At 56.8% G+C, this 57,210-nt stretch carries 51 protein-coding genes and 1 riboswitch (1 of these 52 only partly in view); of the genes, 32 read left to right on the forward strand and 19 right to left on the reverse strand.

All coding sequences use genetic code 11. The features are described 5' to 3' along the window. The first annotated feature begins 295 nt into the window (after positions 1-295). The 6 genes from kdpF to RZA33_RS12215 are packed head-to-tail and all read left to right on the forward strand — an operon-like array spanning position 296 to position 8,204. Positions 296-376: a K(+)-transporting ATPase subunit F gene (gene kdpF, locus RZA33_RS19920; RefSeq protein ID WP_081742537.1), complete on the forward strand. Its 81-nt coding sequence runs from the start codon at positions 296-298 to the stop codon at positions 374-376. 9 nt (positions 377-385) lie between these two features. Then, entirely contained in the window at positions 386-2,077 is a 1,692-nt protein-coding gene (gene kdpA, locus RZA33_RS12195; RefSeq protein ID WP_317507992.1) for a potassium-transporting ATPase subunit KdpA, read from the forward strand. Between the two features lie 10 nt (positions 2,078-2,087). Continuing rightward, positions 2,088-4,124 carry a potassium-transporting ATPase subunit KdpB gene (gene kdpB / locus RZA33_RS12200; protein ID WP_317507993.1) on the forward strand — a complete coding sequence of 679 codons (2,037 nt, stop codon included), beginning with the start codon at positions 2,088-2,090 and terminating at the stop codon, positions 4,122-4,124. A 10-nt stretch (positions 4,125-4,134) separates the two neighbouring features. After that, entirely contained in the window at positions 4,135-4,800 is a 666-nt protein-coding gene (kdpC, locus tag RZA33_RS12205; RefSeq protein ID WP_317507994.1) for a potassium-transporting ATPase subunit KdpC, read from the forward strand. Positions 4,801-4,804: 4 nt separating this feature from the next. Further along, on the forward strand, positions 4,805-7,489 hold the full coding sequence (locus tag RZA33_RS12210) for a sensor histidine kinase KdpD (RefSeq protein ID WP_317507995.1): 2,685 nt from the start codon (positions 4,805-4,807) through the stop codon (positions 7,487-7,489). Continuing rightward, the gene (locus RZA33_RS12215) at positions 7,479-8,204 is read left to right on the forward strand and encodes a response regulator transcription factor (protein ID WP_317507996.1); all 726 of its coding nucleotides are present in this window, start codon (positions 7,479-7,481) and stop codon (positions 8,202-8,204) included. Before RZA33_RS12210 ends, RZA33_RS12215 begins: the two co-directional genes overlap by 11 nt. A gap of 33 nt (positions 8,205-8,237) precedes the next feature. Here RZA33_RS12215 and RZA33_RS12220 read toward each other — a convergent pair whose 3' ends face one another. From RZA33_RS12220 to RZA33_RS12230, 3 genes are all read right to left on the reverse strand, one after another. Further along, positions 8,238-9,725, reverse strand: a complete 1,488-nt coding sequence (locus RZA33_RS12220; RefSeq protein WP_317507997.1) for a TrkH family potassium uptake protein — start codon at positions 9,723-9,725, stop codon at positions 8,238-8,240. 184 nt (positions 9,726-9,909) lie between these two features. Next, the gene (locus tag RZA33_RS12225) at positions 9,910-11,280 is read right to left on the reverse strand and encodes a TrkH family potassium uptake protein (protein ID WP_317507998.1); all 1,371 of its coding nucleotides are present in this window, start codon (positions 11,278-11,280) and stop codon (positions 9,910-9,912) included. Next, entirely contained in the window at positions 11,277-11,930 is a 654-nt protein-coding gene (locus RZA33_RS12230; protein ID WP_317507999.1) for a TrkA family potassium uptake protein, read from the reverse strand. The genes RZA33_RS12225 and RZA33_RS12230 overlap by 4 nt, the downstream gene beginning before the upstream one ends. 295 nt (positions 11,931-12,225) lie before the next feature. On the opposite strand from RZA33_RS12230, the gene zwf reads away from it, so the two are divergent. The 4 genes from zwf (at position 12,226) to RZA33_RS12250 (ending at position 16,945) form a co-directional block, all read left to right on the forward strand. Further along, positions 12,226-13,731: a glucose-6-phosphate dehydrogenase gene (gene zwf, locus RZA33_RS12235; RefSeq protein WP_317508000.1), complete on the forward strand. Its 1,506-nt coding sequence runs from the start codon at positions 12,226-12,228 to the stop codon at positions 13,729-13,731. A gap of 1 nt (position 13,732) precedes the next feature. Continuing rightward, on the forward strand, positions 13,733-14,398 hold the full coding sequence (pgl, locus tag RZA33_RS12240) for a 6-phosphogluconolactonase (RefSeq protein ID WP_317508001.1): 666 nt from the start codon (positions 13,733-13,735) through the stop codon (positions 14,396-14,398). Positions 14,399-14,449: 51 nt separating this feature from the next. Then, positions 14,450-15,112, forward strand: coding sequence for a bifunctional 4-hydroxy-2-oxoglutarate aldolase/2-dehydro-3-deoxy-phosphogluconate aldolase (locus RZA33_RS12245; RefSeq protein WP_317508002.1), 663 nt, complete (start codon positions 14,450-14,452; stop codon positions 15,110-15,112). A 237-nt stretch (positions 15,113-15,349) separates the two neighbouring features. Continuing rightward, entirely contained in the window at positions 15,350-16,945 is a 1,596-nt protein-coding gene (locus RZA33_RS12250; protein WP_317508003.1) for a solute:sodium symporter family transporter, read from the forward strand. Positions 16,946-17,037: 92 nt separating this feature from the next. Here RZA33_RS12250 and RZA33_RS12255 read toward each other — a convergent pair whose 3' ends face one another. The 9 genes from RZA33_RS12255 to edd all read right to left on the reverse strand — a co-directional run bounded on the left by RZA33_RS12255 (position 17,038) and on the right by edd (position 26,436). Continuing rightward, a complete protein-coding gene (locus RZA33_RS12255; RefSeq protein ID WP_317508004.1) occupies positions 17,038-17,934 on the reverse strand; it encodes an SMP-30/gluconolactonase/LRE family protein in 897 nt (298 codons plus the stop codon). 15 nt (positions 17,935-17,949) lie between these two features. After that, positions 17,950-18,555, reverse strand: coding sequence for a 2-dehydro-3-deoxy-6-phosphogalactonate aldolase (locus tag RZA33_RS12260; RefSeq protein ID WP_317508005.1), 606 nt, complete (start codon positions 18,553-18,555; stop codon positions 17,950-17,952). A gap of 30 nt (positions 18,556-18,585) precedes the next feature. Next, the gene (locus RZA33_RS12265) at positions 18,586-19,587 is read right to left on the reverse strand and encodes a 2-dehydro-3-deoxygalactonokinase (RefSeq protein WP_322976211.1); all 1,002 of its coding nucleotides are present in this window, start codon (positions 19,585-19,587) and stop codon (positions 18,586-18,588) included. A 3-nt stretch (positions 19,588-19,590) separates the two neighbouring features. Next, a complete protein-coding gene (gene dgoD / locus RZA33_RS12270) occupies positions 19,591-20,739 on the reverse strand; it encodes a galactonate dehydratase (protein WP_027957639.1) in 1,149 nt (382 codons plus the stop codon). 43 nt (positions 20,740-20,782) lie between these two features. Next, positions 20,783-21,502, reverse strand: a complete 720-nt coding sequence (locus tag RZA33_RS12275) for a FadR/GntR family transcriptional regulator (RefSeq protein WP_317508007.1) — start codon at positions 21,500-21,502, stop codon at positions 20,783-20,785. A 181-nt stretch (positions 21,503-21,683) separates the two neighbouring features. Beyond that, a complete protein-coding gene (locus tag RZA33_RS12280) occupies positions 21,684-22,631 on the reverse strand; it encodes a carbohydrate kinase (RefSeq protein WP_317508008.1) in 948 nt (315 codons plus the stop codon). A 58-nt stretch (positions 22,632-22,689) separates the two neighbouring features. Beyond that, entirely contained in the window at positions 22,690-23,559 is an 870-nt protein-coding gene (locus RZA33_RS12285) for an aldo/keto reductase (protein WP_317508009.1), read from the reverse strand. 22 nt (positions 23,560-23,581) lie between these two features. Next, positions 23,582-24,547, reverse strand: coding sequence for a glucokinase (gene glk / locus RZA33_RS12290; protein WP_317508010.1), 966 nt, complete (start codon positions 24,545-24,547; stop codon positions 23,582-23,584). Next, a complete protein-coding gene (gene edd / locus RZA33_RS12295) occupies positions 24,547-26,436 on the reverse strand; it encodes a phosphogluconate dehydratase (RefSeq protein WP_317508011.1) in 1,890 nt (629 codons plus the stop codon). The genes glk and edd overlap by 1 nt, the downstream gene beginning before the upstream one ends. A gap of 293 nt (positions 26,437-26,729) precedes the next feature. On the opposite strand from edd, the gene cobT reads away from it, so the two are divergent. Genes cobT through RZA33_RS12330 form a run of 7 tightly spaced genes read left to right on the forward strand, consistent with a single transcriptional unit; the run spans position 26,730 to position 32,195 of the window. Next, positions 26,730-27,779: a nicotinate-nucleotide--dimethylbenzimidazole phosphoribosyltransferase gene (gene cobT / locus RZA33_RS12300; protein WP_317508012.1), complete on the forward strand. Its 1,050-nt coding sequence runs from the start codon at positions 26,730-26,732 to the stop codon at positions 27,777-27,779. Then, positions 27,776-28,780 (forward strand): adenosylcobinamide-phosphate synthase CbiB, encoded by a 1,005-nt coding sequence (gene cbiB, locus RZA33_RS12305; protein WP_317508013.1) that lies wholly within the window; start codon positions 27,776-27,778, stop codon positions 28,778-28,780. Before cobT ends, cbiB begins: the two co-directional genes overlap by 4 nt. Then, positions 28,777-29,910 (forward strand): threonine-phosphate decarboxylase CobD, encoded by a 1,134-nt coding sequence (cobD, locus tag RZA33_RS12310; RefSeq protein ID WP_317508014.1) that lies wholly within the window; start codon positions 28,777-28,779, stop codon positions 29,908-29,910. The genes cbiB and cobD overlap by 4 nt, the downstream gene beginning before the upstream one ends. After that, positions 29,907-30,461, forward strand: coding sequence for a bifunctional adenosylcobinamide kinase/adenosylcobinamide-phosphate guanylyltransferase (locus RZA33_RS12315; RefSeq protein WP_317508015.1), 555 nt, complete (start codon positions 29,907-29,909; stop codon positions 30,459-30,461). The genes cobD and RZA33_RS12315 overlap by 4 nt, the downstream gene beginning before the upstream one ends. Further along, complete coding sequence (gene cobS / locus RZA33_RS12320; protein ID WP_317508016.1) at positions 30,458-31,228, forward strand: adenosylcobinamide-GDP ribazoletransferase; 771 nt, start codon at positions 30,458-30,460, stop codon at positions 31,226-31,228. The genes RZA33_RS12315 and cobS overlap by 4 nt, the downstream gene beginning before the upstream one ends. Beyond that, positions 31,165-31,818 (forward strand): histidine phosphatase family protein, encoded by a 654-nt coding sequence (locus RZA33_RS12325; protein WP_317508017.1) that lies wholly within the window; start codon positions 31,165-31,167, stop codon positions 31,816-31,818. The genes cobS and RZA33_RS12325 overlap by 64 nt, the downstream gene beginning before the upstream one ends. Beyond that, a complete protein-coding gene (locus RZA33_RS12330) occupies positions 31,770-32,195 on the forward strand; it encodes a bifunctional adenosylcobinamide kinase/adenosylcobinamide-phosphate guanylyltransferase (protein WP_317508018.1) in 426 nt (141 codons plus the stop codon). The genes RZA33_RS12325 and RZA33_RS12330 overlap by 49 nt, the downstream gene beginning before the upstream one ends. 4 nt (positions 32,196-32,199) lie before the next feature. Here RZA33_RS12330 and RZA33_RS12335 read toward each other — a convergent pair whose 3' ends face one another. After that, positions 32,200-32,817: a hypothetical protein gene (locus RZA33_RS12335; RefSeq protein WP_317508019.1), complete on the reverse strand. Its 618-nt coding sequence runs from the start codon at positions 32,815-32,817 to the stop codon at positions 32,200-32,202. 74 nt (positions 32,818-32,891) lie between these two features. Next, positions 32,892-33,125: riboswitch (cobalamin riboswitch) on the forward strand. Between the two features lie 143 nt (positions 33,126-33,268). Here RZA33_RS12335 and RZA33_RS12340 point away from each other — a divergent pair. The 4 genes from RZA33_RS12340 to RZA33_RS12355 are packed head-to-tail and all read left to right on the forward strand — an operon-like array spanning position 33,269 to position 37,767. After that, positions 33,269-35,095 carry a TonB-dependent receptor domain-containing protein gene (locus RZA33_RS12340; RefSeq protein WP_317508020.1) on the forward strand — a complete coding sequence of 609 codons (1,827 nt, stop codon included), beginning with the start codon at positions 33,269-33,271 and terminating at the stop codon, positions 35,093-35,095. 13 nt (positions 35,096-35,108) lie between these two features. Beyond that, positions 35,109-36,011, forward strand: a complete 903-nt coding sequence (locus RZA33_RS12345) for a cobalamin-binding protein (RefSeq protein ID WP_322976212.1) — start codon at positions 35,109-35,111, stop codon at positions 36,009-36,011. Next, positions 36,011-36,997, forward strand: coding sequence for an iron ABC transporter permease (locus RZA33_RS12350; RefSeq protein WP_317508022.1), 987 nt, complete (start codon positions 36,011-36,013; stop codon positions 36,995-36,997). The genes RZA33_RS12345 and RZA33_RS12350 overlap by 1 nt, the downstream gene beginning before the upstream one ends. Continuing rightward, complete coding sequence (locus tag RZA33_RS12355; protein ID WP_317508023.1) at positions 36,997-37,767, forward strand: ABC transporter ATP-binding protein; 771 nt, start codon at positions 36,997-36,999, stop codon at positions 37,765-37,767. The genes RZA33_RS12350 and RZA33_RS12355 overlap by 1 nt, the downstream gene beginning before the upstream one ends. A gap of 45 nt (positions 37,768-37,812) precedes the next feature. On the opposite strand, the gene rhaI is transcribed toward RZA33_RS12355, so the two are convergent. Together rhaI and RZA33_RS12365 are read right to left on the reverse strand one after the other, a co-directional pair. Continuing rightward, the gene (gene rhaI, locus RZA33_RS12360; RefSeq protein WP_317508024.1) at positions 37,813-39,108 is read right to left on the reverse strand and encodes an L-rhamnose catabolism isomerase; all 1,296 of its coding nucleotides are present in this window, start codon (positions 39,106-39,108) and stop codon (positions 37,813-37,815) included. Positions 39,109-39,141: 33 nt separating this feature from the next. After that, positions 39,142-41,241 (reverse strand): bifunctional rhamnulose-1-phosphate aldolase/short-chain dehydrogenase, encoded by a 2,100-nt coding sequence (locus RZA33_RS12365; RefSeq protein WP_317508025.1) that lies wholly within the window; start codon positions 41,239-41,241, stop codon positions 39,142-39,144. Positions 41,242-41,480: 239 nt separating this feature from the next. Here RZA33_RS12365 and RZA33_RS12370 point away from each other — a divergent pair, with 239 nt between their 5' ends. The 7 genes from RZA33_RS12370 (at position 41,481) to RZA33_RS12400 (ending at position 48,629) form a co-directional block, all read left to right on the forward strand. Then, positions 41,481-42,278, forward strand: coding sequence for a DeoR/GlpR family DNA-binding transcription regulator (locus tag RZA33_RS12370; protein WP_317508026.1), 798 nt, complete (start codon positions 41,481-41,483; stop codon positions 42,276-42,278). A 45-nt stretch (positions 42,279-42,323) separates the two neighbouring features. Continuing rightward, positions 42,324-43,319 (forward strand): rhamnose ABC transporter substrate-binding protein, encoded by a 996-nt coding sequence (gene rhaS / locus RZA33_RS12375; RefSeq protein WP_317508027.1) that lies wholly within the window; start codon positions 42,324-42,326, stop codon positions 43,317-43,319. A gap of 84 nt (positions 43,320-43,403) precedes the next feature. Beyond that, positions 43,404-44,909, forward strand: coding sequence for a sugar ABC transporter ATP-binding protein (locus tag RZA33_RS12380; protein ID WP_317508028.1), 1,506 nt, complete (start codon positions 43,404-43,406; stop codon positions 44,907-44,909). After that, complete coding sequence (locus RZA33_RS12385) at positions 44,906-45,916, forward strand: ABC transporter permease (RefSeq protein WP_317508029.1); 1,011 nt, start codon at positions 44,906-44,908, stop codon at positions 45,914-45,916. The genes RZA33_RS12380 and RZA33_RS12385 overlap by 4 nt, the downstream gene beginning before the upstream one ends. A gap of 15 nt (positions 45,917-45,931) precedes the next feature. Further along, positions 45,932-46,927 (forward strand): ABC transporter permease, encoded by a 996-nt coding sequence (locus tag RZA33_RS12390; protein ID WP_317508030.1) that lies wholly within the window; start codon positions 45,932-45,934, stop codon positions 46,925-46,927. Then, entirely contained in the window at positions 46,924-47,238 is a 315-nt protein-coding gene (locus RZA33_RS12395; protein ID WP_317508031.1) for an L-rhamnose mutarotase, read from the forward strand. The genes RZA33_RS12390 and RZA33_RS12395 overlap by 4 nt, the downstream gene beginning before the upstream one ends. After that, a complete protein-coding gene (locus RZA33_RS12400; protein ID WP_317508032.1) occupies positions 47,235-48,629 on the forward strand; it encodes an FGGY-family carbohydrate kinase in 1,395 nt (464 codons plus the stop codon). Before RZA33_RS12395 ends, RZA33_RS12400 begins: the two co-directional genes overlap by 4 nt. A 98-nt stretch (positions 48,630-48,727) precedes the next feature. Here the strand turns inward: RZA33_RS12400 and RZA33_RS12405 are convergent, their stop codons facing one another. The 4 genes from RZA33_RS12405 to RZA33_RS12420 all read right to left on the reverse strand — a co-directional run bounded on the left by RZA33_RS12405 (position 48,728) and on the right by RZA33_RS12420 (position 52,531). Then, positions 48,728-49,618 (reverse strand): NAD(P)-dependent oxidoreductase, encoded by an 891-nt coding sequence (locus tag RZA33_RS12405; RefSeq protein ID WP_317508033.1) that lies wholly within the window; start codon positions 49,616-49,618, stop codon positions 48,728-48,730. Between the two features lie 71 nt (positions 49,619-49,689). Then, the gene (locus tag RZA33_RS12410; protein ID WP_317508034.1) at positions 49,690-50,454 is read right to left on the reverse strand and encodes an ABC transporter ATP-binding protein; all 765 of its coding nucleotides are present in this window, start codon (positions 50,452-50,454) and stop codon (positions 49,690-49,692) included. Continuing rightward, complete coding sequence (locus tag RZA33_RS12415) at positions 50,454-51,518, reverse strand: FecCD family ABC transporter permease (RefSeq protein ID WP_317508035.1); 1,065 nt, start codon at positions 51,516-51,518, stop codon at positions 50,454-50,456. Before RZA33_RS12415 ends, RZA33_RS12410 begins: the two co-directional genes overlap by 1 nt. Then, on the reverse strand, positions 51,515-52,531 hold the full coding sequence (locus RZA33_RS12420; RefSeq protein ID WP_317508036.1) for an ABC transporter substrate-binding protein: 1,017 nt from the start codon (positions 52,529-52,531) through the stop codon (positions 51,515-51,517). Before RZA33_RS12420 ends, RZA33_RS12415 begins: the two co-directional genes overlap by 4 nt. Before the next feature lie 404 nt (positions 52,532-52,935). Here RZA33_RS12420 and RZA33_RS12425 point away from each other — a divergent pair, with 404 nt between their 5' ends. The 4 genes in view from RZA33_RS12425 to cobW are tightly spaced (each overlapping or abutting the next) and all read left to right on the forward strand, a layout consistent with a single transcriptional unit that may run on beyond the window. Then, entirely contained in the window at positions 52,936-54,687 is a 1,752-nt protein-coding gene (locus tag RZA33_RS12425; RefSeq protein WP_317508124.1) for an ATP-binding protein, read from the forward strand. Next, positions 54,684-55,277 (forward strand): cob(I)yrinic acid a,c-diamide adenosyltransferase, encoded by a 594-nt coding sequence (gene cobO, locus RZA33_RS12430; RefSeq protein ID WP_317508037.1) that lies wholly within the window; start codon positions 54,684-54,686, stop codon positions 55,275-55,277. Before RZA33_RS12425 ends, cobO begins: the two co-directional genes overlap by 4 nt. Next, positions 55,277-56,647, forward strand: a complete 1,371-nt coding sequence (locus RZA33_RS12435; RefSeq protein WP_317508038.1) for a cobyrinate a,c-diamide synthase — start codon at positions 55,277-55,279, stop codon at positions 56,645-56,647. Before cobO ends, RZA33_RS12435 begins: the two co-directional genes overlap by 1 nt. After that, positions 56,634-57,210 carry the 5' portion of a cobalamin biosynthesis protein CobW gene (gene cobW, locus RZA33_RS12440; RefSeq protein ID WP_317508039.1) on the forward strand. 545 nt of this gene lie beyond the right edge of the window, so only the first 577 of its 1,122 coding nucleotides appear in the window; the start codon lies at positions 56,634-56,636; the stop codon falls past the right edge of the window. The genes RZA33_RS12435 and cobW overlap by 14 nt, the downstream gene beginning before the upstream one ends.

Raw genomic sequence — 57,210 nt, forward strand, 5'->3', positions numbered from 1 at the left:
TCAACGACAGTGATGTCGTTTTCCTCGCGGGCGAGGTGTTCAGCCAGTGTGCCGCCGACCTGGCCGGCGCCGAGAATAATAATCTTCATTAGTCGTTAGGTCACTCCGGCGAGATGTTAATGCAGATACTCACCTACCTAAGGGGGAGCTGTCGAGGGTAGGGAGCTTCAGATCTACTTTTAGCTGACGAAAAGGGCTTTTTTTACGTCTTTTTGACGGTTAACGCCATAAACGCCATCGAATTTTTACGCCTGCAATCTCTAAGCTCAAGGTGCCAATCAAAGGAGGCACTTCCATGAATATTGCATTGCTAATCATCGCGACCGGCACGGCGGCGTATTTGTTTTACGCACTCATCTGCCCCGAGCGTTTTTAGGAGATCACCATGACCGATATGATCGCGATTTATGCCCTCGTGGCGCTGCTTAGCGTACCACTGGGTATCTATATTGCCCATGCGCTTAGCGCCCAGCCGAACCGTCTGGACACGCTTTTTGGTATGATTGAAAAGCCTATCTACCGGTTGGCAGGCGTTAACAGTCAACATGCCATGACGTGGCAAGTGTACGCGTTAGCCATCCTTAAGCTGCATGTGGGCTTGATACTGCTGGCCTGGCTCGTGTTTATGTGTCAGGGACTGCTGCCACTCAACCCGGACGGCATACCCGGCATGCCATGGGACACGGCGCTGCATACAGCGGTGTCCTTTGCTACCAACACCAACCAGCAGCACTACTCTGGCCAGGCGCAGCTTTCGCATTTAAGCCAAACCTTCGCCATTGTCACGCTGCAGTTCTTAACCCCCGCCACGGGGCTTGCAGTGTTGGTCGCCATTGCCCGCACTTTGTTAGTCGCTAAACCTGCCAAGGTGTTAAACGGCGTTGGCAACTACTACCACGACCTTACCCGCACCGTGGTGCGCGTTATGTTGCCACTGGCAGCGGTAGTCGCACTGTTGCTCACATGGCAGGGCGTACCGGCCAGCTATCAGGCCGCCCACCAGGTAGAGATGCTGGATCCCCAGGTGGAAGAAGTGCAGTCGATTCCCTTAGGCCCAGTGGCGTCCATGGTGGCGATCAAGCAGTTGGGTACCAACGGGGGTGGCTGGTACGGGCCCAACTCAAGCGTGCCGCTTGAGAACCCCACGCCGCTGGCGAATGTTATCGAAACGGCGTCACTGACGCTTATTCCCATAGCGCTGCTTATCGCGATCGCCCTGATCAGCGGACGGCGTCGGCTAATGGTCGGCATTGGCGCCGTGATGATCGTGTTTTCACTGGTCTCTACCTCGGTGGTGATCTCTTCGGAACGCATGCCCAATGCTGCCCTTGCCGAGCTTTCTCAGCCGGGGGCCAATCTGGAAGGTAAAGAGCTGCGTTTTGGCACTGACCTTTCCGCCCTGTGGGGCAGTTGGACAACGCAAACCTCCAACGGCTCAGTCAACGCCATGCACGATAGCTTCAATCCCATGGGCGGCATGATGCTGCTGATGGATATGTTCGTGAACGTGACGTTTGGTGGCGTGGGCGTTGGGCTGATTGGTTTCTTCCTCTACCTGATGTTGGCGGCCTTTGTTGGCTCACTGATGGTAGGTAGGTCGCCCGAGCTTTTTGGCAAACCGTTAGAAACCCGCGAAATGCGCTGGATTTCGCTGGCGATTCTGGCTCAGCCGCTGGTCATCTTAGGGTTGAGCGCGCTGACCGTGGCGATGCCAAGTGCAGCCGCCAATTCAAACCCGGGGTTTCACGGTTTATCCCAAGTGCTTTACGAATTTACCTCCGCGTTTGCCAATAACGGTTCTGGTTTTGAAGGGCTGGGCGATGACACAACCTGGTGGAATATTGCCTGCGTGGTCGCCCTGTTGATTGGCCGCTTCTTACCCATGCTAGTGCCATTAGCGGTAGCCGGTTGGTTGGCCGCTAAGCGCACGGCACCGGCGGGGCGCGGCACCCTGCCCATGGATAGCCCCGCCTTTATGGGCTTAACCGCAGGGGTGATTGTGATCGTCAACCTGCTTGGCTTCTTACCGGCGTTAGTGCTTGGCCCGATTGCAGAATCCGTCGTGCAAGGCTTCTAGGAGAAAAGAGATGTCACATACAGAGCTTGCTAAACAGCCGCGTCGTTCGCTGCCCATTGGCCAGGTGGTCACCGGTGCGGTGAAAGGTCTCGCGCCCCATCTGCTGGCGCGCAACCCGGTCATGGCGGTCGTCGCCATTGGTACAGTGGTGTGTTTCGGGCTAACGCCCATTGCCTTCTCACAGGGCGAGAACGGCGGCTTTGCGCTCACCATTGCGCTACTGCTGCTCGCCACCGTGCTGTTTGCCACGGGAGCTGAGTCACTGGCGGAGTCCCGGGGCAAGGCCCACGCCGGGGCACTGCGCAAAACCAAAGGGGAACTCAAGGCAGCTAAGCTAAACGCTGACGGTACCACCAGCGCCGTGACCGCCGACTCACTGCGCAAAGGCGACCGAGTCAAAGTGGTCGCGGGTGAGCTGATTCCGGCAGATGGCGATATTGTCGAGGGTGCCGCGTCTATCAACGAGTCGGCGGTGACCGGCGAATCTGCGCCAGTATTGCGTGAAGCGGGTACCGATAACAGCGGCGTCAGTGCGGGCACAAAAGTGCTCTCGGATCAGCTGATTATTGAAGTCAGCGCCAACCCCGGTGAGTCCTTGCTGGATCGCATGATTGCCTTGGTAGAGGGCGCCAGCCGTCAGAAAACCCCTTCCGAGCTGGCGCTTTCGGTGCTACTGGCGATGCTCACCCTGGTGTTCCTGATCGTGGTGGTGACGCTGGTGCCCATGGCCGCTTTCGTAGGAGTAGAAACCTCGACGGTCATGCTGGTAGCGCTACTGGTGTGCTTGATTCCCACCACCATTGGCGGTCTTTTACCCGCCATTGGCATTGCCGGTATGGAGCGCGCCATGCGCGCCAACCTGGTTGCCAAGTCAGGCAAGGCAGTAGAGATCGCCGGCAGCATCGACACGCTGTTGCTGGATAAAACCGGCACGATTACCTTGGGCGACCGCCGCGCGACAGAGTTCGCCCCCTGTCAGCAGGTGCCACGCAGCAAGGTCCGCGACAGCGCATTTCTGACCTCCCTGGAAGACCCCACGCCGGAAGGCCGCTCGATTGTGGCGCTCGCCACCGAGCAGGGGGTTGATGTGCAGCTTAGCGAAGAAGCGGATGGCGCTAGCTTTGAAGCCTTCAGTGCTGAAACCCGGCTTTCAGGGGTTGATCTAACCAGTGGTAGAAAACTGCGTAAGGGGGCGCCCAATGCGATTGCCGAGTGGGTAAAGGCCCAGGGCGGTGATATCCCCAGCGACTACAACCAGGTCATTGAGCGTATATCCCGGGATGGTGCCACCCCCATTGCGGTGGCAGAAGATAAGCAGATCCTGGGGGTAGTCGCGCTGTCTGACGTGATCAAGAGTGGCATCGCAGAGAAGTTTGCCGAGCTGCGCGCCATGGGCATCAAAACGGTGATGATCACGGGCGACAACCCGATTACCGCCTCGGCAATTGCTGCCACGGCCGGGGTCGACGACTACATCGCCGAAGCCACGCCTGAGCGTAAGCTGGCGCTAATTCGCGAAGAGCAGGCCAGTGGCCGTCTGGTGGCCATGGTGGGTGACGGTACCAATGACGCCCCAGCGCTGGCCCAGGCCGACCTTGGCCTTGCCATGAATTCCGGCACCCAAGCCGCCCGCGAAGCGGCCAATATGGTCGATCTGGACTCCGACCCCGGCAAGCTCATCAGCGCGGTGGAAATTGGTAAGCAACTGCTGGTGACACGAGGCGCACTGACCACGTTCTCTTTGGCGAACGATGTCGCTAAGTACTTCGTGATTTTACCGGCACTTTTTGCGGCGAGTTTCCCGGCGCTGGGCGTGCTGGATGTAATGAACCTGCATTCACCCATTACGGCGGTGCTGGCAGCCGTGCTGTTCAATGCGCTGATTATCCCTGCATTGATTCCCTTTGCGCTGCGTGGCGTGTCCGTAAAGGCCGCTTCGGCGACGGTACTATTGCGCCGCAATCTACTGATCTACGGTCTTGGTGGTCTGCTACTACCGTTCCCTGCCATCAAGCTGTTCGACATGCTGATTGCGCTGTTTATCTAGGAGAAGCGTCATGAATATAGGTATTAAAGATCCCACGGCGATTAATGACGAAGCGCAGCAGGCACCAACGTTTGAGGCAAAAGCCACTTGGGGCAATGCGCTGCGCTTTATGATGGTGATGGCCGTTCTGCTTGGGCTGGTGTACCCCTTAGTGACGACAACGGTCGGTGGCTGGTTGTTTCCTGAGCAGGCGCAAGGCAGCTTGGTTCGCGACGCCGATGGTCGGGTAGTGGGTTCAAGCCTGGTGTCGCAAACCTTTGTCAGCGATGAATACTTTATCGGTCGCCCGTCAGCGGCGGGTAATGATGCGGGCGGGGTTTCGGGCTCTAATCTGGCACCTAGTAATGAAGCACTGCGTGAGCGTGCCCAGGCCGATGCCCAGGCGATTGCCCAGCGGGAAGGCGTCAGCGTCGATCAAATCCCGGTTGATCTGATCACCGCGTCGGGCTCTGGGGTTGACCCGCATATCTCGTTACCAGCCGCTGAATTACAGGTCGCAAGGGTAGCGCAGGCGCGCGAAATCGACGAAGCTAGCGTCACTGAGCTGATCGACCAAGCGCTTGAAAACACGGGCTGGCTGGGGTCGCCAGTGGTCAACGTTTTGCGATTGAATGTGAGTTTGGATGAGCGTTTTCCCGTCGCCACCACCACGTCGTCCGTTACCCCTGTGGAGTAGCTAAATGTATTCAGCGGATCAGCGACCCGATCCCAATGCATTGCTAAAAGCCGCGCGCCGAGAGGCGCGCGGCTGTTTGCGTGTATTTTTGGGAGCCGCCCCCGGCGTAGGTAAAACTTACACCATGCTACGCACGGCCCGGGAGCGGGCAGAAGAGGGCGATGATATCGTGATTGGCGTGGTGGAGTCCCACGGGCGCGCCGACACCGAAGCTCTCTGTGAGGGGCTGTCACGTATTCCACTAGCCCCTTTACAGCACCATGGCCGAACGTTTTATGAATTCGATATCGATGCGGCCCTAGAGCGGAAGCCCACCATTCTGCTGGTAGACGAGTTGGCCCATCGCAATATCCCCGGCAGCCGACATCCACGGCGTTATCAGGATATCGAGGAGTTGCTGGATGCGGGGATCGATGTCTGGACAACGGTGAACGTCCAGCATTTGGAAAGCCTCAACGACGATGTGGCCCGGATTACCGGCATTCGCATGCGCGAAACCGTTCCCGATGCTCTACTAGAGCGCGCCCGGGATGTATCGCTGGTGGACTTAACCCCTGAGGAGCTGCTCGAACGTTTAAGGCGCGGCAAGGTGTATATCCCCGAGCAGGCACGCGCTGCCATGGAGGGCTACTTTAATGAGTCGAACCTCAATGCGTTGCGTGAGCTGGCGATTCAAACCATGGCCGAGCGGGTGGATGCCGATGTAAAAGTGGCCATGGATGCCAGCGGTAGGGCGGGCCCTTGGCCGGTAAGGCCGCACCTGCTGGTGGTCGTCAACGGTAGTGAAGACGATGTGTCCCTTGTGCGCGCAGCCCATCGAATGGCCGAGAGGCGCCTGGCCGTATGGCGGGCGGTCTATGTCGATAAAGGGGTCGACTCGCCCGAGCAGCAGCTAGCGGTTGAGAAGATATTTAGTCTGGTAACCCGGCTGGGAGGCGACCCACTTCGTTTGCAAGGGCATAGCCAGTTAGGCGAAGTGCTCAACTACGCCCGCTCGATTAATGCCACCACGATAATGGTGGGACGCGACGCGAAACGCCGCTGGTGGCCCTGGTCGCGGCCGCTTGCCCAGCGCTTGATCGCGCATGCCGCCGCTTTTGATATCGTGGTTGTTGCTCAGGGTGGCGTGAAGCAAGGTATGCGTAAGTGGCAGCCTGGCTGGAAAATGCGTCCACCCAAACTACTCACCACCGGCTTAGCGGTGATGGTCTCCCTGGGAATAGCCTTCCTGCTAGAACCCTGGCTGGAGCTTGCCAATCTGTCATTGGTGTTTTTAGCTGCTGTACTGTTCAGCGCTGTATGGGCTGGCACCTCTATGGCCATGTTCAGTGCCGTGGCGGGTTTTTTGGTATTCAACTTCTTTTTTACTGAGCCGCGTTTAACCTTTGCCATGGTCGAGCGAGGGCAGCTGCTGACCGTCGTGTTCTTCTTTTTGGTGGCACTCGTGGTAGGGCAGCTGGCGGGGCGTGGGCGTCAGCGCCTGATTGCCCTGCGGGCCAGCCGCGACCAGACCCAGCTTCTGCTGCGCTACGCCGAGCAGCTCTCCACCGCCACCGACAGCGCGAGTGCGGCAAAAGTGGGTGTCGATACGCTGGTGCAGTGTTTTGAAGTTCCCGTTATCTTTATTGAAACGGCGGAAAGCGCTAGTGAGGTTCAAGTGGTCTACGCGCTACCGGATTCCGAGCGTTTGGACATGACCGCCAAGCAGGCAGCGGTATGGAGCTGGCAGCACCAAAAACCTAGCGGTCAGGGCACACAAACGTTGAGCCAGCAGGCGTGGCGCTTACTTCCGCTGGCGGTGCAGGGCGAAAAAGTGGGGATGCTGGCACTCAAACTGTCGGCAAGCCCAACGGCGCTCAACCATGAGCGTGAGTCGCTAATTGACACCCTGGTACGCCAACTCAGTATGGCGCTTGAGCGCACACGTTTGGTGGCTGAATTGAATACAACGCGTGTGTCCGAGGAGAACGAGCGGCTGCGCTCCGCGTTACTCTCGTCGGTTTCTCATGACTTGCGCACGCCGCTGTCATCTATCATTGGCGCCACCAGCTCACTGATTGAGCTAAAACCACAGCTTAGTGAAGACGATCAGCGCGAATTGCTGGACGGTATCTTATCCGAGAGCGAGCGGCTCAACCGCTATATTCAAAATCTGCTTGATATGACGCGGCTGGGGCATGGCACGCTGAAAATAGAGCGTGACTGGGTGTCATTTGACGATGTCATCAATTCAGCCCTGAAGCGCTTGGGACAATCGCTAAAACACGTTGTGGTGCGTAAATCCTGGCCCGCTACGCTGCCGCTGTTGTACGTTCATCCCGCGTTGGTGGAACAGGCGCTGGTTAACGTGCTGGATAACGCCCAGCGCTTTTCGCCACCGGGCGGCGAGCTGCTGATCAAGGCCCAGCTTAATGAAGGTGAGCCAGCCACATTGGTAATCACCATTGAAGACCAAGGGCCGGGGATTTCCGCCGAGCTGCGCGAGCAGGTATTTGATATGTTCTACAGCGGTGGCGACGGAGACCGCAGTGCCCATGGCAGTGGCCTTGGTTTGGCTATTTGCCGTGGCATGATTGGCGCCCACGGTGGCACCATCAACGCTGACACCGGTGAAAGCGGACGGGGCACCGCGATTATTATTACGCTGCCACTGTTGGGCGCAGATATTAGGAGTGTTGATGAAGAGTGAAAGCAGTGGGCGCATTCTGATTGTTGATGACGAACAGCAAATACGTCGTTTTCTGCGTATTAGCCTAGCCTCCCAAGGCTACGGTGTGCTGGAGGCAGAGAACGGTGAACAGGCCTTGGCGGCGGTTTATACCCAAGCGCCCGACGTGGTGCTACTTGATTTGGGCCTACCCGATATGGATGGCCACGAGGTGCTACAGGGTATCCGGGAGCACAGCGCCGTGCCGGTAATTGTCGTGTCTGTGCGGGATCGAGAAGAGGAGAAAGTACTGTCGCTGGATAACGGCGCCAATGATTACGTTACCAAACCTTTTGGCATCCAGGAACTGCTTGCCCGCATCAGGGCTGTACAGCGTCAGGCGCAGCAAGCGAGGGGAGAGGTGGCCGCTAGCTACTATATTAGCCAGGGGCTGGTGATCGATCTTGAGTTAAGGCAGATTTCTCTGAAACAAGAACCGGTGCATTTAACCCGCAAAGAGTTCGCCGTGCTTGCCCGTCTTTGCCGTTATGCCGGGCGCGTTGTCACCCAGATGCAGTTGCTTAAAGAAGTATGGGGGCCGACCCACGTTGACGACACCCATTACCTCAGAATTGTGGTCAGCCGTCTGCGCCAAAAGCTAGGCGATGACCCCCAAACACCCGTGCTACTTCAAACAGAAGCAGGGGTCGGGTATCGGCTGTTGGTAGAGCCAGCGCAGCGCCCTGCAACTTCTTAGGTACCTGAAAAAAACAATAGTGATCTAAACACATTAGCGGCGCCAGAACATCGGCGTCATTAGCACAACCACCGTCAAAATTTCCAGGCGGCCCATCAACATACCGATACACAGTAGCCACTTCGCCGCATCCGGTAACGTTGTAAAGTTGCCGGATGGGCCAATTATATCGCCAAGACCGGGACCTACGTTTGCCACCGCAGTGGCTGCACCAGAAAGCGCGGTAACTATATCCAGCCCAAGTGCAGAAAGGCTCAGTGCCAGTGCTGCAATGGTAATAAAGAAGAAGAACGAAAAGGCCATTACGCTTCTGGAGATATCGCTGGTTACTGGCTGGTGATTGTAGCGGGTAGTGAATACGCCATTGGCATGAATAAGATAGCGCAGCTGGTTGCGTAGCATCAGCATGGCAATTTGAAATCGGAAAATTTTCATTCCACCACTGGTAGAGCCGCTACAGCCGCCCACAAAAGTGAGGTAGAAAAAAGCAGTCACCGGTAACGCGCCCCATAGTGTGTAGTCGTCGGAGGCGTATCCCGTGGTGGTCACCACTGAAATTACGTTGAAAGTAACGTGGGTAAGGGAAACAAACCAATCATCGCCTTGTAGTACTCGCCAACTGCTAAGCACCACAATCGCCGATAGTAGCAGTTTTAAAAGTCCGAGGACCTGCTGGTCTTTCCACAGTGCACTGCGTGATGTGCGTATAAAGCGTATATATAAAACAAACGGCAACGCCCCGCTCAGCATAAAAAAACTGCCCATCCATAGTAGCCAGGGCTGTTCGGCGTAAGCCCCAAAGGAGGCATCCGAGTTGGCAAAACCACCGGTCGCCAGGGACGTCATGCCGTGAACAACGGCATCAAGGGGTAGCATGCCACCCGCCTTGTAGCTCGCCATGGCCGCAAGTGTCAGGGCCGCATAAATACTCAGCGTCGCTTTGGCAATACCGCCGGTACGTGGCATTACCTTATCCGACCAATCGGAAGACTCGGTATGAAATAGCCGCATACCGCCTACTTTCAGAAACGGCAGAATGGCAATGCCCATAACAATGATGCCGATGCCCCCCATCCACTGCATTAAGCCGCGCCATAGCTTCAATCCGTCGGATAAATTTTCAATCCCCACCATCACCGTCGAACCGGTGGTGGTAATGGCGGAGACAGATTCAAAGACAGCGTTAGTGATGCTGAGCTGGGGGGCGCCTAAAATCAGCGGTAGGCTCGCAAAGCCAGTAATGCTTGCCCAACTGGCGGCTGTGAGCACAAACATTTGCCAGGGCTTTAGCTCCAGTGACACTTTGCGGGTGAGTAGCCAAGTGACCAGAGTCGCACCAAGTACAATCAGAATAGACATGCCAAAAGCCGGGGCCTCTGGGTCATTCTCTACCAGTAATACGATCCAGGGGATCGCCATAAACAGGGTAAGTACTAGCCATAGTACCGCCATGATTTTAAAAATTTGCGCCCAGTTACGGTAAGTATCTCGGTAGTAACGCCTGTTGGAAAAAATGGTCATATTCCGCTCTTAAATTACCCTAGTGTTAAGCGTGGTATCTCACCATGGGAGCTGTTAAAAGTCTGTAAAATTCTTCTAAAAATCACTCTGTCCTCGAAAAGGACAAAAGACATTTTCAGATGCCAAGCTATATGTTGACCCCGTGCGTCAACCCAAGCGAAAGGGGAGAAAAGCTCAGGGAGGCTCACCCGACAGGAAACTCCGTCGTCGCATACTTGACATGCGATTTATGGCGCACTGTCAGTGTGTAACCCAGCGTGAGTGGGCCGAGACGACCAATGAGCATGACGGCCATAATAATCAGCTGACCAGGGGTGCCCAGTTCAGACGTTGTGCCACGCGATAAACCGACAGTGCCAAAGGCAGAAACAGCTTCGAAAGCAATATTCAAGAAATCATCTTTTACAAAAAGGGTGAGCATGAAAACGGCTATAAAAATGGCCGCCATGCCGATGGTTGCCGTTGTGAGCGCTTTGAGAAGCGTTTCTCTACTTAACGAGCGGCCAAAAAAATTCACATTCAAATTGCCTTGCAGAAAAGACTTTGTGGCCGTGATTAAAATGAAAAAAGTGGAAATTTTAATCCCGCTAGCGGTGGAGTTAGGTGCCCCGCCTATAAACATGAGTAACAGCATTAAAACACTGCTGGCAGCTGTCAGGGCACCAATGTCGAGGGTGTTGAAACCGGCTGTCCTCGGTGTAGTCCCCTGGAACCAGGCGGCTAAAAGCTTGCTCCAGAAACCTTCCAGCATGCCAAGCGTGTTGGGGTTGCCGAATTCTAAAAGCAGAAACGCAGCGGTAGCGAACAGATTGAGAATCAAGGTCGTCGTTAAAATGATTTTTACGTATACCGAAAGTCGCGACCAGGCGCGTTTTTGTAATAACTCCATGCTAACGATATAGCCCAAACCACCGGTAATAAAGAGGGCAGTGACAGTGAGGGTGATACCGGGATGAGACACATAGGCCGATAGACTGTCGGGGGATAGAGCAAAACCGGCATTATTGAAGGCGGAAATGGTATAAAAGAGCGCATTAAAAAAACCGTCACCCCAGCCGAGTTCGGGAATAAAAAAGTAGCCAAGCACAATGATACCAATAGCTTCGCAGGTGAGTGCAAACAGGGCAATGGAGCTTCCTGCCTTTCCCGTCGTTTGAAGGGAAATTTCATTGAAGGCTTCCTGCGCCACCAGCTGCTGCTTAAGGCCTAGCTTGAACCCCAGTGCCAGAGCCGTCAAAACAGCAAAGGTCATTAACCCCAGCCCACCTAATTGAATCAGGCATAAAATAACCACTTGGCCAAAAAGCGTAAACTGGCTACCTGTATCAACAACCACTAGGCCGGTCACCGTCACGGCAGAGGTGGCGGTAAATGCGGCTTCCATCCAGGAAATGGGGGCAACGGTGGAAAAAGGCAGTTTTAGTAGGCATGCGCCAGTGAAAATAAGTATAAGAAAAGATTGCAGTAGTAGCCAAGGCGGCTTAATGCTGCGTTTACGTTTGGAGCCAATGGGAAATGGTCTATGGGGAGTTTTGTCCTTCAGGCTTGCTTTCATAAATTTTGCACAAGTTTTTTTAATTCATCAAGCCAGCCACCCAGTACCAAGCGATCACCACTGCGAATTTCCCATGTGGCAATAGGGTGGGAATGGACTTCTTCACCTCTTTTAACCACCAATGCTTCTACGCGAACATTGTCAATGATCTCTTCAATGGATTTACCTACCAAATCGTCTGTGGTGTGAAATTCTACGACAAAATAGTCGCCTCCAAGACTAAGGTAGTCATGCACCATTGGATAATTCAATTCCTGAGCGATGCGCACACCCATCTCATATTCAGGTGCAATGATACGTGTCGAGCCGAGTCTCTCAAGAATTCTGCGGTGCTGATTTGTCAATGCCTTTGTCCATACCTTTGGCACCCCTAATTCTTGAAGCTGAAGGGTTGCTAGCATTGCGGCCTCAACGTTTCGTCCTATCGCTACGATAGCTGCATCATAGTTTCCTACGTTTAATTCTATCAGTGCGTTCTCATTCGTCACGTCGGCGATAACGGCGTGAGTGATCTCTTCAGCTAGACGATTGACACGTTCCTCATCGACATCAATGCCCAACACGTCGTGCCCAAGCTGCGTTAGTTCACGGGCAATAGTGGCACCGAAAATACCCAGTCCAATGACGATAATTTGCTGTTTTTCAACCATAAAAAGCCCAGGCTCCAGCGCTTTGAGTCGTATTCGTTGAGACAAATCAGTTTAATCATTGAGCTACCTAAATTAAATCTTAATTTTATTTTTTTTCATAATGATGGTGTCCGGTATTGGTTGACCACTACAACAGAGCAAGGGGATTGAACAGGCACGAAGTGGTAAGGTGACGGTGACGCTGCCCTTATATTTTGTAGTAAAATTACACGAATTATTGCGTACAATACCCGTATTACGGTAAATTTTAGGTAATCTAACTACATTAGATGCCTAATTATAAACAGGAGCGACGATGAGCCAGTCCACTGCTTCCCAAGGTGCACCGCTGGGCGATCCCAATAACGCTATTGATCTAGCGCTTTTCGGGGCGCTGGGTGATCTTGCCATGCGCAAGCTCTTTCCTGCCTTATACCATCTTGACCGTGAAGGCTTGATGCCTGAAAGCACGCGCATTATGGGGCTGGCTCGTCAAGAGTACGATGTGGCTGCCTTCAGGCAAATGGTGAATGATGCGCTGCAAAAGCGGCTGAAAAGCGGCGAGCAGGACAAGCAGAGCCTGGAACGTTTCCTCGCTCGTTTGGATTACCGGCAACTCGACTTTTCCAGTGTTGAAGGCTACGACGCCATTCGCCAGTGGCGCAAGGGGGCATCCCGCCCGATGGTGGTGTATCTTTCCGTCGGCGCGCGTATTTATGGCGATATCTGCCGCCATCTTCAGGCCAGCAAAAGCCTCGACGATGAAACCCGCGTGGTTGTTGAAAAACCCATCGGCTCTGATCTGCACTCGTCGATTGAAATTAATGACGCCATTGGTGACGTTTTTCCTGAGTCGCGAATCTACCGCATCGACCATTACCTGGGCAAAGAAACCGTACAGAACCTGATAGCGCTGCGCTTTGCCAACCCGCTGTTTGGCACCCAGTGGAACCAGAACAACATCTCCCATGTGGAGATTACCGTTGCTGAAAAAGTGGGTATCGAAGGGCGTTGGGGGTATTTCGATGAGGCTGGCCAACTGCGTGACATGGTGCAGAATCACCTGCTGCAGCTGCTCTGCCTGATAGCCATGGATCCGCCCTCTAACCTGGATGCCGATGCCATCCGTGACGAGAAGGTGAAAGTGCTCAAAGCGCTCAAGCCGTTTGTGGGCGAAGCACTGGGTCGTGATGTGGTGCGTGGTCAATACATTGCGGGCACCAGCGATGGCCAGTCGGTGCCGGGTTACCTGGAAGAAGAGGGCGCCAACACCCAGAGCCAGACTGAAACCTTTGTCGCGATGAAAACCGAAGTGGCTAACTGGCGCTGGGCAGGCGTGCCCTTCTATTTGCGCACCGGCAAACGCATGCCGGAGAAGCTCTCGCAGATCGTCATTCACTTTCGCCAGCAGCCGCACTATATCTTCGACCCGGATCAGCGTGACATCGCCTCGAATAAGCTGATTATCCGCTTGCAGCCGGAAGAGGGTATCGCTTTGCAAGTATTGACCAAAGATAGCGGTTTGGATAAAGGCATGCGCCTGCGCCCCGGTCCGCTGCATTTGGACTTCAACAGCGCCTTCCCGAAATCGCGCATTCCCGATGCTTACGAACGCCTGCTGCTCGAAGTCATGAAGGGCCAGCAGTACCTGTTTGTGCGTCGCGATGAAATTGAACACGCCTGGCGCTGGTGCGACCAACTCATTGATGGCTGGAAAAAACGCGATACGCCGCCGCGTCGTTATCCCGCAGGCTCCTGGGGGCCGGTCGCTTCTATTGCCATGATTACTCAGGATGGTCGCAGCTGGTACGAGGATTATTGATATGAGCCAAGTACGCCAACAGTTGGCCGAGCAGCTTGCCGAAGCTGTGTTTCAGGGGCTGAAAGAAGACTTAAATCACCAGGAGCGCGTTCTGCTAGTGGTTTCCGGTGGCTCTACACCAGTGCCTTTTTTTAAGGCGCTGGCGGGCAAATCGCTGCCCTGGGAGCGCGTGGACGTAACACTTGCCGATGAACGCTGGGTGGACGAGCAGAGCAGCGATAGCAACGCTAAGCTGGTGCGTGAGCATCTGATACAGGGTGAGGCAGTGGTGGCAAATTTTATACCGTTAACTTGCAGCGCGGCTACACCTGAAGAGGGCGTTGATGAAGTGGTCAAGCAAGCGGAAACGCTAGCGTGGCCCGCTAGCGTTGTGATTCTAGGCATGGGCGGTGATGGTCATACGGCGTCCCTGTTCCCCGACAGCCCTGAATTGACCCTGGCACTTGCCACGGAGGAGCTGTTAGTGGCGGTTAGAACGCCCAGTCAGCCGCAGCCCCGGATTACCTTTTCAGCTGACCGCCTGCATCAGGCGCGGCGGCATATTTTGCATATTACTGGCGATGATAAACGCGCCGTATTGGCCAAGGCATTGAACGGCGACGATGTACGTAAGCTGCCTATTCGTGCTTTTCTCACCTGCCCATTGGCCATTTACTGGGCGCCCTAAGTCCTTATTACCCAATGTCAGGCCAATAATAATTCGCTTGGAGACTCACTAATGACTATCGACAAACAGTTACCTTCTACACGCACCGCAGAACTCGACAGCATCTGCTCGAAAGCCGAAGTGATTCCGGTCATCACGATTGAGCGTTTGGAAGATGCCGTTCCACTAGGACGAGCACTGGTGGAAGGCGGTTTAACCGTGTTGGAAATTACCCTGCGTACCGACTGCGCGCTAGACGCTGTAAAGCGCATGCGCGAAGCGCTTCCCGGCGCCAGTATTGGCGTGGGCACGGTGCTGACGCCCGCCCAGTACCGCCAAGCCGAACAAGTAGGCGCTGACTTTGTGGTGACGCCAGGTGCAACGGAGGCCCTCTATCGCTACGGCGTAGAAAGCCCGGTACCGATGCTGCCGGGAGTTTCGACCATTTCGGAGTTGATGACCGGCTGGCAGTATGGCTACCGTCGCTTTAAGTTCTTTCCGGCGGAATCCAGCGGCGGCGCCAAAGCGATCAAAGCGTTTGGCGCGCCAATTCCTGAAGCACGCTTTTGCCCTACAGGCGGTATCACCGTCGACAACGCCGATGACTATCTATCGCTGCCCAATGTAATGTGTGTGGGTGGCTCTTGGTTAACACCCAAAGCGATGGTAGAAGCTGAAGATTGGGATGGTATCCGTGAGCTGGCCCGTCAGTCGGCGGAGCGTTTTCATCACTAAACAGGCTTTAATGCCGAGCTAATACAAGCCCCAGTTCATTGTTTTATAAAACATAGCTGGGGCTTTTTTATAGCGTTACCGCAGCCTTTCAGCGCGATAAATCTAAATATAAGACCAAAGGCGTATAACGGGCTATATTCAGCTCAACTAAAATGGCGGCACGATTTGTCTGACATTTCGCTCTACGCGCATACAGTAACGTGCGTGCCACTTATAATGATCATGAGGTGAGTCAAAATGCACGCGTTGACCCTGGCGTCCTTCCTGTTTTTTACAGGTCTTGTCGCCTTTATCACTTGGCGAATCACCCGCCGAGATGACCACTCAAGCACCAGCGGCTACTTTCTAGCAGGGCGTACGCTTACCTTCCCGCTGATTGCCGGCTCTCTGCTGATGACCAACCTCTCTACCGAGCAAATGGTGGGGTTGAACGGGGCTGCTTTTGCTGATGGTTTAAGTGTGATGGCCTGGGAAGTGGTGGCGGTTATCGCCCTAGTGGCGTTGGCGCTATTCTTCCTGCCGCGGTTTTTGAAAAGTGGCATTGCCACGCTGCCGCAGCTTCTCGAAATTCGTTTCGATAAAACGACTCAGCTAATCACCAATATCATCTTCTTGATTGCTTACGCGGTGATTCTGCTGCCGATCATTCTCTATTCAGGTGCCATCGGCCTACAGGGAATGCTCGATCTACAGGGATTAACCGGCATTGAGTCGTCCACGACGCTGCTTTGGCTGACGGTGTGGATCGTCGGTATTATCGGTTCCGTGTATGCCCTGTTTGGTGGCCTGCGCACGGTTGCCGTTTCCGACACGCTCAACGGCGTCGGGCTGTTAATCGGCGGTTTCGTGATCGTCTATTTCGGCCTGCAGGCCGTGAGTGGCGGCACGGGTATTATGGAAGGCTGGAGCATCCTTAAAGAGGCTGATCCGGATAAGCTTAATTCGATTGGCGGTGCTGAACAGCAGGTGCCGTTCTTTACCCTGTTTACCGGCGTTTTCCTGATTAACCTGTTCTACTGGAGCACCAACCAGCAGATTATTCAGCGTACCTTTGCAGCCAAAAACCTCGCCGAAGGTCAGAAGGGCGTGCTGCTGACCGGTCTCTTCAAGCTGCTGGGGCCGCTGTACCTAGTGCTGCCCGGCATCATTGCTTATCACCTTTATGCCGACCAAGGCGTGCGTGCCGATGAAGCCTATGGTCATTTGGTCTTTAATGTACTGCCGCCCTATCTCACCGGTTTTTTCGCTGCCGTTATGGTCGGTGCGATCCTGTCGTCGTTTAACTCCGCGCTTAACAGTACCACCACGATCTTCAGCCTGGGCATCTATAAAGGGGTGCTGAACAAAGAGGCGACGGAAGAGCAGGTGGTTAAATCGGGTAAGGTGTTTGGCTGGATCATGGCCATCATTACCATGATTATTGCGCCACTGCTGGCAGGTCAGGAGAGCCTGTTTGGTTACCTGCAGAAGATGAACGCGATTTACTTTATTCCGATTCTTGCCGTAGTGCTGGTCGGGCTGCTAACCAAACGTGTTCCCCCTATGGCGGCCAAAATCGCCCTGGTGGGCGGCTGCTTGTTGATTGCCGCCGGTTACTTTGTGCCACCGTTTACGCTGCTGCCGCAGATCATGCACGAGTTCCACTTCGTGGCGCTGGTGTTTGTGCTGTTGGTCGTCGTGATGCTGATCATCGGCAAGCTTCGCCCGCGTGAAACCGATTGGATTCAGCAGCACAGCGGCGATGTGGATCTAACACCCTGGAAAGGCGCAGTACCCGCCGGTATCGTCCTGGTCGTGTTAGTGATTGTTATGTATATCAGCTTCGCTGGCTGATCGCCCACCTTGTAGGTAAAAAGGTGAAGCCGTAACAGAAAAGCCCCGCTAGCATTCACTAGCGGGGCTTTTTGCCGTGGGGTGTCGGAGAGTTATGCCAAGCGCAGCGGCAGTTCGGCCAATCCTTTTATACCGGTTTCGACCACATAGAGCGAGCCTGCGGTGGGCTCTTGGGCCAGCTGCTCAGCACTGAATCCCTCTTGCGCCGTGGTGATATACAGCGTTTTTAGATCAGGGCCGGCAAAAACCGGGCACGAAGGTTGGCTGACCGGTAGCTCAACGTGGCCAATTATTTCGCCGTTAGGGTTCAAGCGTACGACCTGCCCAGCCCCCCACAGCGCTAGCCATAGGCAGCCCTCGCTATCCATCACCGCACCATCCGGATTACCTTGGCTGGAGAAAAAATCCGCCCAAGGCTGCGGCTCGCCTTGCGGCCAGCCCTCGTTATCCAGCGTCCAGCGCATCACCACACCCGTCACCGTATCGGTAAACCACGCGAACTCGCCGTTTTCAGAGAAACAGATGGCATTGGGGATTGTCAGGCCAGAGCGCAGCCGCGAGAGCTCGCCGCGATGCAGGCGGTAAAGGCTTCCCGCGTTTCTTTCAGCGCTTTTACCCATGCTGGAGAGCCACAGGCTGCCGTGGCGGTCAATGCGTGCATCATTGCTACGGGTGATGGGGTTATCGGCCTCGAAATCACACAGTTTTTCGATATTGCCGCTGCTTGGGTCGAAGCGGCTTAAGCGGTCCTCGCCGACTAATAGCAGGCCGCCATCGTCAACGGGCGCTGCCAGCGACACCCTATGATCAAGCTGATAATGGCCGCTTTCCCCGCTGGCGGGGGATAGCCAGTGCAGCTGTTTTTCAAGAATGTCGCACCAGTAAAGGCGCTGATTTTTGGCGTCCCATTGAGGGCCTTCGCCCAGGGAGCAACGGCAATCGACCGCTAACTCGGCCTGCCATGTTGAAACACTCATATCTGTTTGCATTTTTGTTGGTTCTCCTTATTGTTCTCCTGCTAACCAGGCATCGACAAGGGCTTGGGCCTGTTTCCCCACCTGAGAAGCGCTTTGGCCAGGTTTGTATAACGCGCTGCCCAGGCCTGCACCATCGACACCCGCTGCGCGCCATTCGGCGAAGTTATCGACCCCAACGCCGCCAACAGCATACAACAGTGTGCCCGCTGGTAGCACTGAGCGTACCGCTTTCATACCTTCTAATCCTACCTGTACCGCGGGGAAGAGTTTAAGCCCGGTGGCGCCTGCATCCAGCGCATCGAAGGCTTCAGAAGGGGTCACAATGCCCGGCCAGCTCGCCATGCCGAGCTTATGTGTTTCTTCGATCACCGCTGGCCGACAGTTGGGCGAAACGATTAAGCGCCCACCAACAGCGTGAACGTCACGCACCTGAGCCGGAGTGAGCACCGTGCCTGCTCCAATGACCGCCCGCTCGCCAAATGCTGCTACTAATCGGCGAATGCTCTCCAGCGGGTTGGGTGAGTTAAGCGGTACTTCAATCTGGGTGATCCCCGCGGCTAGCACCGCTTCCGCGATATCCACGACTTCATCAGGCGTTACACCGCGTAAAATACCAATCAGTGGCAGTGACATAGCAAATCTCCCCATAAATAGTTAGTGGCGTTAGGCCTTGAGCGCACGGTGGGCAAGGCATAGACCTGCCAGCACGGCTGAGTCGCCATCCACATGTTGTGTCTGATAGCCGATTGCATTGAGGGCCAACGTATAGCGCTGACTAAGCGCCTGGTTGCCAATCAGCATGATGGGCTTATCGGTGGGGCATTCACGGCAGGCACCAGCAAGCTCAAGGCCAATGGCGAGTCCCGAGAGCCTGGCCGCAAGAACGGCCCCACGCGTGTCGCCAGCCGGTAGCTGGCCATCGAGTAAATCTTGTGCGCGCAGGCCGAACAGGCGGCTACTAAAGGTTTCGGGCGCTGCATTAATCTCACTGACGGCCGCAATAAAAGCCTCACAGCACGCCGAATCGCTAATGTCGTTACTTGCCGCTGAAGGCGATGAAACGGAATGCTTCAACACCGACTGGATGGCGAGCAGTTGGTAAAGCTCGCCGGTCAGGTAGGTCGAAAACCGGCTCACCGCGCCCGCGTCTAGGGTCGCCCATTTGGCGTGGGTGCCGGGCAGGCAGGCGAGGCCAGAAAAATCTGGCGAATCAGCGACCAGCCCAGCTAGTTGGGTCTCTTCACCGCGCATCACATCAAAGTGAGTCGCGGTACTCCGCGTTTGGCTTAAACCAGGCAGCAGGTAAACACGTAGCTGATTACCTTTAATCGTCGGCGTCACAGCGCCTTGGCTTAGCTGGTTAAGCCGCGCTGGCACCGGCAGATAGGCGGCTTCCAGCCAGCCCTGACGAGCGCCCGCCATACCGCATACCATCACCTCAGTCGTACCGGTGGCGGGTAGCCAATCGTCCACCAGTCGCAGCAGCTCGGCTTCGTACTCGTCGGCCTTTAGCGACAGCATGCCCTTGTCGCTACTGGCTTGGGCAATCACTTGGTCGTGTTGATCCAGCCCCCAGGCGCGCAGATTGCTGGAGCCCCAGTCAACGGCAATCCAGGTTAGTTGACCTGCAATGTCAGTGGTTTCACTCATCTCGGTTGATCCCATGGCTTACCACTCCGCAATAGAGCCATCTTCGTGCGTCCAGACCGGGTTACGCCAGCGGTGGCCCACCTTGGCACGCTCCTCAACGAATTCTTCGTTGATCTCGACACCAAGCCCTGGGCCTTGGGGAATGGCGCAGAAACCGTCTTCAATGGCGAGGGCGGATTTATCCACTAAGTAGTCGAGGACGTCGTTGCCCTGGTTGTAATGAATGCCCATGCTCTGCTCTTGGATAAAGGCATTGTGGCTGACTGCATCCAGCTGTAAAGAGGCGGCCAGGGTTAACGGGCCGAGCGGGCAGTGGGGCGCTAAGGCGACGTCATAAGCGGAGGCCAGGGCGGCGATTTTGAGACCTTCGCTAATGCCACCGCAGTGGGAAATATCCGGCTGGATAATGTCGATCATGCCGTCGGCCAGCAGGTCACGGAACTGAAAACGGGTGTGTAGCCGCTCGCCAGTTGCTAATGGGTAGCCCAAACCACCAGCGATATCCTTCAAGCAGGGCAGATGTTCGGGGGCAACCGGTTCTTCCACAAACATGGGGTGAAAGGGTTCTAACTCGCGTAGCAGCGCTTTGGCCATGGGGCGGTGCACTCGGCCATGGAAGTCGATACCGATGCCGACATCTGGCCCAACGGCGTTGCGGGCTTCTGCTACCCGGGCGACGGCTTCATCGACCTTGCGGTGGGAGTCGACGATTTGCATCTCGGGGGTGCCGTTCATTTTGAAGGCTGTGAAGCCTTTTTCGACCAGCGCTTTAGCACCCGCGCCCACATCGCTTGGGCGATCGCCCCCGGTCCAGGCATACATGCGCATTTTGTCGCGCACGGCACCGCCTAACAGCTGATGAACGGGCACACCCAAATCGCGACCTTTTAGATCCCACAGCGCCTGATCAATGCCGGCAATTGCGCTCATCAGAATAGGGCCACCACGATAAAAACCGGCGCGGTACATGATGTTCCAGAGATGTTCGATACGGTGGGGGTCTTGGCCGATCAGGTAGTCGGAAAGCTCGTGCACGGCGGCTTCAACGGTTGCCGCGCGGCCTTCAATCACTGGTTCACCCCAGCCGTAGCAGCCTTCGTCAGTCTCTATTTTTAGGAACAGCCAGCGCGGGGGAACTTGCCAGGTCTTGAGTTTGGTAATTTTCATGTGCGGTTATCCTTCTGAATAGGAAGTATTCATTGCGTCATTGTCAGCTGACGATGCCAAGGTCGATGGCCGTGCGACGCAGCACCTCTCTCGCGGCGATTTCTGCGGAGCTGGTATCGCGGTTGCGGATAGCTTCAAGCACCTGGCGGTGGCGCGTGAGACTGTCGTCCAAGGTGTCCGTGCGGTGTTGCGAGCGGTGTATCAGTGCCATGATCGAAGGGCGAAGTAGATGGCCCATTTGCCGCCAGACCAAATTGTGGCTGGCCCGATAAGTAGCGTCATGGAAAGCAACGTCGTACTCGGCGTGCTCAGCACGTGCTTCAACACTGCCTGCGCTGCTTTCCATGCCTGCAAAGGCACTTTCCAGACGTTCTATGTCTTCAGCCTGGGCTGCCTGGGCCGCGAGCCCTGCGACCACCGGTTCAGCGGAAAAACGAAAGGCGTAAATGGCCCTTACCAACTGCGGGTCAAGGTTGACCAAACCGGTCATCCATTCGCTCATGAGTGGGTCGAGTAGATGCCAATCGCCCATCTCGCGAACCAGCGTTCCGCGGCCCGCTGTGCGATCTAATAGCCCTGCGGCCGTGAGGCTGGTGAGTGCGTTACGCACTTGGTTACGGCTAACGGCAAAGTGTTTGCTGATATCCAGCTCGCGGGGAAAAACATCGCCTGGCTGCCAATGGCCTGCCAGCAGGGCCTGGGCGAGTAAACGCGCTAACTGTTCAGCGCCACCCGGATGGGGCGGTAGAGCGTCGAGCGTCATCGGTCATCTCTTGTTTTTTATTGGATGAGTCCTAGTCTATTAAATGTCTGACATTTCCACAAGCAGACTGCTTTAGACATAAGTCCGGTTTAGCCGGACGCTTAGTCGAACATAATGCAGGCATAAAAAAGCGCGCCTGTGCCAGGCGCGCCATTGGTTAAAGGATGATAGCTCTACTTATTTAGCCAATATCCGCTCGCGTTGGCAGCGCAGCATAAGCGCCTGGCCGAGTAACGGCATGGGCGCCACAGCGGCAGGCGGTATCCACCGCACGGTGGAGAAAATCGGCATCGTTCTGCCAGTTTTCATTGATGCCGTGGGCCGAGAGCTCAGCGAGCAGCCCGCCAATAAAAGCGTCCCCTCCAGCGGTAGTATCCACCGCTGCCACTTTGGGTGGCGCAATGCGCTGGTCGATGCCGACGCCTTTGATGACGACATCGTTGGGGCCATCAGTTATCAAAATAACTTTTACCCCTGCCGCCAGCCGCTCTGAAAGCCACGATTCTGCAGGATGATCGGCGCGTAGGTAGTCGAGCTCTTCCAAGGAGAGCTTGAGCAGCTCAGCGACGTCTAGCAGCTGTGTGACTAAGCTTACATCGGCTTCGCCGCCGGGCCACAAGTTGTGGCGAAGGTTGGCATCTACACTAACGAGACAGCCTGCGCGCTTGGCCATGGTGGCCATCGCCAGGGTAACGTCGGCGATCTCTGGGTCGGTTAGGCTGTTACTGCACAAGTGCACAATGGCAGGGCTCTCGAAGACGCCATGGGGTAAATGCTCAAGGCGATAAAGCAGGTCAGCGGCGGGCGGGCGATAGAAATCAAAGGTGCGTTCGCCCACGTCATCCCGGGAAACAAACGCCAGCGCCGTGCGGGCTTCTTGGGTAAAGACCATGCCGCTGGTGTCGACACCGTGGCTGTTGAGTTCACGCACCAAAAAATGCCCGAACGTATCGTCGCCCACCATGCCTAAAAATTGGCTAGGAACGCCCAGGCGGGCACAGGCGACTGCCACATTGGCGGGAGCACCACCGGCGTAGGGCGTAAAGGTTTCCTGGGCATCTGTCGCCGCCCCTAAACGGCTGGAGAGCATATCGACCAGGGCTTCCCCAAACGCGATAACTGGCGTCATCAGTGGCTCCTTGTTGTGATTGTGATTGGCGTCATTATTGGTTGGTAATATCCAGGTTTTATGCTACGCAGTGGCCGCGCGCCGCTTCCAGTAGCTCATACCAGGCTTCCCGGGGTAGCGTGGCAGGGCCCTTGAGCATGTCGTTGATTCGCTCAGGCTTAACGCTGCCAATCACCGGCACTGGCGAGTTAGGAAGGCTACGCAGCCATGCCAGCGCTAAAGCGCTGGGGGAGCTATCAAGCTCTGCCGCCCACTTCGCCAAACATTCGCCAACGGCGCCTTGCATCAGTTGCCCGCCTGCCAGGGGCGACCACGCCATGGGCGCGTGGCCATCGGCACATAGATCATCAAAGCTGCCGTCAAACAGCGGTGCGGTGTGGGCAATCGAGAGCTCGATCTGGTTGGCTGATAAGCGGTGGTGCATGGCGCTTTGCAAGCGACGCCACTGGCTGGGTAGGTGGTTAGAAACCCCCGCCGCGCCAATTTTGCCTGCTTCAATGGCGTCATCCAGGGCGCGGCCGGTCGCTTCTGCGTTCATCAGCAGATCGGGGCGGTGAATCAGGAAATGATCAAGGCGTTCGACATTCAAGCGCGCAAGTGAGGCATCAATGGCGCTATTAAGGTAAGCAGGGCTGGCGTTGTAGTGCTTTACCTTACCCGAACCGGGGGCAGGGTTGTCGTTAGCGATGCTCGCTTTGGTGACGACATTGATCCGCTGAGCCAAGGTAGGGCTTGCCCGCAGGGCGTCGCCAAAAAGCGCTTCCCCTTGGCCGCTGCCGTAAATATCCGCGTGATCAAACCAGTGAAGGCCTTCTTCCAGGCGTACTTCGATCCAATCGGCGAGTTGCTCTGGGTCGTGCATCGCGCGTGTTTCGTGCAAACGCATCATGCCGAGCACAAACGGCACATTAAAGGTGGCAGCGGGCATAGCAGATTCCGTATTGATGTTGTTAGAAAACCTCTTCGTTATGCAGCGCTTCGGCGGCACCCAGCAGGCCGGGCCAAGGGGCGGTGACGACCCACACGGGGATGTCCGTGTTGTAGGCACCCATGCGGCCTTTATTGGCAAAGGCGGTGCATAGTTCGCTTCTTGGCAGCCAATCCAGCAGGCGGGGAAGAATGCCGCCGCATAGATAAACACCGCCCCTTGCGCCCATGGTCAGGGTGGTATCGCCACACACATCGCCAAGTATTTTTAGAAAGCGTAGCAGGGCAGTAGTGGCGAGGCTATCGCCTTCATTAGCTGCTGTGGTCACCTCCGCTGGGCTGGTAAAGCGTGGCTCCATTCCCTCAAGGGTGCAGTAGGCTTGATAAAGCTCCAATAAACCCTGACCGCACAAGATGCGCTCTACGCTTACCCGTTTGTGGCGCTGCAGAAATACATCCAGCAGTGCCCGCTCGGTAGCGTCTGTCGGGGCAAAGGTGACGTGGCCGCCTTCGGTAGGCAGTGGGATCCAGGCGTGCTGGCCGGGGAATACCCCGGCCACGCCTAACCCGGTACCGGGACCGATGACTAGGCGTGTTGCATGCCTCTGGGTGTTGCCGGGCTGGATTTCTACCAGATCCTCGGCTGCCACATGAGGAATGCCTAACGCCTGTGCGGTGAAGTCATTAATGATTTTAAACAGCGAAAGATTCAGCGCTTGCTGAACGTCGCTTTTCATAAAGTCCCAATGGTTGTTAGTCATTTTTACCCGCTCGGCATGGACCGGGCAGGCAAAGGCTAAACAGGCTTCTTTAGGGGCGTTGTCACCCGTGGCACCCACTTGGTTTAAATAGTCTTGCACTGCCTCGGTGACGCCAGCGTAGTCGGCGCAGGGCAAGTTCAAAATATCGCGTGGGATAATTTCACCGGGGGAAACCAGTGCTAAGCGTGCATTGGTTCCCCCGATATCGCCGATTAATGCCGGTCGCATTAGGCATCCTCTTCTGAGATTTGCCCCTGCTGACGAGCAATGTCATCGGCTTCAAAACCACCAAATACGCCGGCACCTTCTTCACCGCGCATGGCTAAATGGCGGAAACCGCCAAACAGCTCGCGACCTAAGCCGACGTGGTAGTGATCCAGCTCGCCGATCTGTAGTTCGCGTTTGGCCCAGGTAATGGGATCGACCTTGGCTTCAAGCGTGCCTGCGTTAGCATCTAAACGCACAACGTCACCATCGCGCAGTTTAGCCAGTGGGCCGCCATCCAGCGCTTCGGGGCTCATATGAATAGAGGCAGGCACTTTGCCCGATGCGCCGGACATCCGCCCATCGGTCACCAACGCCACTTTGAAGCCACGATCCTGCAGGACACCTAGGAAGGGCGTTAACTTGTGCAGTTCCGGCATGCCGTTGGCTTTGGGGCCTTGGAAGCGTACGACCACGATCACATCGCGGTCCAAAGCGCCGGATTCAAAAGCGGCTTTCATTTCGTTTTGGTCTTCAAAGATTTTGATCGGCGCTTCGACGATGCGATGCTCTTCGGCTACCGCGGATACCTTGATGACACCGCGCCCCAGGTTGCCTTTCATTACCGTCAGGCCGCCGGTTGGTGCGAAGGGCGTGGCGACGGGGCTTAGCACGGCTTCGTCGAGGCTTTTCTCGGGCCCTTCGTGCCAAACTATTTTGCCATCTTCCAAGAACGGCTCTTGAGTATAGGCGGTTAAGTCGGTGCCGAACACGGTAGGGATATCGCCGTGGATCAAGCCCGCGCCCAGCAGTTCGCGGAACAGGTAACTCATGCCGCCCGCTGCTTGGAAGTGGTTAATATCTGCCTGGCCGTTGGGGTAAACCCGCATCAGGCTGGGCGTGACCGCGGAAAGGTCGGTGAAGTCGTCCCAGTTGAGGGTAATGCCCGAGGCAGCCGCCATGGCGATTAGGTGAAGCGTGTGGTTAGTTGAGCCACCGGAGGCCAGTAGGCCCACCACGGCGTTCACAATGGCACGCTCGTCAATTTGCTTGTAGAACGGGCGGTAGTCGCCGCCGGGTTCGGTGTTGCGAATCGCCTGCTCGGTGGCGTAGCGAGTCAGCGCTTCACGCATCTCGGTACCGGGGTTAACAAAAGAGGTGCCGGGCAGGTGTAGACCCATCATCTCCATCATTAGCTGGTTGGAGTTGGCGGTGCCGTAAAAGGTGCAGGTGCCGGGGCTGTGGTAAGAGTCAGACTCGGCCTCCAGCAGCTCAGCGCGGCCGACCTTGCCTTCCGCGTAGAGTTGGCGAATGCGGGCTTTTTCTTTATTAGGCAGGCCGCTTGGCATAGGGCCTGCGGGTACGAACATTGCTGGCAAGTGGCCAAAGCGCGCGGCAGCGATGAAGAGCCCTGGCACAATCTTATCGCAGACGCCTAAATACAGCGCGGCGTCGAACATATTGTGTGAGAGGCCCACAGCCGCTGCCATGGCAATTACATCACGGGAGAACAGTGAGAGTTCCATACCCGGCTGCCCCTGGGTGACGCCGTCGCACATGGCTGGAACGCCGCCAGCAAACTGGGCGGTTGAACCCATGTCCCGGGCCGCCGCTTTGATGGTTTCCGGGAAGGTTTCTAGCGGCTGGTGCGCCGAGAGCATATCGTTGTAAGACGAAATAATGCCCAGATTGGCGCTATTCATCAGCTTCAGTTCGCCCTTATCACGCGGGTTGCAGGCAGCAAAGCCGTGGGCCAGATTGCCGCAGCTTAGCTCAGAACGGTGCACACCACGTTTATGCTGATCCGACATGCGCCGCTCGTAGAGGGCACGACGCTCAGCAGAGCGCTCACGAATGCGCTGAGTCACCTCAGCAACGGTGGAGTTTAATGTAGCAGGTGTTGAGCTCGGCATAGGGACCTCTGCGTGATAGAGACGGTGTGAGAGACTTGTAGTTATTTTACATTTTTTAGGGTCGATATAAGAGACTTTACGGTAATAAAAACCATCTTTGTAGTTTTATTACCCTAATGTAGTGTGGCTATCGCCTGACACACGGGGCGTGGTGAAAGCCTCTAGATTATAAAAGGTTGGGATACCCATGGATGAAATTGCAAGTATAGCATCCGTGCTTTTGCTACCCTTTTGCGTTTTGAAGAATCGTTGATTTCCATTAATGAGAGAGCCCTCACAAAGCCGGAGCCTGCATGCACCCCATTGTTGACCATATTCAACCTGTTGACCGCGATGCGGGTGAAGCAACACGTCGCTATTTGGATACGCTAACCAAGCCACCGGGGAGTTTAGGTTCCCTTGAAGACCTAGCTGTTCAGCTGAGCACTATTAGCGGGGAGCTTAAACCGAACGTTGCGCCACCGGCCGTTATCGTATTTGCAGCGGATCATGGCGTTGCTGCTGAAGGTGTCTCCGCGTTTCCCCAAGCAGTGACCGCACAAATGGTGGCCAACTTTGCAAGCGGCGGCGCGGCGATTAACGTCTTTGCCCGTCAGATAGGCGCGCAGGTCGAAATTATGGATGTGGGCGTTGCTTCGCCTTTAACACTGCCTGGGGTGACCTTGACCAAATTGCGCCAAGGCACCGCCAATATGGTGGTGGAAGACGCGATGCAGTTGGATCAAGCCATAGCCGCGATTGATGTGGGTGTGGCGGCCGTTGACCGAGCAAAAAGGGCCGGTGCAAAGTGCCTCATAGTGGGTGAAATGGGCATCGCCAATACCACTGCCAGCAGCGCGATGCTGGCAGTGCTGACGGGGCAGGCTGTGGCAAGCGTAGTGGGCGCCGGTACCGGGATTAACCCACAGCAGCAAGCGCACAAAGTGGCGGTGATTGAACGTGCTATCGCTGCGCGGAATGCTGACCCTCAGGCGCCCTTAGAGGTGCTTTCCAAGTTGGGTGGCCTGGAAATAGCCGCCATGACCGGCGCATATCTGGCGGCAGCGGCTCAGCGCTTGCCCGCTATTGTGGATGGCTTTATTGCCACCGTTGCCGCGCTAACCGCCTGCCGTCTATGCCCCGCTGTTCGTGGCTATCTGATTTTTGGTCATCGCTCCCAGGAGCCAGGTCACGATGTGGCGTTAAAAGCGCTGGAGGCTAAGCCGCTGCTCGATATGGGCATGCGGCTAGGAGAAGGTAGCGGGGCGGCGCTTGCCTTTCCACTGCTGCAAGCAGCAACAGCGATGGTGGCGGAAATGGCTACCTTTACCGATGCCGGTGTTAGCGATAAGGCATCACCATGATCTCAAGCGCCACGCTTGGCGGTATTGTTCTGATCCTCTTCGCGATCGCCATTGATCTAGTGGTTGGCGATCCGCGCTCACTGCCACACCCGGTGGTGTTGATCGGGCGCTTTATCAGCGCTTTTGAGCGGCTGTGGAATCGCGGAACTGCACAGCAGCGAAGAGTTAGTGGCTTTCTGCTAACCATTTTTGTCGTCGGCGGCGTATGGGGTATTAGCTGGCTAGCGCTGGCGCTGCTTGAACGCCTGCACCCAGGGCTAGCGCTGATCGCCGAGCTTTGGCTGCTCTCTACTACGCTTGCGATCAAAGGCCTGGGCGACGCGGCCCGCGCCGTGATCCAACCGCTTACTCAAGGCGATTTGCCTGCCACCCGTAAGGCGCTGGGGATGATTGTCGGCCGCGATACGCAAAATCTAGATGAGGCGGAGATTACCCGGGGCACAGTGGAAACCGTGGCGGAAAACACCGTTGACGGCATCACCGCACCGCTGTTTTTTGCCCTGATTGGCGGGGCGCCGCTAGCGCTGGCGTATAAGGCAGTTAATACTCTTGATTCGATGGTAGGCTACAAGAACCAGCGCTATGCCGATTTTGGCTTTGCCTCCGCTAAGCTAGATGATTTAGCTAACTGGGTGCCGGCACGTTTAACCGCGCTGTGTCTGTGGCTCGCAGGCTTGCTATTAAGTCTTTCAGGTGTTGTACGATTGCGCTGGCAAGGCGCACTGAGGGGCACCTTCCGCGATGCACCGCGTCACCCTAGCCCCAACGCCGGCTGGCCAGAAGCCATGGTGGCCCGTTTGCTCGGTGTGCAGTTGGGCGGCACCAATTTCTATGCAGGCGAGGCCTCACACCGTGCGACCTTGGGCGAGCCGCTTGAACAGCTGCGTTTTACCCATATCAACACCACACTTCGTTTAATGCACGGCGCCTGGATACTGTTTATGTTGCTGCTTGCCGGTGTAATAGCTGGACTGATGTTTACGCTGCGAGGATCGCTATGAGTACGCCTCTATTGCCCAACGTTCCATGGCCCAGGCATGGCGGCCAAGCCGAGACGCTACTGGCCCATTTCGGCTTGCCCGCCGATCATCGTCTGGAAGACTTTAGCGCCAATCTAAGCCCCTTGGGGCCTCCGGCGTGGGTTAGCGATTGGCTAGCTAAGCAACTGACAGGTCTTGAACGCTATCCCGCACCCGATTATTCAGCTGCTCGTCAGGCCATCGCAACCCACCACCAGCTTCAGCCCGAACAGGTATTACTCACCAACGGCGGTGCCGAAGCTATTTTCCTCGCCGCCGCGCTGCATGCGGGTAAGCGGGCGGCGATTATTACCCCGAGCTTTGGCGAGTATGCCCGCGCTTGCCGCGCCCATCGGCTTTCAATCAGTGAGATCGCGCTGCCCGCGCCGCACTTCACGCTGGACATCGATGCGCTAACGGCTGGGCTTAACGACATTGATGTGCTGTTTCTATGCCGTCCCAATAATCCGACCGCGACGCTTATCGATATGTCAGCAATGGAAGACCTGTTGACTTACACCGCTGCAATGGGTTGCCGCGTTGTGGTCGACGAAGCCTTTATCGACATGGTGGGTGAAACGCTTGGCGAGACGCCACAAGGGGCGTCGATGGCACCGCTGTTGGCGCGCTATCCGCACCTGATACTGCTCCACTCAATGACCAAGTTTTATACCCTGCCGGGTCTCCGGCTTGGCTATATGCTGGCTGATGCGGCCACGGTTCAAGCAGCACAGGCTCACCAGCCACCTTGGAGTGTCAATCACCTCGCGGCTGAACTTGTGGCCCCATTGCTGGCAGATGATGCCTTTGCCCGACGCACCCAGCGGTGGTTGGCCAGCGAGCGCTCGCACATGGCACAAGCGCTTGCTCAACTAGGGCTGGAAGTCGTACCCAGTCAGGCGTGTTTTTTTCTTATCCGGCCCAGTGCCGCGCAGGCAATCACCAGCGATGTGCTGTTTGAGCAGCTACTCCGCCGGGGAATTTTAGTACGTCATACCCATAATTTTGCCGAACTCAATGGTGATTGGCTGCGAGTGGCGTTGCGCGATGCCCCTGCTAATCGACGGCTGATAAGCGTGTTGAAAAATGTTTTGGAAAAAGGAACGGCATGATTGTCTTCGTTAGCGGCGGGGCGCGTTCCGGCAAAAGTGATATCGCCGAGCAGCGAGCAGTGAGTGCAGCAGGCAGTTCGCCCTGTTACTACTTAGCCACCGCAGACATATACGACGACGAGATGGCTGAGCGGGTGGCGCGTCATCGTCAATCCAGGCAAGGGCAGTGGCACACCGTTCAATGGAAAACGCTAGAGGCACCGCTGCATATTGATCAATCGATTGCCAAGGTGCCTGATGGTGGCGCCGTGCTGCTGGACTGCGTAACCCTCTGGGCCAGCCAAGTCCTATACGCCAGTAAACTAAGCGAAGAAGAAGGCTTAGCGTTGCTGGCAAACGCACTGGCTGATGCCCGCGCGCGCAGCCTTTATCTAGTGATTGTCTCCAATGATATCAACGAAGCGCTGCCGCCTACGGATGCTGAAACCTGGCGCTATCTGGCGTTTCTACAGCGGGCTCACTGCTGGGTCGCGGCAGAGGCCGATTCCGTGCTCGAAGTCGTCGCAGGCTACGCCCTGGAGTGGAAGCGTGATAAGGAGCGCTCGCTTTGAAAAATGCCTTGTTCGGTGTCTTGCTGGCGCTGCAGTTTCTGACGCGGGTTCCCGTTCCGTTCGCCTGCCCCTGGACTCCCGCGACCCGCCGCTGGGCGGTGCGCAGCTACCCGCTTGTCGGCCTTTTTATTGGCAGCGTGTTGGCGCTGCTAGCGTTAGCGATGCACAACGTTCCCATGCCGATCACTGCGCTGGCGGTGTTAGGCGTGTGGGTAGCACTCTCCGGCGGACTGCATTTGGACGGCGTGATGGATATCGCCGATGCCTTGGGAAGCAATCAGCCGCTGGCGCGCCGCTGGGAAATTATCAAAGACCCACAAATTGGCAGTTTCGGAATGCTGTCGATGGTGTTTCTGCTTGCCTGGAAGGGTGTGCTGCTCTGGGCGCTGCTGGCTTATAACGCACCGTGGTGGTGGCTCTTAGTAATCCCCGCACTCGGGCGCTGGGCGGGCGTGGCGTTACTGGTGTTAACCCCCTGCGCCCAGCAGAAGGGCTTGGCCTGGAGTTGGCAGCAATCGCTTAGTGGCCAGGATGTGGCGCTTGCGCTGGCGCCGATCGTGCTGATAGCCCTAGTGGCACCCGCGATCGTACTGATGATGCTAACGATCGCTATTTTTGTGTTACTAATCCGCTGGCTAATGTTGCGACTGTTTAACGGCATCAACGGCGATATGGTCGGCGCCACTATTGAAGGAGGAGAGCTTTGGCTACTGATCTTACTGTGGAGTTGGTGGCAGTTCGCCACGGTATCACCGCTTGGAATTTAGAGCGCCGCTATCAAGGCCAGCAGGACATTCCGCTGCTGTTTCCCGATGCTGAAGATGGATTGCTGGCACTGCGTGACGCGTTGGTGGATGAGCGGTTCGATGCCATCTACTCAAGCGATCTTAACCGCTGCCAGCAAACCCTTGCGTGGGCTGAAGTAGCCAAAGCCAACGTGCCACTATCGCTTGAACCGCGCCTGCGCGAGCTCGATTTTGGCGAGTACGAAGGCAAAGTTTACGATGAGCTGAAATACTTACCCCATTACCGTGCCTGGATTGATAGCGTGGGCGAACTGCAAATTCCCGGCGGAGAATCGGCGGGCCAACTACGTGAGCGTTTAGACGCTTGGTTGCATGACCTTGCAGTTAATGCCCGCGCCGATGGACACAAAAAAGTATTGGCAGTCACCCATGGCGGCGTGATTCGTGAACTGCGCCGCCGTTTTGAGACGATTCACTTCTGGGACGGTACCGTGCTCCAAGCCCAAGGCAGGCGCTGGCAGCTTATCTACCACACTGACGAACAGGGAAAAGGAGAATGGCAATGCAGCTCTTCATCGGCGGTGCCTGCGCTGGAAAACGCGACGCCGTAACGGCTCGTTTTCCCAGCGCCTTATGGCATCGGCTAGCGCCGGGTCAGCGGTTGGATGCGTTGCAGCAAATGCTGGTTGCCGATACACCTCTGGTGATAACCGGTGTGTTTGAGTGGCTAGAAGCAGCTTTAGCAGATGCGGAAAACGATGCCTTGCGCCAACAGTGGCAAGGCGATATGCCACCGCTCTACCAGCGTGCCGAAGCGTTAAAGGCGCCGTTAATCATCATTGCCACTGAAGTGGGCCGTGGGATTGTACCCATGCAGCCCGAGCGGCGTCGCCTACGCGATCTCAATGGTTGGTTCAGCCAGGACGCCGCCGCCCGAGCTGACCAAGTCTGGTATGTGCGCCATGGGTTGGTGCTAGCGGCCAAGTAATTAGCTACGCTTGGTGCCGCCAGCGCTGCCAGCCGATCATCAGTAGATGCACAGGCAGGTAAACCGCAGCCGGCCATATCAGCATCAGCAGGAACAGGTAAAGCAGGGGGTTGAGGCTGTCCTGGGGCTGGCCGAAGGGCCCGTGCACCCAGTTGATATTGCGCTCGGCCTCGGTGAACAGGTAGCTTAACGGCACCACTACCCAGGTCAGTAGAGTCTGCCACAGCAGGGCGCGACGGGAATAACCAAGCTTGGCAACGCCGATGCCTGCCACCAGCGGCAGTACCACGTGGTAGAGCGACATGACCCGCGCCATGAGAGGATGCTCCGGGTTGAACATGTACTCGGTGCCGCCGATGGGGTGCACGCCAGTCAGCGCCGCTGTGGCGACGTCCAGGCTCCACAAACTACCAACCAGTGCCACCGCTAGCCACTGCATCGACATCAGCGTGCGTTGCTCACTCCACAGTGCCACCAGCAGCAGAAAACTCGCGACGTTACACAGCCAAAAGAAGTTCTGCGGCCCCAGCAGCACGACGTAGCTCGGCGCCCAGACCAGTATCCATAGTGTAAAAGCCAACTTTAACCAGCGTGGTACACCGGCTGCTGAGGAATCGACCATGACCGTCTCCTTTTCCGCGCAGTGTCTTTACTCTAGCAGCTCATCATGAATTGACCTCCACACGGCAAGTTGCTAGCTTACGCCCACTCTCAGGTGCTGGCGGTGGAAAAGCCGTCAGTTAAACGGGAAGTTGGTGAACGTTACGCGTGAATCCAACGCTGCCCCCGCAACGGTAATCGAGATAAGAGCGGCCAAGACGCCACTGTGCAAACGCATGGGAAGGTGGTCGTTCGGAAAGTAAGCGTGTTTTTTAAAGCGCGGCCTTTCGCTCGTTAGCCCGGAGACCGGCCCGAGAGCATGGTTGTGCATCCAACCAACATATGCCAAGCGCGGTGGGCGCTTTTAGGGGCAGTTAACGGCGTTTTTCCCTCGCGCGCGACTTCCTTGCAAGGCCCATGCTTGGCCAAAAAACACGCTATGCGGGTGAGCGTAGCGAGCAAGGAAAATCCTTATGTCATACCGTTTTCATGCCTGTGCCGCCATGGCAATGTTCAGCTTGGCGTCGCTGCCCCTCGCTGTGCACGCCCAGTCCGCTGACGCGAGTCGCGATTCGGCCGCGCTTGACCCGGTCGTCGTCACGGCCGCCCTCGCGCCGCAAACCGCCAATAAGAGCTTGTCGTCGGTGACCGTTCTTGACGAAGCCACCCTACGCCGCCAGGACCCGACCAGCCTGACCGATTTATTCCGCGGCCAGCCCGGGGTGGATGTTTCTACCAACGGTAGCTTTGGTAAAAACAGCAGTGTTTATCTTCGCGGCACTGGCAGCGGGCAGAACGTTTTACTCATAGATGGCATCCGCCTGCGTTCGGCGACGACGGGCAGTGCGGCTTTTCAATACCTTGATCCGCGCATGTTCGAGCGCGCCGAAATCGTGCGGGGCCCGCGCGGTAGCCTATACGGCGCGGATGCGGTCGGCGGCGTGATTCAACTGTTTACCCCTGAGGGTGACGAAGAGGGGCCGCAACCGCGAATTTCAGTGGGTGGTGGTTCGTTCAATACCCAGCGGTTAAGCGCAGGCGTTTCAGGGCGTGAGGGCGGCACGCGCTACAGCTTTGCGGGCAGCCACTTCAATACCGATGGTCAGCCTGTTCGCCGTGGTGGTGACAATAAAGGCTACGACAACACCTCGGCGCTCGCGAGGGTGTCGCACACCTTCGAGGAAGGCAGTGAAATCGGCGTGCTGGCGCTGCGCGCACGCGGTAATAATGAGTATGACCGCGGCGAGAATGATTTTGTACAGCAGGTCGCGGGTGTTTACGGTGAGCTTGCCATCATGGACAGCTGGCGAAGCCGCCTGACGCTCAGTGAATCACGTGACGAGAGCGATAATGTGGCAGACTTCGGCGACTCGGTCTTCAATACCAGGGTGCGCACCGCTCGCTGGGAAAATACGTTTTCCTATGGTGCCCATGAGCTGATTGCCGGCGCTGAATACCAGCATGACAGCATCGACGGCAGCGATACGGGGTTTGGTACCTACGCCGAAGAGGCGCGCGATAACCGAGCGATCTTTACGCAGGGACTGTTGGATTTTTTTCCGCTCACACTGCAAGCCAGTGTGCGATTTGACGACAACGAGGCCTACGGCGATGAGGTCACCGGCAGTCTAGCGGCTGGCTACGCCATGGATGATGTGCATACGCTGCGGGCAAGCTATGGGACGGCGTTCAAGGCCCCTACCTTCAACCAGCTCTATTACCCCGGGTTCAGCAACCCTGAGCTTGCGCCGGAAAGCTCTGCAACCGGCGAGCTGGGCATTCGGGCTCAATACAACCGCTGGTACTGGGATCTAGCCCTCTATCAGTCCGACATTGATAGCCTGATTATCAACGTTGATACGGCGGGTGACGGTTTTGTCGATACCCCGCAAAACGTGGAAAATGCCCGTATCCGCGGGGCTGAGCTGTCCAGCGGTATTGAGCTGCACGCCTGGACCCTTCAGGCGGCGCTGACCTACACTGACCCTGAAAATCGTGACACCGGCAACCGTCTGCGTCGGCGTGCCAGTGAAAGCCTGCGCCTGGATATTGACCGTGAACTGGGCGACTGGACACTGGGCGGCTCTTGGGTTGCCCAGAATCACCGTTACGAAGATGCCGACAATGAAGAGCGTCTCGGGGGTTATGGCCTGGTAGATCTGCGCGCCGGCTGGGCGTTTGCGCCGATGTGGACGGCGCGGTTAACTGTCGAGAATACCTTTGACAAAGAGTATGAAACAGCGGCTGATTATATCAACGCCGGTCGGGCGGCTTTCCTCAGTGTTCACTTTGGTCAGTAACGTCACCGGGCGGATGCGAGGGGGGTTGGGCACCGTGCTGCTGTCGGTGGTCAGCCTGTTCGCTGCCGAGGCCGTATCGGATACGCATTCGCGCTGCGTGATTGATGATCGCGACAGGGAGGTCTGCCTGCATGCGGCTGCACAGCGGATTGCGACGCTCTCGCCTGGTGCGACTGAGCTGACTTATGCGGCTGGCGCAGGGGATCAAGTAGTCGCCGTCGTCTCGTATAGCGACTACCCGCCCGAGGCCAAACAAGTGGCATCAGTGGGCAGCCATACCCGCATTGATTTAGAGGCCTTAGTTGGCTTGGCGCCTGACTTGGTGATTGGTTGGGTGACGGGTAATCCGGCAGAGCAACTTGAAACCCTTGAAGCCCTGGGTATGCCAGTGTTCTATATCGAGCCCCGCGATATGGAAGGCGTGGCCAGTGCGATTGAGCGCTTGGCAAGGTTGGCAGGCACAGAAACAGCGGGACAAACAGTGGCCGACAGTTTCCGCAATACCATGGCGGCCCTTGAAGAGCGCTATCGAGACCGGGAGCCGGTAACCACGTTTTACCAAGTGTGGGATGAGCCGCTAATGAGCGTTAACGACCAACACCTGATCGGCCAAGTAGTTAAGCTTTGTGGCGGTGAAAATGTGTTTGGCGAACAGGCACGCTTGGTGCCGCGTATCAATGACGAAGCCGTGCTGGCAGCCAATCCTGAGGCGATTGTTGCCGGTGGCATGGGGGAAGAGAATCGCCACTGGCTGACGCACTGGGAGCAGTATCCCAACTTAAAGGCTGTTGCGGAAGATAACCTCTTTTTTGTGCCGCCTTCACTGATTCAACGGCCCACGCCGCGACTGATGGAGGGTACCCAAATCCTCTGTGAGAAGCTCGACATCGCCCGCCAAAAACGTGAGCGCAGTTAATGCTCGCACGCTTGGGCCTCCCGCTTAGCCTGCTATTACTAGCAGCCTTGGCTTCGCTGTTCATCGCCATAGGTGTCGGTAGCGCGCAGATTTCACCCGCACAAATCTGGCAGGTGGTGATCGGTAACAGTCTGCAGGGCGAAGGCGATGCGCTAGCGCGCACCATGGTGATTGAGCTGCGCTTGCCTCGAGCGCTCTCGGCTTTTGCGGTTGGCGGTTTGTTGGCGGTAGCCGGTGCGCTGATGCAGGTGCTGCTGCGTAATCCCTTGGCAGATCCCTACGTGCTGGGTCTTTCCGGCGGCGCCTCGATTGGCGCACTAGCAGCCATGCTGGGAGGGCTAGGCGGGCTGGCGATTTCGGGCTCGGCATTTGGCGGGGCACTGCTCTCGACCTTTTTAGTCTTCGGTCTTGCCCACGGTAGCGGAAGCTGGACACCTTCAAGGCTGCTGCTGACGGGTGTGGTGGTCGCATCGGGGTGGGGTGCAGTGATTACGCTGATGCTGGCGTTGAGCCCCGCCGAACGTCTGCCGGGAATGCTTTACTGGCTAATGGGCGATCTCTCCTATGCGCGCACGCCTTGGCCGCCGCTGCTGCTATTGCTAGCTATCTGCGTGGTGCTGATTCCGCTTGGGCGTAGCCTGAATGTACTGGCCCGTGGCCCGCAGCAAGCCGCCGCGCTGGGCGTTGCGGTCAGGCCGCTTGAGTGGTGTATCTACATTGTCGCCAGCCTACTTACCGCCGCCGCAGTCACCACCGCAGGCAGCATTGGTTTTGTTGGTTTAGTCGTGCCGCACATGCTGCGCCTGCTGTTAGGCAACGATCAGCGGCTGATACTGCCCGCCTGTGCACTGGCAGGTGGAACACTATTGGTGCTGGCCGATACTTTAGCACGCACGATGATCGCCCCGGAACAGCTGCCCGTTGGGGTAATCACCGCGCTATTGGGCGTGCCTACCTTCCTGTTTCTGCTCTACAGGAGCCGCTGATGAGCGTACTGGCTACTCGTGATCTCATCATTGATGTGCCTGACCGCGAAGGCGGTACGCCGCTTAATATCACCATCGAACCAGGGCAGGTGTGGGGTGTGTTAGGCCCTAACGGGGCGGGTAAAACGACGCTATTACACACCTTAGCTGGCCTGCAGGCGCCACGTTCAGGCAGTGTTCAGCTTAGCGACCTCGCGCTTGGCCAGCTGCGCCGCCGCCATGTTGCTCAGCGTTTGGGATTAGTGTTTCAAGATCGCCAGGATGGGTTTCCAGCAACTGTGTTGGAAACTGCGCTGATTGGCCGTCACCCCTATCTCTCGCCGTGGCAGATGGAGGGTGCTGAAGACTATGCCCGCGCGGAAGACGCCCTTGAGCGCCTGGATGTGGCGCACCTGCGCGACCGTTTGGTAACCACACTTTCCGGTGGCGAGCGCCAGCGGGTGGCGATTGCCACGGTGCTGACACAGGCGCCGGCTATCTGGCTGGCCGACGAGCCGACCAACCATCTTGATCTGCATCACCAAAGCGCCGTCATGGCACTGATGGCGGAGCAGGCGCGGGCCGGTCAGGCGGTGATGATGTGCCTACACGACCTCAACCTGGCCGCCCGCTGGTGCGACCATATCCTGTTGCTCTACCCCAATGGCGACGCCTGCTGGGGCTCGCGGGATAGCATGATGGTGCCCGGTGCGCTGGAAAGCCTCTACCGCCAGCGGCTGGCGGTCGTTGAGGTCGACGGCGCACCGGTGTTTGTGCCGGTAAAGGGGTGAAATAAGCGTTAAATCTGACTTTGTGTGAACCTTTATCGCTATGGTTCAGACAATGCCGGAACCGCTACGGCTTGTATCGATTGGACGCTGGTCAGCGCAGGCTTGGCGGTAGCCGCAGGCGCGGTAACTGGCAATAGGGTCGATGGCGCCCCCTGCCTTGCGCCGCGCCTGCTGCAGAATCGGCTCGACATCCAGATTGAAAGCGGCCTTGAGTGTCGCCTGGGCCATCAATGCATCGTTATTATGCTGGTGGTGGGCTAGGGCTTCGCGGTCGACCAGCAGTGATTTGACAAAGGCGCGCTGCACTTCGCCAGCACTGTAGATCAGGCTCTCGATCGGATCGGTCACGTTGTGTGATTGATCCAGCATGTAGAAAGGCGCGAACTGAGCGTTCTTATGCTGCGCATCAACCAGCTCGTTAAAGACGAGGAAAAGCTGATAAGGGTCGATGGAGCCAGCATCCAGGTCATCATCGCCATACTTGCTGTCATTGAAGTGAAAACCGCCAAGTTTTCCGAACTGGGCTAGGCGTGCAACGATCATCTCGATATTGACATTGGGTGCATGGTGGCCCAAATCGACCAAACAGAGGCAGCGTTCGCCCGTTTCTTTAGCGGCCAGATAGTTTGAGCCCCAGTCCTGAATAACGGTGGAGTAAAAGGCTGGCTCGAATATCTTGTGTTCGATCAGCATGTTCCAGTCACTTGGTAAGGCTGAGTAGATAGTCTTAGCGCTGTCTAGATAGCGCGTGAAGCTATCGGAAAAATGCTGTTGGCCGGGGAAGTTGGAGCCGTCGCCGATCCATACTGTCAGGGCTTTCGAACCGAGCTGCTTACCCAGCTCGATCACCTCAATATTGTGTTTGATGGCCTGCTGGCGGGTGGCCTCGTCGGTGTGCGTCAAACTACCGTGTTTATAGGAATGCCGCTGGTCGCTCTGATCCTGGAAAGTATTAGAATTCATCGCGTCAAAGCCCAGTCCACGCTCAACGGCGTAGTCTCTCAGCTCGCTGGGGTCTGAAGGTGTGTCCCAGGGGATATGCAGTGAAACGCGGGGTGTGATGGTGGCGAGTTGCTGAATAACGGCACAGTCATCGAGCTTTTCGAAAATATTGCGTGGCTCGCCCGGTCCCGGAAAGCGTGCGAAGCGAGTGCCACCGGTCCCTACACCCCAGGAGGGCAAGGCCACTTCCAGGCGCTGGGCCTGATCAGTTAGTGCGTCGATGTTGGCACCGGCACGAGCAAGCTTTTCGCCTAGGGCCTGATAATCGCGGTCGAGGTCGGTCGCACGACGGTCGTTATCAGTGTGGACGCGGTCGGCGTCGATCATTGTTGTTGTCATTTGCTCACCTGTAATGCGTTAGTTGAAACTGCCTCAGCGCGTAAAGGACGGGGCGTGTCCGGCATCAACATTGAGAATATTGCCGGTCGATTTGGCCGACGCATCGCTCACAAAAAAGTAGATGGCCTCGGCGATATCCTCGGGCAGTACGCTGAGTTTTAGTAGGCTGCGCTGGCGGTAGTGGTCTTCCAGCTCGTCTGTGTCCAGATCGTACGCACTAGCACGTTCCTCCTTCCATTTGCCAGTCCAAATCTTGGAACCACGTAGTACCGCATCCGGATTGACCACGTTGGCACGGATGCCCAGCGGAGCGCCTTCCAGGGCCACGCTGCGTGCCAGATGAATTTCTGCCGCCTTGGCAGTGCAGTAGGCGCTAGCGTTGGCCGAGGCGACCAGGCCATTTTTGCTGGCAACAAAGACGATGTTACCGCCTATCTTTTGTTGTTTGAGCACCTTGAACGTTTCGCGTGTGACCAGGAAGTAACCCGTCGATAGAATCGCCTGGTTGTGGTTCCACATCGCCAGGCTGGTTTCATCCAGCGGTGCCGAGGAGGCGATACCAGCGTTGGAAACGAGAATGTCGGCACCGCCGAAAGCAACGCAGGTATGAGCGACGGCTGCTTCAACCTGACTTTCGTCGGTCACGTCCATGAGGCAGGTGGAGACGATATCGGCGCTGAAGGTTTCGCTCAGTGTACTTTGCGCGGTTTGCAGGCCTTCGGCATCAATGTCGAGCAGCATCACACAAGCGCCTTCGCTTGCCATCCGTGCAGCTGTGGCCTGGCCGATGCCGCCGGCCCCACCGGTGACTAAAGCGATGCGGCCAGCCAACGCCTTCGGCTTGGGCATGCGCTTGAGCTTGGCTTCTTCAAGTAGCCAGTATTCGATATCAAAGGCCTCCTGGTCGGGCAGACCCATATACTCACTGACGCCTGAAGCACCGCGCATAACGTTGATGGCATTGAGATAGAACTCACTGGCGATGCGTGCAGTGGCTTTATCTTTGGCAAAGGTCAGCATGCCAACGCCCGGCACTAGGTAAACCACCGGGTTGGAGTCGCGCATCGCTGGGCTGTCCGGCCGCTTACAGCGGTTGTAATAGGCGGCATAGTCGCGGTTGTATTGCGCCAGTTGCTCATCCAGGCCAGCGATGACGCCATCAATATTATCGGTTTCGGGGTCGTAGCTGACGACCAACGGCTTAATCTTGGTGCGCAGAAAATGATCCGGGCAGGAAGTGCCTAGCTCGGCCAGGGCTTCGAGGTCGTTAGAATTGACGAATTCGAGCACCTCAGGGGCGTCATTAAAGTGACCGACCTGACGCTGATGGCCGCTTGTCTTGCCACGAATGATCGGCATCAGTCTGGCGGCAACGGCATGCCGTTTATCGGCATGTAGGCTGGTAACACGGGGACCCGAAAATGCCGCTTTATCCTGGAGCTGTTCGTCTAACCAGTGCTGTGCCTTGTTGATGATATCCAACGAGGTTTTGTAGCATTCTTTAGCCGTCTCGCCCCAGGTGAAAAGGCCGTGCGCTTCGAGCAATACGCCTTTTAGATGCGGTTGTTCTCTGGCAATCTTCTCCAGTTCCAGGCCTAGTTGGAAACCGGGCCTGCGCCAGGGAAGCCAACCAATATCTCCACCGTAGATTTCCTCGGTCAGCTCGCGACTGTTTTTTGAGGCAGCGATAGCTATGACGGCATCCGGGTGCAAGTGGTCAACATGGGTGTATGGCAAGTAGGCGTGCAGCGGGGTATCGATGCTGGCTGCGCGGCTGTTCAGGTTGAAAGTACAGTGGAGTAGGGCCCCAACCATCTCGTCTTCGTGTGCTTCACCCTTATAAAACTGCTTGAGAGTTTCTAACTTGTTCAGATATAGAGTGGCAAAGCCGTCCAGCCCCATACTACCGATGTCGCCGCCTGAGCCTTTCACCCAGAGTACCCGGGTATCCTCTCCGGTCAATGGATCGGGTTGGTCAATTTTGGCGGAGGTATTACCACCTCCGTAGTTGGTAATACGCTTGTCGGCGCCGAGCAGGTTGGAGCGATAGTGAAGCAGTTCTGCTTCGCTCATTGACGCTGTTACCGCGTCGTCCCAACGGTCTGGAATCTGATTGGTGGGCTGTCTAGGCATTGAGGTACCTCTAGTGTTTAGTGTTGTTATGGCCCGATTGGGCGAGGGCGGTAAGGCTGTTATTTTTGAGTTAAATAAAGCAGACTGCGATCATTATTGATTGGATTTGACGTTTATTTTGACTGAAGTTGACGAAAAGTATCGATCTTGAGTTTTTATCTGTCAATAGCGATCAAAAAAACTCGAAATTGGCTTGCACATGATCGATTATGAAATATAGTGACAATTGAGGATACGGGATGCACGAAGTTGAACGCCAACGCATCATTCTGGCGGAAGTTGAAGAAAAGCCCATCGCCACTTTGGGGTATTTAATAAAACTCTTGGGGGTTTCAGAAGCGACCGTTCGCCGGGACATCAACGAACTGCATCAACAAGGAAAGCTTAAAAAGGTCCGTGGCGGAGCAGAAGCTTTGCATCCATCCGTCAATACGTCTCTCGTCGGTCGGCCTTACTCGGTTAATCAGACGATTAACGCCAAGGCCAAGCGCGCCATTGCTAAGGCGGCGGTGGATTTATTGGATGATGGAATGTCGATCACTATTAGTGGCGGCACGACTACCTACTGCATGGCGGAGTTCATGCGCTTACGCAAGCTGCAGGTGTTGACCAATTCGTTTGTGATCGCTGAACAGCTGCTGAAGCGCAGCAAGTGCATGGTGACGCTGCCGGGTGGCAACGTTTATAGGGAGCAGAACATCATTTTGAGTCCGTTCCCTAATGATGTTTCCAGCCAGTTCTACGCTTCGATGCTGTTTATTGGCGCACAGGGAGTAGGCCCTCAGGGGGTGATGGAGGCAGATCCCCAGATTGTTCAGGCGGTAATGAAACTGATGGGGCAGGCTGATCGTCGCGTGTTGCTGGTCGACTCCAGCAAGTTTGAAAACCGTAGCAACCTGATTGTCTGCCCGCTTTCACAGGTAGATGTTGTCATCACCGACGATGGTATTGACCCCAAAACACGACAAATGATCGAAGACGCTGGTTGCCAGTTGACGATCGTTAACAAAAACCTTGATACATCCGTCCCCGGCTGACGTCCAAGGCAGGGTCGGGGCATAACAACAAGATTGGAGCACACAATGTTTAAGAAACCCTTCTCAGCCCTGGTGGCAGTCCTGGCGATTGCCTTCCTTTCTCCCGTCCATGCCCAAGAAGATATGCGTGTCGCCCTGGTGGTCAAAGCACTGGGAATCGGTTTCTTCGAGGCCGCCTATGAAGGCGCTCAGGAAGCGGCCGAGGAGCTGGGCAATGTGGAAATCATCTACACCGGTCCAACAACCACTACCGCCGAAGGCCAGATTCAAGTGATCAGTTCGCTCATCGCCCAGCGCGTTGATGCTATCGCTGTATCCGCCAACGACCAGGACGCACTGGTACCTATCCTGCGTCGCGCCCAGCAGCGCGGTATTAAAGTGATTTCCTGGGACTCCGGTGTCGCCCCAGAGGGCCGCAGCGTGCACCTGAATCCCTCCAGCAATGAATTGATTGGTCGGATGAATGTTCAACTGGCCGCTGATGCGCTGGAAGCTAAGGGTGTTAACTCAGGCCAGATGGCTATTCTGAGTGCCACTCCGACTTCGACCAACCAGAATATCTGGATTGAGGAGATGAAAAACGTGCTTCCGGAATTTTCCCAGCTTGAGTTTGTTGAGACTGTCTACGGTGACGATCTGGCTGACAAGAGCTACCGCGAGTCCGTGGCGCTGATGCGCAATCACCCGGATTTGGATGTCATCGTAGCCCCAACGACGGTCGGCATTCTGGCTGCCGCTCAAGCAGTGAGCGATCAGGGTCGTATCGGTGAGGTCTACGTCACCGGCTTGGGGCTGCCATCGGAACTTGCCGGTCACGTCGAGAGCGGTGCTATACACAGCTTCGCCATCTGGAACCCTATCGATCTTGGATACGCAGCGACGATGATCGCTTACAATTTGATTACAGGTAACGCTACCGAATCAAGCGTCGGCATGGGCCGGTTGGGAACTACACAACTGGACGAAAACGGCAATGCCGCCATGGCAGAACCGTTCATTTACGATGCCTCCAACGTTCAGGATTTCGTCGACATTTTCTAAGGATGAATGCGGGTGGGCACCGTGCATTTTGACGGTGACCGCCCGACAAAAAATACAATACGCTCAACAACAAAGATAATAGCTATGACACAACAAGCAGCAGTGTTTGCGTTGAGAAACGTCACCAAGACATTTCCCGGCGTGACGGCTCTCGACGGGGTTAGGCTCGATCTCTACCCCGGTGAAGTGACCGCCCTGGTCGGTGAGAACGGCGCTGGGAAATCTACCCTGGTCAAGACCATGACCGGCATTCATCAGCCGGATAGTGGTGATATCCAAATAGCTGGCGAAGTAGTGCGCATCGAGGACCCAGAAGCAGCGCGTCGGTTGGGCATCACCGCTATCCATCAGGAAACGGTATTGTTCGATGAGTTGACCGTTACGGAAAATATTTTCGCTGGCAACTACCTGACTCGTGGTCGGATGGGGCGGCTCGATTGGCCAGCCATGCATGAACGTACCCGCCAGATCCTCTCCGATATCGACGCCCCCTTAAACCCTAAGGCCCGCTTGAAGGGATTGAGTATCGGGCAGAAACACATGGTCGCCATCGCTCGTGCTCTATCGGTCGACGCCCGGGTAGTCGTTCTCGACGAACCGACGGCTGCGCTATCGCACCACGAAATCAAAGAGCTGTACGGCATTGTCGAGCGCCTCAAAAATGCCGGAAAGGCCATTCTTTTCATTACCCACAAGTTCGACGAGATTTTTGCCATAGCCGACCGCTATGTCGTCTACCGTGATGGTGCTTTTGTTGGTGAAGGTCTGATTGAAGATGTCACCGAAGCTGAACTGGTTGAAATGATGGTGGCACGCAGTGTCAGCGAGACCTTTCCCAAGCAGACGGTCACTATCGGCGAGCCGATGATGACGGTAACTAATTTGAACCATCCAACCGAGTTCGCCGACATTAATTTCGAGGTGCGGGCGGGTGAGATTCTGTGTTTTTACGGTCTGGTAGGCTCTGGTCGTACTGAGATAATGCAGGCACTCTTTGGCTTGTCGAAGGCAGCGACAGGCGAAGTGCGTATTAACGGCGAGTCAGTCGCTATTCGTTCGCCAGCCGACGCCATCAAAGCAGGCTTGGTCTATGTGCCGGAGGAGCGCCAGCAGCAGGGCGTCATTCTGGATCTGCCCATTTTTCAGAACATTAGTCTTCCGCAGCTTGGAAGGCTCAACCCTTGGGGCTTATTGAACGAAACGCGTGAATATGACGTCGCGCGTGCTTATGGTGATCGTCTCAACGTCAAAGCATCGAGTTGGGATCAAAAGGTCGCCAACCTATCAGGTGGCAACCAGCAGAAGGTGGTAATCGGTAAATGGCTGGCAACCCAGCCAAGTGTGATCATTCTGGATGAGCCCACCAAAGGTATCGATATCGGCTCGAAGGCGGCAGTGCATCGCTTTATGTCGGAACTGGTCGAGGATGGCCTAGCGGTCATCATGGTCAGTTCAGAATTGCCGGAAGTGCTCGGCATGGCTGATCGTATCATTGTGATGCACGAAGGCCTGATGGTCCGTGAATTCACCCGCGCGGCTGCAACACCTGAAGCCGTTGTCGGCGCTGCTACAGGAGGGCTGGCCGCATGATGTCCGCATTGCTCAAACACCGCGAACGCTTTCTGGCAATGGTAATCCTTGTGTTGGTGCTGGCTGTGGGTGCCATTACGCCTGAATTCCTGCGTCCGACCAGTCTGGTCGGTGCCTTCAACGACACTTCAATTCTAATAATACTGGCGATGGGGCAAATGCTCGTCATTCTGACCCGTTGCATCGATTTATCAGTAGCCGCCAATCTAGCCTTGACGGGGATGGCGGTGGGGATGATAAACGCTGCCTTTCCAGGTGTGCCGGTGCCGCTGTTGATTCTCTTCGCCATGTCCATGGGCGCCTGCCTAGGGGCCGTTAATGGCTTTTTTGTTTGGATTGTTGGCGTACCAGCCATCGTTGTGACCCTGGGAACGATGAGTATCTATCGCGGCACTATTTTCCTGCTCTCCGACGGCGCTTGGGTCAATTCCCATCAGATGAGCGAAGCCTTTATCGACCTGCCGCGCAGTGTGGTGCTAGGTCTGCCTGTGATGAGCTGGATCGCCATCGCTACCGTGGCGGTCTGCTATTTCGCCACCCACCAACTACGTGTCGGCCGCGAATTTTTTACCACGGGTGGCAATCCTACTGCTGCTTTCTATACCGGTGTGAGCGTCGGCAAGGTGCAGTTCAAGGCTTTTGTGGTTTCTGGCATGTTCTCGGGGCTGTGCGGTTATCTCTGGGTGTCACGCTACGCTGTCGCCTATGTAGATGTCGCTAATGGCTTTGAATTACAGGTTGTGGCCGCCTGCGTCATTGGTGGTATCAGCATTATGGGAGGGATCGGCACTGTGCTCGGCTGTGCGTTGGGCGCTCTGTTTCTCGGGGTGATCAATAATGCTTTGCCGGTGATCGGTGTCTCGCCATTCTGGCAAATGGCTATCTCCGGTGCCGTCATCATCATCGCCGTTATCGCCAACTCAGCTGCCGAGCGCAACCAAGGACGTATCATTCTGCGCCGGGCGGTAAGTAAACGTGACGCCCAAGTTCAGCATCAGGAGGCCTGACCCATGGAAAATGCTATGACACAAAAGGTCGTCCCCAACCGCTTAACCAATCACTGGCTGCGTTATGTGTTGCGCTGGGAAACCTTTTTATTGCTGGTGACGGCCTTGGTATTCTTGTTCAATAGTTTTGCCACGCCTTATTTTCTCGACCCCTGGAACCTGTCAGACGCCACCTTCAACTTTACCGAAAAAGCGATCATTGCCTTGCCCATGGCGATGTTGATCATCTGCCGCGAGATCGACCTGTCGGTAGCCTCCATTATCGCCTTGGCCTCGGTTAGCATGGGGCTGGCGGCTGAGGCTGGCGTGGGTCCCGGTGGCCTAGTGGTCGTTGCCGTGGCGGTAGGCATCGCCTGCGGTTTGTTCAACGGTCTGGTGGTTACTCGCTTTGGTATACCCTCCATTGTCGTCACCATCGGCACCATGAGCCTCTACCGGGGTATTACCTATGTGGTTCTCGGCGATAGTGCGTTTACCGATTACCCTGACGGTTTCGAATTCTTCGGCCAGGGCTACGTCTACTGGGTATTTTCTTTCGAGTTCACGCTCTTCTTGGCGCTGGCACTGGTGTTCTATGGGTTATTGCACCACACCAACTTTGGTCGCCGCACCTATGCTATCGGCAGCAATCCAACGGCGGCGCTCTATTCCGGGATCAAGGTCAATAAGCACAAGCTGGTTCTGTTTGTCCTAGTGGGGGCGCTGTCCGGGCTGGCCTCGGTATTGCTGACGTCCCGGTTGGGAAGTACCCGGCCATCTATCGCCTTTGCCTGGGAGCTGAGTATCGTCACGATGGTGGTGCTTGGTGGCGTTAGCATTCTTGGCGGTGCTGGCAGCATGGTTGGGGTAGTGATCGCCGTGTTTTTGATGGGGCTGGTGACCTTCGGGCTGGGTCTACTCAACGTGCCCGGCATTGTCATGTCGATCATCATCGGTGCCATGCTGATCAGCGTCATCAGCATTCCGGTCGTGGTAGGTCGGTTGCGCAGAGCCCGGGAGCAACGTAAATGATCCATGCCTCCGTAATGCAGCTGTATCCAGGCTGCGAGGCTGAGTATCGCACTCGCCACTATGCCCTCTGGCCTGAACTTCAAGCGCATCTGAAAGCTTGCGGTATCCACAACTACCGCATTTTTCTGCACGCCGAGACGCTACAGTTGTTTGCCAGCTTTGAAACGCAGGGACCGCTTGATGAAGTGGCGCTAAAAGAGGCTCCGGTGATGCAGCGATGGTGGGCCTATATGGCTGAACTCATGGAGACCCAGAGTGACTCACCCGAACCGATAGCCCAACCGCTGACCGAGGTATTCTACCTACCATGACGCATCGGGAGCGGCTCGAGCCGGTGCTGGCAGTGCTCGACATCGGCAAGACCAATATCAAGCTATGTGCGGTTCGCGCCGGACGCCACGGCGGCGAAGTGCTAGTGGAAAAGCGCCGGTCCAATGAGGTACGCCGGGACGGCCGCTATCCGCACATCGATACTGAGGCTATTTGGGATTGGCTGAAAACGGCCTTGGCCGATTTAGCCAGTGATTATCATGTCGTGTCTATCGGCATGACCACCCATGGCGCCACAGCGGCGTGCCTGGCGGGGGAAGAGCTGGCGCTTCCTATCCCTGATTACGAAAGCGACCAATGCGCGGCGTTGAACGACGACTACTGCAGGTTGCGCCCGTCTTTTGCCGAAACCGGCAGCCCAGACCTAACTGGCGGGCTCAACCTGGGGCGTCAGCTCTACTGGCTTTCCCAGGCCTGGGCCGACGACTTCGATCGGGTAACCGATATCCTACTTTACCCCCAGTACTGGGGCTGGCGTTTGACCGGCATCAAGGCCGGAGAAGCCACCTCGCTGGGCTGTCATACCGACCTATGGAACCCGCACCGCGGCGACTACTCTTCCCTGGTGGACCAGCTCGGCTGGCGTCGGCTGCTGCCTATGATCATGCCAGCCGGTGCATCGCTCGGGCCGGTTCGGCCCGAACTTGCCGAATCACTCGGTTTGCCTAGTGACTGTCAGGTACTTAATGGCATCCACGATAGTAACGCCTCTTTGGTACCGCATTTACTAACGCGCACAGCGCCTTTTTCCGTTGTTTCTAGCGGCACTTGGACGGTCATCTGTGGCGTTGGAGCGGCCATGGATGGACTTGACGAAGCAAGCGACATGCTGATTAACGTCAGCGCTTATGGTGCCCCCGTGCCGACCATTCGCTTTATGGGCGGTCGCGAGTGGGAAACGTTACGTGGCGATGCTAACGGTGAAATGGCCGATCTTGAGCGGGTTATGGCGCAAGGCGTTTTCGCCTTGCCAACTTTTGCCGACCAGGGTGGGCCTTTTCGCCAGCGCACCGGTCGGTTGGTTGGCCCGTTCGAGCGGCTTAATGCTGCAGAAAAAACGGCATTGGCCTCGGCCTACTGCGCGCTGATGACCGACCATTGTCTGACCTTGCTGTGCCATGCGGGCGACATCGTCGTTGAGGGCGCCTTTGCAGGTAATGCGGTCTATATGGGCGTGCTAGCGGCACTGCGCGGCAAATATTCCCAGCGTGTTTACGGCAGTGCCGATAGCACCGGCACCACTCAGGGGACAGCGATACTCGGCCAGGACACCAATCAATGGCGGCTGGTCGAGCCCTCCCTGAGGCGGCCGCCGGAGCAAGTCGACGCGATCCTTGTTTATGCGGCTGAGTGGCGGGCTTGGGTTATCTAGACCAAGTGTAGGCTAGCCTCGCTGTCAGATATTGCGGTCATTGGAATTCTTTGCCTAATGGCAAACCTCGCCTTACTCATGGTGGGCAGGTAGTCCATTTACTGCTCCATTTCTTCCCGCCAGGAGTGGCGCGGGGCAAAACCGACCAGGCGGCGGGCCTTTTCGATGCTGTAGAAGGTTTCGAATTCACCCATTTCACGTTTGACGGGCACGCCTGAGTAAAAGCGCTCAATCACCTGAGCGTTGGTCAGGCCCACCGACAGGTCGTCATTGGCGACATTGAAGACTTGGTAGCCGAGGCCATCTGTTTTCAGGCAGCAATCGACCATCAGGCCTAGGTCGCGGGCGTCGATGTAGGCGAAAATATTGCGGCGACGTAGTGCTGGATCGTCCATGTAAGCCGGGAAATTCTGGCGGTACTCGTGTGGCTCGATCACGTTGTTGATGCGCAGGCCGTAAATATCGATGCCTGAACGTGCCTGGAAGGAGCGTGCCGTTACTTCGTTAACTACCTTGCTCATGGCGTAGCTATCTTGAGGCACCGTGGGGTGTTCTTCATCCACCGGCAGATAGTCCGGTTTCTTCTCACCATCGGCAAAGCAAACGCCGTAAGTAGTTTCACTAGAGGCGAAGATAACCTTGGGAATGCCGAGTTTGGTGGCGGCATCTAGCAAGTTGTAGGTGCTCAGGGTATTGATGCGGTACGTCTCGTTGTCCGGCCTATGCAGGATGGCAGGTATGGCCGCGAAGTGGACAATCGCATCATAACGCGGCACGCCGGTGCCGGGTTCCAGCTCATCGAACCCAGCGTAGGCCTGGCAAGCATTAAACACTTGCCCAGCATCGGTCAGATCGGTTTTCAGGGTAGCAATGCCAGGCACATCAGATGCCACCCAATCCAAATTGGTGACTCGGTGGCCTTGATCGCGCAGATAAGCCGTGGCATGACGGCCCGCTTTGCCGCTGCCGCCAGTGAACAAAATACGCATGCAGACTCCTCAATTAATGGATCAAACTATTCCACCTTAGCAAAGAAAAGTCTTATCTACCGTCGAGTCGTTTAAATCGAATTGCGAAAACGCATGATCTGCTTGCCATCGACGGGGTCATTGACCACATGGGCGTGCACCCCAAAGGTCTGCCGGAGCCTGGCGGCGGTGAGCACCTCCTGGGGCAGGCCGCTATCGATCAAACGGCCGCCATCCATCACGCCGATGCGGTCACACTCCATGGCATGATTAAGATCGTGCAGCGAGATCATCACCGTGATGGGCAGTTGCCGAACCAGTTCAAGAATCGACAGCTGGTGACGAATATCCAGATGGTTGGTGGGTTCATCTAGCAGCAGAATTTTAGGCTGCTGTGCCAGCGCCCGGGCAATATGCACGCGCTGGCGCTCACCGCCCGATAGGGTATGCCAAAGACGATCCGTCATGTGTGCCATATCGACGTCGCGCAGCGCCTGCGCCACGATGGCGTCGTCTTCCTTCGACCAGGGGCGCAGCGCGGAAAGGAAGGGGGTACGACCCAGCGATACCACCTGGCGTACGGTAATGCGGTCGGTGGTATCCGCCTGCTGCTCCACCAGGGCGATAGATTGGGCGATCGCCCGTTGCTTGAGCGTGTGCATAGGCTGCTGGTCGATCAGCACCCGGCCAGCCTTGGGTTTGTTCAACCCCGCCAACAGACGCAGCAGGGAGGTTTTGCCCGAGCCGTTCGGCCCCACTAGGCCAAAGGTCTGGCCGGGCTCGACGGTAAGACTGACGTCCGTCAGCAGTGGCGTGCCGTGTACCGACCAGGCAAGCTGTTCAGCCGTTAATCGCATTAAGACCTCTTGCCGCGAATTAGGATCAGCGCAAAAGCAGGCGCGCCGATCAGCGAGGTAATCACTCCAATAGGAAGTACCTGGCCGGAGATCAGTATTCGGGAAAGAATATCCGAGCCAATCAAAAACACCGCACCGGCCAGTGCCGTGGCAGGTACCAGCCGGGTATGACGGCTGCCCACGATAAAGCGCATCGCGTGAGGGATCACTAGGCCAACAAACCCAATTGCCCCCACGATAGACACCATTACGGCTGTGACCAGTGCCATGGCAATAATCAGCATGCCGCGTACCGGGCGCACCGCAATACCCATGGAGGCGGCGCTGTCAGCACCAAAGGTAAACGCATCCAGAGAGCGCCGGTGCCATAGGCAGACCAGCAGCCCGAAAAGCGCGGCGGGCACCGCCAGGGCCACATCGGCCCAGCGCACTCCAGAGAGATTGCCCATCAGCCAAAACATGATGCCCCGAGCCTGCTCGGCGCTTGCTGACTTGGTAATGATAAACGCGGTCAGCGCATTGAACAGCTGTGAGCCTGCAATGCCCGCCAGAATAATCGCCCCCGCGGCTTGAACGCCGCGCCCGCCACCCACACCGCTGTTGGCCGCATGGGCAAGCATGATCACGATGCCGAAGGCGAGCAGGGCACCGATAAAGGCACCTAGTGAGAGCGAAAGCGCGCCTGCGCCCAGCCCGGCGACCGCCACTGCCACCGCCCCAGTAGACGCCCCGGCGGAAATGCCCATCAAGTAAGGATCGGCCAGGGGGTTGCGCAGCAGCGCTTGTAGCACAACTCCGGCCAGGGCCAAACTGGTGCCGCAACAGCCGGCGACCACGGCGCGACTAAGGCGGTAGTTCCAGATAATGCCCGCGTCGATGCGGTCAACCGCGTAATCGGCGCCCAACAGCTGATTGGCGAGTACTTTGACAATCGTCTCAACGGGAATAGATGTTTCGCCAATGGCGGTGCCCGCGATGAGTGCGGCTACTAGCACGATCGGCGTTAACCATAGCCAGCGAAGCCCAAAGCCGGTCGTAGATGACCGCGTTAACGCTATGCTCATTGGTTAAACGACATGGTTGATAGCGCCTCAGCCAGCGATTCAAGGCCATAGATAGTGCGCATGGTGGCGCTCATCGCATGGGCATCCATCTCAACGATGCGATTGTTTTTGACTGCGGTCATCTCGCGGGTCACCGGGTCGCTGCGCAGAAACTCACGCTTAGCTTCAATATCGTCAGTTGGGAAGCGGCGTCGATCCATACGAGCAATGACCAATACATCGGGGTCAGCCCTAGCGATACTCTCCCAGCCCACCGTGGGCCACTCTTCATCTGACTCAATGACATTGCGAATGCCGAGCTTGTCCATCATATAGCCCGGTGCACCGAGCTGACCCGCCATGAAGGGGCTAACCCCCAAATCCGTTGAAGAAAACCAGAATGCCGCAGAGAGATCTTCCGGCAATTCAAGACTGTTTGCCAAGTCGATGGCGCGCTCTTCACGGTCAATCAGGTCGGCCACCAGCGCTTCGCCTGTGTCTTGAACATCGTAAATCTCGGCCAGTTCGGTGATCCCTTTATAGATGGAATCCGTCGAGAAGGCGGCCGTGCGGGTGCCATCGCCGCCGGTCGAGTTATCCTTGGTGTCGCAATCGGCGGGCATGATGTAAGTGTTGATGCCCAACTCATGAAACTGATCGCGACTAGCCACGCTACCGGTGGGGCCAACGTGCCACTCGTACTGAACCGCCACCAGGTCCGGGCGTTTATTGACCACGGCCTCGAAGCTCGGGTCATCGTTGGCAATGCGTTCAATCTCTTCATTCGCTTCGGCAAATTGCGGCAAGACGGGGTTGAACCAAACCGAGGTACCATTCACGCGCTCAGCAAGCCCCAGTGAGTAGAGAATTTCTGTGGCCGATTGACCCACGGTTACCGTTTGCTCAGGAGCAGATGCCACGCTGATCTCTACACCGCAGTTGGTCAATGACACTGGGTAATCGGTTGCATCGGCCATGGCATGAGCGCTAGGCAGTAGCACAGCGGCGGTCAATAGGGCACGTACATTCTTCATGTCTGGCTTCCATAAGCGGTTAAATAGTAATGGTGACGATAGCATCAATCACCCTATCTATTGTTATGTTATAACATATTAACTATACGAGCTGTCAATAATCAAAATGATTTTAACGTAAACGTAGACAAGCTGCTTCACGAGCCCTCAGAGCGGCGAACTGGTCTCTACCCAACGCCTCCTCTATACTTGGCTGCTCAGTGTAAATACATTGTTTGTACATGGCTTTAGCGTATTTTTCTTGATGGGCATGAAATAATTTCAAGCCCTATTCCGTATTCGCGGTAAGCTGAATCAAGTAGCTTTACACGCCTTGGAATGCCTATTTAGGCGCACTCACCCGGATAGTAAGTCACTCATTATGTTACTGCCTGATAAAGCTAATACACCCCTTACCTATGGTAATGCCTGTGGTTGAGTTTCCCTTTACCGCAGTGATCGGTCAGCACGCTCTAAAAAGGGCATTGCTGCTTAATGCCATCAATCCGCACATTGGTGGGGTGCTGATTAGCGGACCCAGAGGCAGTGCCAAATCGACCTTGGCCCGAGCCCTGGCGGCTATTTTGCCTCGTAATGCTGAAGGGGCGCGTGCTCCTTTTGTCACTCTGCCCCTGGGCGCTAGTGAAGATCGGCTGGTCGGCAGTCTAGATCTGCAAAAGGTACTGACCGATGGTCAAGCCACCTTTCATGCCGGGCTGCTTGCCAAGGCCCACGGCGGGGTGCTGTATGTCGATGAGGTCAATCTGCTGCCGGATATGCTGGTTGACTTGCTGCTGGATGTCGCCGCTAGCGGTACCAATATCGTTGAGCGCGATGGCATTAGCCACTCCCACCCGGCGCGCTTTAGCCTGATCGGCACCATGAACCCGGATGAAGGTGAACTGCGCCCGCAATTGCTCGACCGTTTCGGTCTCTGCCTTGAGCAGGCGGGAGCAGTAAGCATCGACGAGCGTATTGCCATTGTGCAGCAGCGGGAAGCCTTCGACCGCGACCCGTCTGGTACGCTGCAACACTTTGAGGCTGCCCAGGCCGCCCTGACCGAGCGTATTAGCCAAGCGCAGCGCTTACTCAAAGAAGTCACCAGCGACCCCTGGGTTTATCGAACGATTGCCCATCGCTGCGAAACCGCCGGTGTAGACGGCCTGCGCGCCGACGTTACCTGGCACCGCGCTGCCCAGGCCCATGCTGCCTGGCGCAGCGTGGGGAGTGTGGAGCAGCAAGATATCGATACCGTTGAACCCTGGGTGCTGGCGCATCGGCGTACTCAGCCGCCTGAACACAACCCCCCTTCACCGCCGCCTAATCAAACACCTGCGCAAGGCGAGGGTGGTTCGTCGTCGGCGAATAACGCGCCCAGCGGCGGTTCATCCCATCATGGTGGTGAGCAGGGCCAGTGGGGCGCCATGCCCCCCATGACTCAAGAGGCGATTAACCAACCAGTGCTGAAACTGCCCGATAGCGACGGTTTTGCTCAGCGGGCTAAACACTCGGAGAGCGCGGCTAGCGCGGGTAAAGGGGAAGTAGCCGGGCGTGGCCGCTCCCAAGTTGAGACCTCGCGGCTGGACGGGTTCGCGACGCTGATCGCCAATCGTGGCCAGTGGCCCTGGCAGCAGCTAAAGATGCGCAAGTCTCGTGCTGGTCAAGCCACAGCGCACCTGGTGCTGCTGGATACATCGGGTTCCACCTTGGGGCAGCGACTGCTGGGTCAGGCAAAGGGGCTGGTCGAATCACTAGTCAGCCAAGCCTACGCCGCGCGGGAGCAGGTGGCGGTGCTGGGGTTTGGCAACGGCGGTGTCGTGCAGATACTCTCCCGTCGCCGAGCGCCCAAAAACGCGCGGAGCACTCTGGATAGTGCCAACGGTGGTGGCGGAACCCCGCTGCGGGAAGCGATTATTGAAGCCAAGCGGCTGATCCGCCAGTGGCAGCGCCGCGAGCCCGGCCTGAAGGTGCGCACCTATCTGATTACCGATGGCCGCACCCGGGAAACCGTTGACGACCTCGCCCCGCTAGAGGACTGCCTGCTGATCGACACCGAACAGTCCAAAGTCAAGCGCGGGCAGGGTGCACGCATCGCCCAGCAGCTGGGCGCGCGTTACTTGCCGGCCTCGTTTGGCCGATCCTCTGTCTCTGCACATCAACCTGGGAACCTCTCATGAGCGACGCAAGCCATTTAAATCGCATGCAGCGCAAGAAAGACGTGGTCGACGAGCGCATCAGCAAGGCGACGGAAGAGCGCGGCGTGCTGATTCTGCTAAAAGGCAACGGCAAGGGCAAAAGCAGCTCTGCCTTCGGCACCATGGCGCGTTCATTGGGGCACGGCCAGCAGTGCGCGGTGATCCAGTTCATCAAGGGCCGCCGCGAAACCGGCGAGTACCTGTTCTTTCGCGACCACCCCAAGCTTGACTGGCACATCATGGGCCACGGTTTTACCTGGGAAACCCAGAACCGTGAGCGGGACATCGAAGCCGCCCAGGCTGCCTGGGAAGTCGCCAAAGGCCTGCTGGAGAACCCCGCTTATCATATGATCGTGCTGGACGAGATGAGCTATATGTTCAAGTACGGCTATCTCGACCCCGAGCCGGTGGTAGAAGCGCTCAAGCGCCGCCCGGCGCACCAGAACGTCATCATTACCGGCCGCACCATGGCCACGCCGCTACAAGAAATCGCCGATACCATCAGCGTTGTTCAGGATGAGCGCCACGCTTTTCGTGGCGGCGTTAAAGCCCAGGCGGGGATCGAATACTGATGAGCACACCGACCGTTAGCTGCCCCGCGCTGTTTATCGCCGCCCCGGCCTCAGGCCAGGGCAAAACCACCGTCACGGCGGGCCTGGCGCGCCTGCTGCGCAATCAGGGCAAGGTGGTGCGGGTGTTCAAGACTGGCCCGGATTACCTTGACCCGCAGATTCTCGCTCAGGCCTCCGGCCAGCCGGTGGATCAGTTGGATCTATGGATGGCAGGCGAGGCCTACTGCTGCCAGCGCTTTTATGACGCCGCCTGTGAAGCGGACTTGATCCTGGTGGAAGGCGCCATGGGGCTGTTCGACGGCGAGCCCTCAAGCGCCGATCTGGCAGCCTTGTTCGATATTCCCATGGCGATCGTCATGGATGTAAAAGGCATGGCCCAGACCGCCGCCGCGCTGGTCTCGGGGTTGGTCGGCTTTCGCGACGACATTCATATCGCCGGGCTGATCGCCAATGCCTGCGGCTCGGCCCGCCACCGCGAGCTGATCGAAGGCGCGCTGCCGCCGACGATTCCTCTGCTGGCCGCCATGCCCCGCGACCCCGCGCTGTCGCTCCCCGAGCGCCACCTGGGCCTCGTGCAGGCGGCGGAGATTCGTGAGGATCTGGAAGCCCGCTTCGAGGCGGGTGCCAAGGCGCTGGAAGCCGCCGGGCTGCTGGATGCGCTCGCAGCGCTTTCACCCGTGACCTTTACCGCCCCCCAGGAACAACTTGCGGCCGTTAAGCCGTTGCTCAAGGGCCACACCATTGGCGTGGCCCGCGACGCCGCCTTCAGCTTTGTCTATCAGGCCAACCTTGACCTGCTGGAGCAGATGGGCGCCACGCTGCGCTTCTTCTCGCCGCTGACGGATAGCCACCTGCCCGAGTGCGACGCCCTCTGGCTGCCGGGGGGCTACCCGGAGCTTCACGCTCAAACGCTGGCGGATAACGACGCCATGCGTTCGGCCATTGAGGCGTTTTACCGCGCCGACAAGCCCATTCTGGCCGAGTGCGGCGGGCTGCTGTACTGCCTGGAAACCCTGACCGACTACGACGATATTACCCATACCATGCTGGGCCTGCTGCCTGGGCAGGGAGCCATGCGCGGGCGGCGGGGTTGCCAGGGGATGCAAACCGCCGAGCTGCCGGAAGGCCCGGTTCGCGGCCACGCGCACCACCGCTCCATGGCAGAAGGCACCCTCGAGCCGATTGGCCACGGCCGCCGCCAGCGGCACCCCGCACCGGGGGAGGCCATTTACCGTCAAAAGCGCCTGACGGCGACCTATTTGCATCTGTTTTTCCCTAATAATCCTGACGCTGTGGCAAGGCTCTTTTCTGCCAGCCCGGCGTACTGCGAACCGCAACACAGCGAGGCATTTACCCATGCAATTGAATAAAATTCCTGCCACGGTCGTGACCGGTTTTCTCGGCAGCGGCAAAACCACGCTGCTGGCCAATATTCTGCGTCAGGTGACCGGCAAGCGGATCGCCGTGATCGTCAATGAGTTCGGCGAGCAGGATATCGACTCCAGCCTCTTGCGCAGCTGTGCGCTGGGGTGTGAGGAGGGTAGCGAAGGCGGGCAGCTGGACGGGGAAGACGGCAGCATCTACGAACTGGCCAACGGCTGCATCTGCTGCACCGTGGAAGAGGAGTTTCTGCCGGTGATGAAAAAGCTGGTCGCTCGCCGTAACGATATCGACCATATCCTGATCGAAACCAGCGGCCTGGCGCTGCCCAAGCCGCTGGTGCAGGCGTTCAACTGGCCCGACGTGCGCCAGCACTGCACCGTGGATGCGATTATTACCGTGATCGACGGCCCTGCGGTAGCCGCTGGCCGCTATGCCAGCGACGTGGATAAGGTGGCCGCCCAGCGCCTCGCCGACGAGAGCCTGGACCACGACCCCAGCCTGCGCGAGCTGCTCGATGACCAGCTCAGCGCGGCGGATCTGGTGCTGGTCA

This window comes from Halovibrio sp. HP20-59 (assembly GCF_033052795.2).
In the GTDB taxonomy this organism is placed as follows: Bacteria; Pseudomonadota; Gammaproteobacteria; order Pseudomonadales; family Halomonadaceae; genus Vreelandella.

Bases quoted from the DNA above. Each gene is read 5' to 3' on its own strand.
- RZA33_RS12280 (WP_317508008.1), bottom strand. From the start codon at position 22,631: ATGACGCCAGTTATCGCGTTTGGGGAAGCCCTGGTCGATATGCTCTCC.
- RZA33_RS12340 (WP_317508020.1), top strand. From the start codon at position 33,269: ATGTCATACCGTTTTCATGCCTGTGCCGCCATGGCAATGTTCAGCTTG.
- RZA33_RS12380 (WP_317508028.1), top strand. From the start codon at position 43,404: ATGACACAACAAGCAGCAGTGTTTGCGTTGAGAAACGTCACCAAGACA.
- cobT (WP_317508012.1), top strand. From the start codon at position 26,730: ATGCACCCCATTGTTGACCATATTCAACCTGTTGACCGCGATGCGGGT.
- RZA33_RS12215 (WP_317507996.1), top strand. From the start codon at position 7,479: ATGAAGAGTGAAAGCAGTGGGCGCATTCTGATTGTTGATGACGAACAG.
- kdpB (WP_317507993.1), top strand. From the start codon at position 2,088: ATGTCACATACAGAGCTTGCTAAACAGCCGCGTCGTTCGCTGCCCATT.
- RZA33_RS12250 (WP_317508003.1), top strand. From the start codon at position 15,350: ATGCACGCGTTGACCCTGGCGTCCTTCCTGTTTTTTACAGGTCTTGTC.
- RZA33_RS12230 (WP_317507999.1), bottom strand. From the start codon at position 11,930: ATGGTTGAAAAACAGCAAATTATCGTCATTGGACTGGGTATTTTCGGT.
- RZA33_RS12220 (WP_317507997.1), bottom strand. From the start codon at position 9,725: ATGACCATTTTTTCCAACAGGCGTTACTACCGAGATACTTACCGTAAC.
- RZA33_RS12390 (WP_317508030.1), top strand. From the start codon at position 45,932: ATGACACAAAAGGTCGTCCCCAACCGCTTAACCAATCACTGGCTGCGT.
- RZA33_RS12330 (WP_317508018.1), top strand. From the start codon at position 31,770: ATGCAGCTCTTCATCGGCGGTGCCTGCGCTGGAAAACGCGACGCCGTA.
- kdpA (WP_317507992.1), top strand. From the start codon at position 386: ATGACCGATATGATCGCGATTTATGCCCTCGTGGCGCTGCTTAGCGTA.
- RZA33_RS12435 (WP_317508038.1), top strand. From the start codon at position 55,277: ATGAGCACACCGACCGTTAGCTGCCCCGCGCTGTTTATCGCCGCCCCG.
- kdpC (WP_317507994.1), top strand. From the start codon at position 4,135: ATGAATATAGGTATTAAAGATCCCACGGCGATTAATGACGAAGCGCAG.
- cobO (WP_317508037.1), top strand. From the start codon at position 54,684: ATGAGCGACGCAAGCCATTTAAATCGCATGCAGCGCAAGAAAGACGTG.
- RZA33_RS12255 (WP_317508004.1), bottom strand. From the start codon at position 17,934: ATGCAAACAGATATGAGTGTTTCAACATGGCAGGCCGAGTTAGCGGTC.
- RZA33_RS12345 (WP_322976212.1), top strand. From the start codon at position 35,109: ATGCGAGGGGGGTTGGGCACCGTGCTGCTGTCGGTGGTCAGCCTGTTC.
- RZA33_RS12355 (WP_317508023.1), top strand. From the start codon at position 36,997: ATGAGCGTACTGGCTACTCGTGATCTCATCATTGATGTGCCTGACCGC.
- RZA33_RS12400 (WP_317508032.1), top strand. From the start codon at position 47,235: ATGACGCATCGGGAGCGGCTCGAGCCGGTGCTGGCAGTGCTCGACATC.
- RZA33_RS12370 (WP_317508026.1), top strand. From the start codon at position 41,481: ATGCACGAAGTTGAACGCCAACGCATCATTCTGGCGGAAGTTGAAGAA.
- RZA33_RS12225 (WP_317507998.1), bottom strand. From the start codon at position 11,280: ATGAAAGCAAGCCTGAAGGACAAAACTCCCCATAGACCATTTCCCATT.
- RZA33_RS12210 (WP_317507995.1), top strand. From the start codon at position 4,805: ATGTATTCAGCGGATCAGCGACCCGATCCCAATGCATTGCTAAAAGCC.
- RZA33_RS12265 (WP_322976211.1), bottom strand. From the start codon at position 19,587: ATGGGATCAACCGAGATGAGTGAAACCACTGACATTGCAGGTCAACTA.
- RZA33_RS12365 (WP_317508025.1), bottom strand. From the start codon at position 41,241: ATGCCTAGACAGCCCACCAATCAGATTCCAGACCGTTGGGACGACGCG.
- RZA33_RS12385 (WP_317508029.1), top strand. From the start codon at position 44,906: ATGATGTCCGCATTGCTCAAACACCGCGAACGCTTTCTGGCAATGGTA.
- RZA33_RS12395 (WP_317508031.1), top strand. From the start codon at position 46,924: ATGATCCATGCCTCCGTAATGCAGCTGTATCCAGGCTGCGAGGCTGAG.
- RZA33_RS12245 (WP_317508002.1), top strand. From the start codon at position 14,450: ATGACTATCGACAAACAGTTACCTTCTACACGCACCGCAGAACTCGAC.
- rhaI (WP_317508024.1), bottom strand. From the start codon at position 39,108: ATGACAACAACAATGATCGACGCCGACCGCGTCCACACTGATAACGAC.
- glk (WP_317508010.1), bottom strand. From the start codon at position 24,547: ATGCGACCGGCATTAATCGGCGATATCGGGGGAACCAATGCACGCTTA.
- RZA33_RS12315 (WP_317508015.1), top strand. From the start codon at position 29,907: ATGATTGTCTTCGTTAGCGGCGGGGCGCGTTCCGGCAAAAGTGATATC.
- rhaS (WP_317508027.1), top strand. From the start codon at position 42,324: ATGTTTAAGAAACCCTTCTCAGCCCTGGTGGCAGTCCTGGCGATTGCC.
- RZA33_RS12260 (WP_317508005.1), bottom strand. From the start codon at position 18,555: ATGTCACTGCCACTGATTGGTATTTTACGCGGTGTAACGCCTGATGAA.
- RZA33_RS12405 (WP_317508033.1), bottom strand. From the start codon at position 49,618: ATGCGTATTTTGTTCACTGGCGGCAGCGGCAAAGCGGGCCGTCATGCC.
- RZA33_RS12335 (WP_317508019.1), bottom strand. From the start codon at position 32,817: ATGGTCGATTCCTCAGCAGCCGGTGTACCACGCTGGTTAAAGTTGGCT.
- RZA33_RS12420 (WP_317508036.1), bottom strand. From the start codon at position 52,531: ATGAAGAATGTACGTGCCCTATTGACCGCCGCTGTGCTACTGCCTAGC.
- RZA33_RS12350 (WP_317508022.1), top strand. From the start codon at position 36,011: ATGCTCGCACGCTTGGGCCTCCCGCTTAGCCTGCTATTACTAGCAGCC.
- RZA33_RS12275 (WP_317508007.1), bottom strand. From the start codon at position 21,502: ATGACGCTCGACGCTCTACCGCCCCATCCGGGTGGCGCTGAACAGTTA.
- cbiB (WP_317508013.1), top strand. From the start codon at position 27,776: ATGATCTCAAGCGCCACGCTTGGCGGTATTGTTCTGATCCTCTTCGCG.
- cobD (WP_317508014.1), top strand. From the start codon at position 28,777: ATGAGTACGCCTCTATTGCCCAACGTTCCATGGCCCAGGCATGGCGGC.
- RZA33_RS12410 (WP_317508034.1), bottom strand. From the start codon at position 50,454: ATGCGATTAACGGCTGAACAGCTTGCCTGGTCGGTACACGGCACGCCA.
- RZA33_RS12285 (WP_317508009.1), bottom strand. From the start codon at position 23,559: ATGCCCGCTGCCACCTTTAATGTGCCGTTTGTGCTCGGCATGATGCGT.
- zwf (WP_317508000.1), top strand. From the start codon at position 12,226: ATGAGCCAGTCCACTGCTTCCCAAGGTGCACCGCTGGGCGATCCCAAT.
- edd (WP_317508011.1), bottom strand. From the start codon at position 26,436: ATGCCGAGCTCAACACCTGCTACATTAAACTCCACCGTTGCTGAGGTG.
- kdpF (WP_081742537.1), top strand. From the start codon at position 296: ATGAATATTGCATTGCTAATCATCGCGACCGGCACGGCGGCGTATTTG.
- pgl (WP_317508001.1), top strand. From the start codon at position 13,733: ATGAGCCAAGTACGCCAACAGTTGGCCGAGCAGCTTGCCGAAGCTGTG.
- RZA33_RS12415 (WP_317508035.1), bottom strand. From the start codon at position 51,518: ATGAGCATAGCGTTAACGCGGTCATCTACGACCGGCTTTGGGCTTCGC.
- RZA33_RS12425 (WP_317508124.1), top strand. From the start codon at position 52,936: ATGCCTGTGGTTGAGTTTCCCTTTACCGCAGTGATCGGTCAGCACGCT.
- dgoD (WP_027957639.1), bottom strand. From the start codon at position 20,739: ATGAAAATTACCAAACTCAAGACCTGGCAAGTTCCCCCGCGCTGGCTG.